The organism is Hydrotalea sp. AMD (genome assembly GCF_004100315.1).
Classification (GTDB): Bacteria; Bacteroidota; Bacteroidia; order Chitinophagales; family Chitinophagaceae; genus Hydrotalea; species Hydrotalea flava.
On record NZ_SCKY01000018.1, the window covers coordinates 1 to 57,671 of the forward strand.

General features: G+C 40.0%; 52 protein-coding genes (1 of these 52 running past the window's edge). 35 read left to right on the forward strand and 17 right to left on the reverse strand.

Annotation, left to right across the window (positions count from 1 at the left end; genetic code table 11):
• Positions 1-121: 121 nt before the first annotated feature.
• The 35 genes from EO766_RS13295 (at position 122) to EO766_RS13465 (ending at position 24,095) form a co-directional block, all read left to right on the forward strand.
• Positions 122-307, forward strand: a complete 186-nt coding sequence (locus EO766_RS13295) for a hypothetical protein (protein WP_074419101.1) — start codon at positions 122-124, stop codon at positions 305-307.
• 402 nt (positions 308-709) lie between these two features.
• Entirely contained in the window at positions 710-1,213 is a 504-nt protein-coding gene (locus EO766_RS13300) for a hypothetical protein (RefSeq protein ID WP_287101293.1), read from the forward strand.
• Entirely contained in the window at positions 1,149-3,098 is a 1,950-nt protein-coding gene (locus EO766_RS13305; protein WP_287101294.1) for a DNA polymerase, read from the forward strand. Before EO766_RS13300 ends, EO766_RS13305 begins: the two co-directional genes overlap by 65 nt.
• Before the next feature lie 200 nt (positions 3,099-3,298).
• Complete coding sequence (locus tag EO766_RS13310) at positions 3,299-3,877, forward strand: hypothetical protein (protein ID WP_287101295.1); 579 nt, start codon at positions 3,299-3,301, stop codon at positions 3,875-3,877.
• 51 nt (positions 3,878-3,928) lie between these two features.
• A complete protein-coding gene (locus EO766_RS13315) occupies positions 3,929-4,198 on the forward strand; it encodes a DNA polymerase (RefSeq protein WP_287101297.1) in 270 nt (89 codons plus the stop codon).
• A 6-nt stretch (positions 4,199-4,204) separates the two neighbouring features.
• Positions 4,205-4,360 carry a hypothetical protein gene (locus EO766_RS13320; protein ID WP_287101299.1) on the forward strand — a complete coding sequence of 52 codons (156 nt, stop codon included), beginning with the start codon at positions 4,205-4,207 and terminating at the stop codon, positions 4,358-4,360.
• Entirely contained in the window at positions 4,341-4,733 is a 393-nt protein-coding gene (locus tag EO766_RS13325) for a hypothetical protein (protein WP_287101301.1), read from the forward strand. Before EO766_RS13320 ends, EO766_RS13325 begins: the two co-directional genes overlap by 20 nt.
• Positions 4,734-4,735: 2 nt before the next feature.
• Positions 4,736-5,488, forward strand: a complete 753-nt coding sequence (locus tag EO766_RS13330; protein WP_287101303.1) for a deoxynucleotide monophosphate kinase family protein — start codon at positions 4,736-4,738, stop codon at positions 5,486-5,488.
• Positions 5,430-5,915, forward strand: a complete 486-nt coding sequence (locus EO766_RS13335) for a hypothetical protein (protein ID WP_287101385.1) — start codon at positions 5,430-5,432, stop codon at positions 5,913-5,915. The genes EO766_RS13330 and EO766_RS13335 overlap by 59 nt, the downstream gene beginning before the upstream one ends.
• The gene (locus tag EO766_RS13340; protein WP_287101383.1) at positions 5,806-7,209 is read left to right on the forward strand and encodes an ATP-dependent DNA helicase; all 1,404 of its coding nucleotides are present in this window, start codon (positions 5,806-5,808) and stop codon (positions 7,207-7,209) included. Before EO766_RS13335 ends, EO766_RS13340 begins: the two co-directional genes overlap by 110 nt.
• Positions 7,206-7,478: a hypothetical protein gene (locus EO766_RS13345; protein ID WP_287101304.1), complete on the forward strand. Its 273-nt coding sequence runs from the start codon at positions 7,206-7,208 to the stop codon at positions 7,476-7,478. Before EO766_RS13340 ends, EO766_RS13345 begins: the two co-directional genes overlap by 4 nt.
• Positions 7,479-7,485: 7 nt before the next feature.
• Positions 7,486-7,779 (forward strand): hypothetical protein, encoded by a 294-nt coding sequence (locus EO766_RS13350; RefSeq protein WP_287101305.1) that lies wholly within the window; start codon positions 7,486-7,488, stop codon positions 7,777-7,779.
• Positions 7,776-8,087: a hypothetical protein gene (locus tag EO766_RS13355; protein WP_287101306.1), complete on the forward strand. Its 312-nt coding sequence runs from the start codon at positions 7,776-7,778 to the stop codon at positions 8,085-8,087. The genes EO766_RS13350 and EO766_RS13355 overlap by 4 nt, the downstream gene beginning before the upstream one ends.
• Positions 8,074-9,303, forward strand: a complete 1,230-nt coding sequence (locus EO766_RS13360) for a DEAD/DEAH box helicase (RefSeq protein WP_287101307.1) — start codon at positions 8,074-8,076, stop codon at positions 9,301-9,303. Before EO766_RS13355 ends, EO766_RS13360 begins: the two co-directional genes overlap by 14 nt.
• A 201-nt stretch (positions 9,304-9,504) precedes the next feature.
• The gene (locus tag EO766_RS13365) at positions 9,505-10,038 is read left to right on the forward strand and encodes a hypothetical protein (RefSeq protein WP_287101309.1); all 534 of its coding nucleotides are present in this window, start codon (positions 9,505-9,507) and stop codon (positions 10,036-10,038) included.
• Positions 10,001-10,933, forward strand: coding sequence for a DnaB-like helicase C-terminal domain-containing protein (locus EO766_RS13370; RefSeq protein WP_287101310.1), 933 nt, complete (start codon positions 10,001-10,003; stop codon positions 10,931-10,933). Before EO766_RS13365 ends, EO766_RS13370 begins: the two co-directional genes overlap by 38 nt.
• A 284-nt stretch (positions 10,934-11,217) precedes the next feature.
• Positions 11,218-11,532, forward strand: a complete 315-nt coding sequence (locus EO766_RS13375; RefSeq protein ID WP_287101311.1) for a hypothetical protein — start codon at positions 11,218-11,220, stop codon at positions 11,530-11,532.
• Positions 11,513-12,289 (forward strand): AAA family ATPase, encoded by a 777-nt coding sequence (locus EO766_RS13380; protein ID WP_287101312.1) that lies wholly within the window; start codon positions 11,513-11,515, stop codon positions 12,287-12,289. Before EO766_RS13375 ends, EO766_RS13380 begins: the two co-directional genes overlap by 20 nt.
• Positions 12,286-12,858: a nucleoside triphosphate pyrophosphohydrolase family protein gene (locus EO766_RS13385; RefSeq protein ID WP_287101313.1), complete on the forward strand. Its 573-nt coding sequence runs from the start codon at positions 12,286-12,288 to the stop codon at positions 12,856-12,858. Before EO766_RS13380 ends, EO766_RS13385 begins: the two co-directional genes overlap by 4 nt.
• A gap of 34 nt (positions 12,859-12,892) precedes the next feature.
• Positions 12,893-13,729: a hypothetical protein gene (locus EO766_RS13390; protein ID WP_287101314.1), complete on the forward strand. Its 837-nt coding sequence runs from the start codon at positions 12,893-12,895 to the stop codon at positions 13,727-13,729.
• A 116-nt stretch (positions 13,730-13,845) separates the two neighbouring features.
• On the forward strand, positions 13,846-14,577 hold the full coding sequence (locus tag EO766_RS13395) for a hypothetical protein (protein ID WP_287101315.1): 732 nt from the start codon (positions 13,846-13,848) through the stop codon (positions 14,575-14,577).
• A 16-nt stretch (positions 14,578-14,593) separates the two neighbouring features.
• Positions 14,594-15,541 (forward strand): hypothetical protein, encoded by a 948-nt coding sequence (locus EO766_RS13400; RefSeq protein ID WP_287101316.1) that lies wholly within the window; start codon positions 14,594-14,596, stop codon positions 15,539-15,541.
• On the forward strand, positions 15,538-15,810 hold the full coding sequence (locus EO766_RS13405) for an HAD family hydrolase (RefSeq protein ID WP_287101317.1): 273 nt from the start codon (positions 15,538-15,540) through the stop codon (positions 15,808-15,810). Before EO766_RS13400 ends, EO766_RS13405 begins: the two co-directional genes overlap by 4 nt.
• 104 nt (positions 15,811-15,914) lie before the next feature.
• Positions 15,915-16,124: a hypothetical protein gene (locus tag EO766_RS13410; RefSeq protein ID WP_287101319.1), complete on the forward strand. Its 210-nt coding sequence runs from the start codon at positions 15,915-15,917 to the stop codon at positions 16,122-16,124.
• On the forward strand, positions 16,111-16,365 hold the full coding sequence (locus EO766_RS13415; RefSeq protein ID WP_287101320.1) for a hypothetical protein: 255 nt from the start codon (positions 16,111-16,113) through the stop codon (positions 16,363-16,365). Before EO766_RS13410 ends, EO766_RS13415 begins: the two co-directional genes overlap by 14 nt.
• 165 nt (positions 16,366-16,530) lie before the next feature.
• On the forward strand, positions 16,531-16,674 hold the full coding sequence (locus EO766_RS13420) for a hypothetical protein (RefSeq protein WP_287101322.1): 144 nt from the start codon (positions 16,531-16,533) through the stop codon (positions 16,672-16,674).
• A gap of 111 nt (positions 16,675-16,785) precedes the next feature.
• Positions 16,786-17,082: a hypothetical protein gene (locus EO766_RS13425; RefSeq protein WP_287101324.1), complete on the forward strand. Its 297-nt coding sequence runs from the start codon at positions 16,786-16,788 to the stop codon at positions 17,080-17,082.
• On the forward strand, positions 17,024-17,728 hold the full coding sequence (locus tag EO766_RS13430) for a GIY-YIG nuclease family protein (protein WP_287101326.1): 705 nt from the start codon (positions 17,024-17,026) through the stop codon (positions 17,726-17,728). Before EO766_RS13425 ends, EO766_RS13430 begins: the two co-directional genes overlap by 59 nt.
• Entirely contained in the window at positions 17,700-20,405 is a 2,706-nt protein-coding gene (locus EO766_RS13435) for a hypothetical protein (RefSeq protein WP_287101327.1), read from the forward strand. The genes EO766_RS13430 and EO766_RS13435 overlap by 29 nt, the downstream gene beginning before the upstream one ends.
• Before the next feature lie 31 nt (positions 20,406-20,436).
• Positions 20,437-21,600, forward strand: coding sequence for a hypothetical protein (locus EO766_RS13440; protein ID WP_287101328.1), 1,164 nt, complete (start codon positions 20,437-20,439; stop codon positions 21,598-21,600).
• A 109-nt stretch (positions 21,601-21,709) separates the two neighbouring features.
• Entirely contained in the window at positions 21,710-22,051 is a 342-nt protein-coding gene (locus tag EO766_RS13445) for an HNH endonuclease signature motif containing protein (RefSeq protein WP_287101329.1), read from the forward strand.
• A complete protein-coding gene (locus EO766_RS13450) occupies positions 22,048-22,341 on the forward strand; it encodes a hypothetical protein (RefSeq protein ID WP_287101330.1) in 294 nt (97 codons plus the stop codon). Before EO766_RS13445 ends, EO766_RS13450 begins: the two co-directional genes overlap by 4 nt.
• Positions 22,295-23,149, forward strand: coding sequence for a hypothetical protein (locus EO766_RS13455; protein ID WP_287101332.1), 855 nt, complete (start codon positions 22,295-22,297; stop codon positions 23,147-23,149). The genes EO766_RS13450 and EO766_RS13455 overlap by 47 nt, the downstream gene beginning before the upstream one ends.
• Before the next feature lie 184 nt (positions 23,150-23,333).
• On the forward strand, positions 23,334-23,636 hold the full coding sequence (locus EO766_RS13460) for a hypothetical protein (RefSeq protein ID WP_287101333.1): 303 nt from the start codon (positions 23,334-23,336) through the stop codon (positions 23,634-23,636).
• A 9-nt stretch (positions 23,637-23,645) separates the two neighbouring features.
• Positions 23,646-24,095, forward strand: coding sequence for a RyR domain-containing protein (locus tag EO766_RS13465; protein ID WP_287101335.1), 450 nt, complete (start codon positions 23,646-23,648; stop codon positions 24,093-24,095).
• Positions 24,096-24,168: 73 nt separating this feature from the next.
• Here the strand turns inward: EO766_RS13465 and EO766_RS13470 are convergent, their stop codons facing one another.
• The 17 genes from EO766_RS13470 to EO766_RS13550 form a co-directional block, all read right to left on the reverse strand.
• Complete coding sequence (locus EO766_RS13470; protein ID WP_287101337.1) at positions 24,169-25,245, reverse strand: hypothetical protein; 1,077 nt, start codon at positions 25,243-25,245, stop codon at positions 24,169-24,171.
• 17 nt (positions 25,246-25,262) lie between these two features.
• A complete protein-coding gene (locus tag EO766_RS13475; RefSeq protein ID WP_287101338.1) occupies positions 25,263-25,988 on the reverse strand; it encodes a chitosanase in 726 nt (241 codons plus the stop codon).
• Positions 25,989-26,265: 277 nt separating this feature from the next.
• The gene (locus EO766_RS13480) at positions 26,266-26,913 is read right to left on the reverse strand and encodes a hypothetical protein (protein ID WP_287101339.1); all 648 of its coding nucleotides are present in this window, start codon (positions 26,911-26,913) and stop codon (positions 26,266-26,268) included.
• Positions 26,914-26,922: 9 nt separating this feature from the next.
• Positions 26,923-27,210 carry a hypothetical protein gene (locus tag EO766_RS13485; protein WP_287101340.1) on the reverse strand — a complete coding sequence of 96 codons (288 nt, stop codon included), beginning with the start codon at positions 27,208-27,210 and terminating at the stop codon, positions 26,923-26,925.
• A gap of 491 nt (positions 27,211-27,701) precedes the next feature.
• Complete coding sequence (locus EO766_RS13490; RefSeq protein ID WP_287101342.1) at positions 27,702-27,893, reverse strand: hypothetical protein; 192 nt, start codon at positions 27,891-27,893, stop codon at positions 27,702-27,704.
• An 18-nt stretch (positions 27,894-27,911) separates the two neighbouring features.
• Complete coding sequence (locus EO766_RS13495; RefSeq protein ID WP_287101344.1) at positions 27,912-28,742, reverse strand: hypothetical protein; 831 nt, start codon at positions 28,740-28,742, stop codon at positions 27,912-27,914.
• Complete coding sequence (locus EO766_RS13500; protein WP_287101345.1) at positions 28,739-31,078, reverse strand: tail fiber domain-containing protein; 2,340 nt, start codon at positions 31,076-31,078, stop codon at positions 28,739-28,741. The genes EO766_RS13495 and EO766_RS13500 overlap by 4 nt, the downstream gene beginning before the upstream one ends.
• A gap of 1 nt (position 31,079) precedes the next feature.
• Entirely contained in the window at positions 31,080-32,213 is a 1,134-nt protein-coding gene (locus tag EO766_RS13505; RefSeq protein WP_287101346.1) for a hypothetical protein, read from the reverse strand.
• Positions 32,214-32,218: 5 nt separating this feature from the next.
• Positions 32,219-32,950 (reverse strand): hypothetical protein, encoded by a 732-nt coding sequence (locus tag EO766_RS13510; protein WP_287101347.1) that lies wholly within the window; start codon positions 32,948-32,950, stop codon positions 32,219-32,221.
• Positions 32,911-33,687, reverse strand: coding sequence for a hypothetical protein (locus EO766_RS13515; protein WP_287101349.1), 777 nt, complete (start codon positions 33,685-33,687; stop codon positions 32,911-32,913). The genes EO766_RS13510 and EO766_RS13515 overlap by 40 nt, the downstream gene beginning before the upstream one ends.
• A 60-nt stretch (positions 33,688-33,747) precedes the next feature.
• The gene (locus EO766_RS13520; protein ID WP_287101351.1) at positions 33,748-46,296 is read right to left on the reverse strand and encodes a hypothetical protein; all 12,549 of its coding nucleotides are present in this window, start codon (positions 46,294-46,296) and stop codon (positions 33,748-33,750) included.
• 9 nt (positions 46,297-46,305) lie between these two features.
• Positions 46,306-51,789: an ATP-binding protein gene (locus EO766_RS13525; RefSeq protein WP_287101352.1), complete on the reverse strand. Its 5,484-nt coding sequence runs from the start codon at positions 51,787-51,789 to the stop codon at positions 46,306-46,308.
• A gap of 1 nt (position 51,790) precedes the next feature.
• Positions 51,791-53,989: a hypothetical protein gene (locus EO766_RS13530; protein ID WP_287101353.1), complete on the reverse strand. Its 2,199-nt coding sequence runs from the start codon at positions 53,987-53,989 to the stop codon at positions 51,791-51,793.
• 12 nt (positions 53,990-54,001) lie between these two features.
• Positions 54,002-55,159, reverse strand: a complete 1,158-nt coding sequence (locus EO766_RS13535) for a hypothetical protein (protein WP_287101354.1) — start codon at positions 55,157-55,159, stop codon at positions 54,002-54,004.
• A 41-nt stretch (positions 55,160-55,200) separates the two neighbouring features.
• On the reverse strand, positions 55,201-56,307 hold the full coding sequence (locus EO766_RS13540; RefSeq protein ID WP_287101355.1) for a hypothetical protein: 1,107 nt from the start codon (positions 56,305-56,307) through the stop codon (positions 55,201-55,203).
• Position 56,308: 1 nt separating this feature from the next.
• A complete protein-coding gene (locus tag EO766_RS13545; protein WP_287101357.1) occupies positions 56,309-57,070 on the reverse strand; it encodes a hypothetical protein in 762 nt (253 codons plus the stop codon).
• Positions 57,071-57,081: 11 nt separating this feature from the next.
• Positions 57,082-57,671, reverse strand: partial view of a cadherin domain-containing protein gene (locus EO766_RS13550; RefSeq protein ID WP_287101358.1) — the 3' portion only. 4,807 nt of this gene lie beyond the right edge of the window; the window shows 590 of its 5,397 coding nt (coding positions 4,808-5,397); its start codon lies off the right edge, out of view; the stop codon is at positions 57,082-57,084.

Below are 57,671 nucleotides of genomic sequence, written 5' to 3' on the forward strand. Positions count from 1 at the left end.
AGTTTGAAAAAACTGCTACGGAGAGATTTCTTAAAACTTCCGATATTTTAGATGCTGTTAAAAATGCCGCGAAGTCAATCAAACCTGATAACAGCACTGATCCTAACCTTAACTAATCGTTATGTCTGAACAAAAAAATGAACCAAAATTTAAAGAACAAACAAACAAAGAATTGTTTGAGGAACTTTGGGAACGTGGCTATTTTGTAATGAAACTTACTCGTGACGGAGATGATGATATTGATTATTTAGTGGTGTCCACATTGCCGCCTAAAGATGAAGTTCCTATTGACCACAACGCCAATTAAGGTTGTCGCCTTTTTTCGCATTGTTGTCCCAATACAAATGTTTTTTTTGAAAAGGTTTAAAAATTACGAAGCGTCTAAGCTGACGCACAACAAAGGCAGTTATGTCGGTAGCCAACATTTTTATCATGCTAACGAATACCTGTCTGCGTATGGAATTGAACCAATAAACTGGATTGGAGATGTTTGAGTTTTTTAAGAAGAAAAGACAACTTGAAAGTGTCACTACATCTGCATTGGAAGAACAGCTGGGCGAAGAGCATGCTGTGAATTTCGATGAGATAGTGCAACAAATTTCGCGGCAAAGTAACCGGGCACAGGCCACATTTTTATACAAGCTTGTAGGCGCTTTACAACCTAAGTTACTCAAGACACTGCTGCATTACATATTAAAACGATTGGGCAATGATAAGAATCCTAAGTTCGGATCGAGACTCAATTACATTGGTGGAGAACAGGAAGCCACCAGAAAAAGTGACTCCTAACTGGTATAACACTTTGTATAGAAAGTTTACGAACATTAGAACTGTAAAATTTAAACGTACCACTACCGATAAAGAAATGCTCAAGCTACTATCTGATTTCAGATTTTACACTATCTACACCATTATCGATCACTCTCCTTTCTTCTCAGCAGCAGACAGAGAACTCATTGCCGCTGGAAAGTATACGAGAGGGCAGCTGACTAATGCTCAGCGGATAAAAGATGTAGACGGGGAGGATTACATTGATGAGTTTGGCAGGTACGTATACATAGCAAGCCGGGTAGGAATATCAAAAGACATCGATATGAGATATGGAGATAAACCTGATCCGGAATTATTTCACTTGCAATACATAGAGTATGATTTATGTAATAGGAAACCCAACGGAGTGGGAAGAGGGTTATCAGCCAGGGGGCTGGAATGAGTTTAGAAAATGGATGCTTTCTCTAAAAGAAGTGGAGTTTGATATTGAAACCAATGTTACTAATTGGTGGTGTGATAAAAAGCTTATTACAGTTCAATTTGGTAACAATGATATTCAATGGGTACTTCAGTGGAGTGAGTTAAATCCAGACCAGCAGAAGTTTATCAAACAAGCTTTAGAACATGAACCGCTAATTAAGATTATTCACAATGCTTTGTTTGAGTGTACAGTGATGTTATTTCATGGAGTCCGTGTTATAGGTGTATATGATACCATGCTGGCTGAGATGGTGTTACAGGGCGGAGAGCACAGTGTAGGGTATGGATTAGATGATGTATGTCTTCGTTACCTCGGCGTAGAGCTGGATAAAAGTCAGCAGACAGCATTTGGAGATAACATACTCACCCCGGAAAAGGTTAGGTATGCTGCACAGGATGTAATGTATATGTCTAAGCTACGGGATCGTATCAGACAGTCAGCTATACACGTAAGGTATGACAGCTTTGACAAAGTAGTGGGCCTGGAAAATGATTGTGTACCGGCATTTGCAGAGATGGTATATTACGGTATGGAAATCGATGCAGATTGGTGGTTACGTCTTGCTGATGAAGCTCAGCCACATGTTTTTGCTGCACAAGAAGTACTGAATAACTGGCTAAAAGAAGAACCGTTTCTCACTAAAGCTAAAGAGCTGGGGTACATTTCAGATAGTGACAGAATACTGATTAACTGGAATAGTCCTAAGCAGAAGTCAGCTATATTCAAAGAGCTACTTCCTGAACTACCTGGTACAACCAAGGCTATACTCAAGAAATGGCAGTCTGATAAGCTGAAAGCCGGAGAACCGGTAGAAGACTGGGTGCCATATTACATCGAAGGAGACTTTTCTCCTCTTCAGCAGCATCTCATTTCTACTCAGCGTGAGTGGTTGATTGAAAATCAGTTATTGATACCTGCTGGTACTCCTACAATTAACTGGAATAGCCAGGATCAGGTACTTCCGCTGATACAAGAAGTAGAGCCTAAGATTAAAGATTTATCTGCTGAGACCAAAGGCAGGTGTTCCCATCCGATCGTACAGGATCTGGATAGTTACATCGATGCTTCAAAGCTTGTTACATCCTTTGGAGAACAGTGGCTTGCAAAATACGTAGAGCCTGATGGTAAAGTAAGAACCAGTTTTAAACAGGTGCTTACAACTGGTCGTATTTCTTCTTCTGCTCCTAACATGCAGCAGATACCAGCTAAAGAAAGTGTAGGTAATAAATATCGCAATGCATTTGTCCCTCCTGCGGGTTGGAGCTTTGTCTCCAGTGACTATGTATCACAGGAATTGATTGTGATAGCCTACTTATCTAAAGACCCGGTATGGATAGATGCCTTGAGCAAAGGGCAGGATTTGCATTCAATTGCTGCAGAAATGGTGTTTGGAAAGAAATGGAAAGAAGCTGCTGGCCCTACTTGTGATTTCTACAAATTACAGGATAACGGCACTCCTGCTAAGCAGAAGTGTAAATGTAAGAAGCACAAGTATATGAGGAATGGTGTTAAAACTATCAATTTCGGATTAGCCTATGGTATGTCTGAATTTAAGTTAGCATCTACACTTCGTATTCCTGTGCCTGAGGCCAAGCAGCTTATCAAAGATTATTTCAAAGCTTTCCCCGGCATTGGTAAACTACTGGATTATCTGGGCAGATTTGGAGTGGAGAAAGGTTATATACAAACTATCTTTCCTCTCTATCGCCGTAGATGGTTTCCTTATTGGAAACACTATCGCAGGTTTATCGATGCTCATCTTCAAGGTGCTCAGTACCATGGAGGCTTAGGTGAAATTGAACGGGCTTCTAAGAATCAGCCTGAATTATCGTTATGGGCTGTTTAAATCGGAAGAATTCGGTGAACCCTACGTTGTAAAATATGGGAATACCGAGCCAAGCACTATAGGGTTTAAGTTATAGTGAAGGTGTAACGACTACAAGAGTGAGTCCCAACAATAATCTCTTGCAAGAGCATCCGAGTATCATATAGATCTTTGAATTTAAAGTGTTGTATATCATATCTTTCAGAGTATAATCCTAAGATATGATAACTAAATTATGTACTTGTTGTAAACAGGTAAAACCAGTAGAAGAATTTTATACTTCTGGCTGTAAAAAAGCTGATGCTGTAAAACACTATAAGTCTTGGTGTAAGAGTTGTGAAACTGTTAAACTAAGGTTATGGAGAAAATCAAATCCTGATTTGTATAAACAACAGCATATCAGAAATAAAGAAAGAGTGAATGCTAAAAAAGCTACGAACCCTGAGTATGCGGCTAAATTACTTCAGCAAAAAAGAGACAACTCACGAAAAAATTTTATTTCTGGAATGCTATCAAGAGCAGCTCAGCGTGCTAAAAAGTATAAAGTTGATTTTGATCTAACTAAAGAAGATATTATTATTCCTGATAAATGTCCACTTTTAAATGTGCCATTTAAGTTAGGAGTTAAACATGATTATCAATTAAGTCCTTCTATAGATAGAATAGACCCTTTAAAAGGGTATACAAAAGACAACATTAAAATCATTTCTACTTTGGCAAATACCATGAAAAACTCAGCTACAAAAGAACAACTTTTAGAATTTAGTAAACACATAAATCAATACCTAAATGATATATGATATAGTCTGAACTATATGGAAACATATAGAAATACAGGATAAAGAGCCTGTATGGTAACAAAATTGATACAAGGATCTTCAGCAGACATGATGAAAAGAGCTATTGTTATAGTATACAGATACATTCATTCTAACAATCTGTCGGACAAAGTGAGAATGGTTATGCAAGTGCATGATCAGCTGGATTCTAACGTTCGTAACGATTTTCGTGACGAATGGGCACCAATTCAAACTCGATTGATGGAAGCTGCTGCTAAAGAGTTTATACCTACTGGTATACTCAAAGCTGACACTACTATCACTGACCGGTGGAGCAAATAACAACATATGGCTATAGAAGCATTGCTTAAAGGATTGGTAATGGCAAGAGTAAATCAATCCGGAGTAGACATCAGAAAGAAACAAATTGAGCATCTGCTTGCCAAGAAGCTCAGAGTTGATTCACAAAAGAAGACAAAGAGATATGGCAATCATCAATCGTAAAAACATAACAGCATTTGATCGCAAGAATTACATTATTTCTGTCAGAAAAGACAGGATATATTTTTCAGGCGTAGTCTGTGAGAAATTTAGATTGATTCATGGGGGTCACATCATGTTTAACAACGATGGGGATCACTGGTCATTCTGGGCTACAGATGATCCTGATGGCTTCCGGCTGAGTAGTGAAGGTAAAAACCAGATTGGCCTATCTGTACCAAATACAGCCCTGGCAAGACTCTTTCACAATTCTCTTCAGCGGAAGGTTCCTATACCTTCTTTATTTTACGTTCAGGAAACTAATTCTGAAATAGATGGGTTTCCTGTAGCGGAGATATTAACTAAAAAAACCGTCGATGAGATGGGAAAGGAGTAATTATGATTATAGGATTATCTGGTTATGCTGGATCTGGTAAGGATACAGTAGGTAAAATTATTCAATGGCAAAAAACCCGTTCTGATATTGCTTTATCATCTTTTGAACTATTATCTAAACAAGAGCAGAGTTATAACTGGCAAATCAAAAAGTTTGCTGGACCTCTTCGTAAGGTAGCTGCTATTCTCCTGGGTATGGATGAAGAATTTCTGCACACAGACGAATTTAAGCAGATGGTTTTACCTCAGCCATGGAACAAATTAAAAGTAGTATTCGAAAACGATGAACATCGCAATGATGCTTACTCTGTTGTTCCTATGACCGGTAGAGAATTTCTTCAGCTGTTGGGTACTGATGCTATCAGAGATGGATTACATCCTAATGCCTGGGTAAATGCTTTGATGAGTGAATACAGATGTCTTGATGCCCAGAAAAGAGCTTCAATAGGTAATGTACTTGATTATTCTGCTTGTAAGTTTCCTAACTGGATTATCACAGATATGCGATTTCCTAATGAAATGGCTGCTATAAAAGATAGAGGTGGGATTACTATCAGGGTTAACCGTGGAAAAGCTATTAATCTTCATCCATCAGAAACTGCTTTTGATAATGCTCAGTTTGATTTTGTGATCGACAACAATGGAACCATAGACGATCTTATCAATAACGTAAGAACAATTTTAAATCAACTGGAATATGGAAAAAGTACAAAAGCAGGAACACAACAAAACGGTAGCAGTAGTACAGGCAATTAATGTAGAAATTCATAACAATGATTGCAGGTGCTGTGGCAATGGCAGGATCACAATATGTGAGAGCTGCAAAGAAATGCTACATAGTGGCTACGCGTTTATGATTGAAGTGTTTGATTGGTCAAGGAAAAGTAAGAAGAAATCTACAGGGTATGTGGTAGCTTTTAAAGCTGCACAAGCCTACGAACACGGAAAACCTGGTGTCCCAATGCAACCAGGAATTTATTTCATTCGGGAAACCGATCTTAAAACTTTTTTAGGCGATGGATATAACCGCACTATTAAAACAACCGAGTTCCTCAGTAAAGCCCCAGAGTGGAATGCCTCAAACAAGCACTCCAAGCACGGGCACAGGAATCATTCTCAGCGGCAGTCAGCAAACAGTACACGATCGGTTACTGAATTGGTTTCGCGATCCGCAGGACACTAAACCCGCCGTATTTCGAGGGTATGCCGGAGTTGGTAAGACTACTACACTCGTAGAGTTAGTGGCTACTATTCTCAAGCATTATCCTAATCTACCAATAGGTATGACAGCTCCAACGCATAAAGCTGTAAAAGTGATGCGTAAAAACGGTATCAAAGGAGTACTCTATCGTACTATCCACAGCATGTTAGGTATTAAGGAGGTAATTGATTACACTACCGGTGAGATCAAGTACAAACCTGATACCGCGAATAAACTGGAACCGCCACCAATAGAAGATATGAAACTGCTGATACTGGATGAGACTTCTATGTTATCAGATGAATTGTTTCATTATTTGGTGCCTTACATCAAGAAAGGGTTGAAAGTACTGTTTACCGGTGATCCGGCGCAGATACCGCCTGTTAAGCATGTGGATTGTATTCCGTTCCGTAATGCAGAACACTGGGGTATGACTTCTGTAGAACTTACAGAGGTGATGCGCCAAAAAGATGGCAATCCTATATTGGAATTTGCCACTGCTATCAGAACTGATTACAAATCCGGCAGTTTTACACCTAACCATCATCTGCTTGATAATGGTGAAGGCATTCATGTGGTAGAGCATGCATCTGCTGAAGAAGATAAGATACTGGAAGAGTATTTCTCCTCTCCTAAGTTCAAACAAGATAGTGACTACATGAAAGTCATTGCCTGGATGAACCGGACAGTAGATGGGTACAATGAACGTATCAGATCTATCCTTTTCCGTGACCATGCTCATATCAGTGATGTAATGGTTGGAGAAAAAATGTTGATGGCTCATCCGTTTGCTATCAGCGCCCGGCAACTACTCACTCGTAATGAAGAAGTGGAAGTAAAAGATGTTTATACCGTAACAAGAGAGATAATGACTCACAATGGTTATGGAGTGAAAACATACATTACTGTTACTACCTACATGACTAAGCTTGAGTGGTTTGAGAATGGAGGTATTAAGCTGGCCACAGTGCCTATTTTACATGAGCAGTCGAAAGGAGAATATATCAAGCTGATGGAAGAGTTAAAATCTCTTGCCATTTCAGCCGATCCTGTAAGGCGTACAGCACTTTGGAAACAATTCTACAATGTAGCAGAAATGTTTGCTAAGGTAAAGTACAACTATGCAGTGACAGCTCATACCAGCCAGGGTTCTACTTACGATAACTGTCTTGTGCTTAAATGGGACATTGATTGTAATCAAAACATTGAAGAGCGTAACCGGATACTGTATGTTGCAGCTACCCGTGCTCGTAACACTTTATTCATTGAAATATGAGTAACAAGAAATATCAGCAAATACATTCTGATACTGCTAAAACTATAAAAGCTTTACATAGTTTACTTAAAGAAAATGTAACTGCTGAAGAAGTTTTAAAGTGGATATCAAAATCTGTGGAAGAGGCTTATATACAGGGGGCTAAAGATGCCAAAGGTATCTATACCAGCGAAGGTAAGCCTGCGTATGCTGAAGGTTTTGATTTCCAGGAAATGCAGTTGCCAACTATTGCATCACTTTATGCTAAGGAGCAGGGATTTAAACCCTGATCACTTTATGGCAAGAGGTCCTGTAAAACATACATGTCCTGATATAGACTCAGTAATCAGTAGCATCAAAGAAGCTTATAAAGCTGCAGAAGATGGAAGAAGTGAAGCCGAGTATCGATCTTCTATATGGTACAACTTTGATACTATTATTGATAATTTGTACCGCTTAGATGATAAGTTAGAAGAGTTAAGAACTTCTAATGATGCTTTGAGAAGCTGGGGATCTGATCAGGAAGATAAAGTACACGAATTAGAGAATCAAGTGTACGAATTAGAAACTAAACTAAATGAGCTATTATGACACAATTAGAAATGGTTCAGGAAATTACTTTGGCTCTCGTTTTTGCTGCTATAGCTATAACCATAGTTGTCATGCTATGTGCCTGGTTTATTAAAAATGAAATTAATGATATGGCTATGCTTATAGTGGATAAGATTCGAGAGCATGAGCAAAAGCATACTATCAGACCATTGTTTTCTGCTATAGATATTGGCCGGGAGATTTCCGATGTAATTAACCAGGATGTGGATGATGTAACTGATGGTGAAGTAGTAGATCAAATTATAGAAGTACTTCGCAAATTCAATGTATACTATGAAAGAAGTTAATCAAGTGAAGGATGAAATTCAGCAGCAGGCTCATGCAATATGGACTGCTGCTGGTAGAAGAGGTACAGTATCAGCCGGCACAGGGTTTGGTAAGAGTAGAATTGCTGTAATGGAGGCTAACAGGATGTTTATGGATGGTAGTTTACCATCTATGAATAGTATATTGCTGGTAACCCCTACAGAAAAACTACGAGATGAAAACTGGCCAAAGGAATTTGCAGATTGGGAAGCTGATTATCTCCTTGACAGAAGGTATGTAAAGCTTATTTGCTATGCTTCTCTCAAAAATGAGAAAGGCAATCACTATAAACTCGTCATTCTTGATGAGGTGCATAGACTTACTGATCTTGCTGCAGAAGCATTCAAAAATGGTGAAGATGATGCTTTGACTACTTTCTTTTCTGAGAACTTAGCTGATGCTGTACTCGGTTTAACTGCCACTGTTCCTGATTCTAAGCGTGAGCCGGATAAGGTAAGGATCATTTCTCAAGTTGCTCCGGTAGTGTTTAACTACTCTCTTGACCAGGGTGTAGAAGATGGTATGATAGCTGATTATGAAATCCGTGTTATCATGCACACGCTGGATGCTAAAGAGAAGTACATCCCAGGTGGAACCAAAGCCAAGCCATTTCTTACAACAGAGGCCAGTCACTACGAGTACCTTGAGAAGCAGATTCGAAGACATCGAATGCTGGTGGCTCAGGCCCCTCCGGCTAAGAAAGCCAGTATGGAAAAGCTTGCTATGTTCAAGACCTTTGATCGTAACCGGTTTTTGTACAACCTCAAGTCTAAAACTGAGCTGGCCAGAAGATGCATGAAACACATGCTGGGAGATAAACGTACTCTTGTATTCTGCGGAAGTATAGAACAAGCAGAACTGCTACTTCCAGGTGCTACTTATCATAGCAAATCAGGTAGTGAGGCTTACAGTGCTTTTAACGCTAAAAAGATCAACACGCTTGCAGCAGTGCAGGCAGTGGATGAAGGTGTGAACATTGTAGATCTCGATCAGCTGTTGATTGTAGGCTTTGACAGTAGTGATCGTCGTCTTACGCAGCGTATTGGCCGCAGTCTAAGGCTTCGCCCTGGACATAAAGCCATGATCATCATACTTTGTACACAAGGAACTGCTGAAGAGAAGTGGTTGGAGAAAGCCATTAAAGGTTTTGATCCTGCCAAGATCAGCTATTATTCATCTAAAAATGTACCAGCATGATAAAAATATTTTGTGACTGTTGTGGTAAAGATTACGCTATTGGATATAGTAGGAAAATACTTAGCTCTCGTCCAATCGATAAAGATTTAGCATTTGACTTATCAAAACTTACAGTAGATATAAAAGAGTTATTCCCTACTGTGGAAGATATTTGTTCTGAGTGCATATCTACTATTAAATCATCTATTGAAAAGACGATACATGGAATTAAAGCAAGTAGTCCAGTGGATGCTGGAGAACGGATACCTGGTAGCAATCAAAGGGAAGTACAAAGTAACAGCCAAATTCAACAAGGAGATAACTGGGCAAGAGACGGGGTTAATCGTGATGAATGGGAAACCACTTGTAATGGAGGTTTCACCCCCGGTGCTGAACGCGACCCCTGATTGGAGACAGCTGTACATGAATTTCATTTTAGAAGCTCAGGTGCCCTCTAAAGCTGAAGGTAGAGATGGAGTGTATGATCTTAATAAGTATTCTGAACCTGCGATGAGAGAGTTCAAGAAGATGATTGAGAAAGAGAAGATACAGTATCCTATTCTGGTGAAAAGTACAATGCTGTACTATAAGACCAGGAAACGATACCAGGTAACTGTCAGCAGGTATATCACAGAAGGCTTATGGAGATCAGACTACGAAGCTTTACTCTCTTCAGCAGAATCTGGAACTGTAGAGCAGCACATAAAACAGGAAATCAATGACAACACAGAATTCACCAAGTTCAAACTCGGCTAAGGTAACATGGGAGCTTCCAGATGAAGATGTGGAATGGGAAGAGTTGGAAAAGAAATGGGATGCCCACGATGACGATACTTTTATTCAGCAGATAGTACGTGGTCGGCAAGGGTTAAATGAGGGTTTGGACAATGGTCTGATTAACATCAATAAGTATATACATGGCACTCACCGTGGAAGATACATATTGATAGGTGCAGACAGTGGTGTTGGTAAAACTACCATTGCCGATTTCATGTACATTTTCTCCTTGTGGATTGCCTGTAAAAAACTGGGCATAAAACTCTACATCAAGTATTTCTCGTTCGAAATATCTGCTGCTGAGAAGAAGGCAAGATGGGTGTGTCAATGGATTAAGCGCATGTACAATCTTGATTTCAGCTCTGATTACATCATGGGTCGGATTCCAGGTAAAAGACTTACCGATGCCCATTTTAAAATGGTGCTTAGAGCTTATGGGGTAGTCGAAGAGATGATGCAGGATATTGAGATTATAGATCACATGCTTCATCCTACCGGCATGCTAAACACGCTGGTAGAGAATCACTATGAGAAGATCGGTAGAGTGATCAGGGATATTCCTAAGGAAGGTAAGAAGAAAGGGATGATCAGAGCTTATAAAGCCAATGATCCCAGAGCGCTTACTGTAGCTGTTATAGATCACATGGCTCTTATCAACGTGGAAGCCGGTGCCATCAACACCAAAGCTATTATGGATAGATGGTCGATGTATTCTGTACAGTTAAGGAATATCTTTGGAACTACCCTGATCAACATTCAGCAGTTTTCTACTAACATGATGGGCGCTTATCGGGAACAGCACAAGAAAAGCGAGGCTTCTATCTCTCCTCAGCGGCTGGATTTTGGTGACTCAAGTTATACTTACCGTGATTAAACAAATATTTGTATAGTATCCAATACTGCCTTATATACATTCTACAATGCTATACAAAATACACAGCAGTCACGTAACTCCGTTAATTCAGGGGAAGCCTTAGAGCGAGGTAATCCTGAGCCAAGCCTTTATAGGAATATAGAGGAAAGGTGCAACGACTAAGAGTGAGTCCAGACCGGACAATAATTCTCTCACGAAAGCGGGGCATTGATTTTAAATCAATGAAGATATAGTCTGAACTATACATATAGCGGATAAAAGTATAGAAGTACAAGATAAAGAGCTTGTACGATAACAAAATGGCTGATCTGGTAATGGGATTGGTAAAACCTACCAATTTCAATCTGCCTACATTTCATGGGTTTAACCTGGAAGCAATCGGGCAGTATTTTATTGCTCATTACCTAATGAAGAATCGGTATGGTCCCGCTGATAGGGTTCTCCCGTTATTTGTAAATCCAATAGCCGGTATGTTCTGGGATATGCCTCTCAGCCCGCTGGAAAGAAACAGCGCTGGAACCCTTGTACTTGACTATTTCACAGCAGAAGCACAACGATTGGATAATTTAATAATTGAATATGCTACCAACTCGAAGTAATCCGACTAAAGCGACTCGGATTGGCCCAAAGATCCTGATTTTGTACTCGCTTCCTAAAGTGGGTAAAACAGAAGCTCTGGTGCACTTAGCACAGAGAGAAGATTGTTTAATTGTGGACTCTGAGCAGCCACATGGTACGGACACTTATGAAACCACTGCTATGAAAGTGGATAACATGGCTCAGATTATGCACATTCCTAAACTAATTCAAGAGGAAGGCGCTAAGCGTGTTACCGCTGGAAAGAAAGGAATGGACGTGTTTCCGTACAAGTTTATTGCTATCGATACGCTCGATGCCGTAGAAGACATGGCCGAAGTATCAGCAACTGCCAAGTACAAGGAAAGTACTATTGGTAAAACCTATAAGGGTAAATCTGTATTGGAACTGCCTAATGGCGGTGGGTATTACTACCTACGTAATGAAGTACAGGAAGTAATTGATACCTATGCAGCTGTTTGCCCTTATCTCATTCTTATTGTTCACGTAAAGGAAAAGCTGATTTCCTCTAAAGATGGTACAGAAGTAAAAGTAAATGACATTTCCCTCACTGGTAAGTTGTCATCTATTGTTTGTGCCAGGGCAGATGCCATCGGCTATTTATACCGTACACCAAAGGGTGAATTGAAAGTCTCATTTCAGACTTATGATGGGGCCGTAATGGGTGCTCGTCAGAAGTATCTTGCTGGTAAGGATATTCCTTTCAGCTGGGAAACTATTTACCCGGATGTATTCGGAGAACAAAATGCTCAAGTATGATCTTAGATTTAATTAAACTCGGAGCAGATATTCACCGCGTAAACGTAGAAAAAGGTTTCTGGGAAGATGGTGCCAGTCGTAATAAAGGTGAAATGGTGATGCTTATTGTAAGTGAACTTGGTGAAGCTGTAGAAGCTCACAGGAAAAGCAGATTTGTTAACTATAGATCTGGAGAATTTGCTTATGTAAGTAGAACAGCTATTACTGAAGAAGGTAAGTTTGAACCTAAACTTTGGGCAGAGTGCTTTCAATCAGCTATAAAAGATACACTGGAAGATGAAATTGCTGATACTGTAATTCGTATTCTCGATTACTGTCAAGGGTTTAAAATACCTCTGATTGAAAGAGAATATTGTAAACCGAGTACAGGTAATTTTGGACAGGATGTACTTAGGATAGTACATTACTGTATCTGTGCCTACCATGAAGAAGAAAGTAAAGACTGGGGTTATATATTAGCTGCTATTCAGGCTTTTTGTTCCTGGTACAGTATAAATCTTCTTCAGCATGTGAACTGGAAACTCACTTACAACCAATTCCGGCCTTACAAGCACGGTAAATCGTATTAACCTTATCTCGTAAAATTTTTAATCAACATACAGTATGTTAGATTTCTTAGCAACAGCCACTATTAATGATGTGGCAGAAATTAAGACAGCAGGTGCCAAAGGTGGCCCTCGTAAGCAACGTAATCCTGAAGGATTGGCTATTCGCGTTTTTCGTGATGGTAGCGTATATCCTTCACCGGATTTAGTGAGCATGTTTGACCTGGAGTACGCAAACAAGCCTGCAGAAGGCCAGAGCGTAACAGGTAACGGTTTTGATGTGATTGATACTAAACTGTACCCTACTTTCCAGGTAGGCAGACGTATCCTGATCATCAGCCCGGTAGCAAAAGCATCAGCGAAAGTTGATCTGTTTGCAAGCACTACCTATAATGAAGACAACACTCCGAAGAGCAGTGTATTGGATCAGGGTAGTAAAACTTTCGGATCTGAAGAACTGATTCCTATGATTGAAGAAATCTATGGCATCAAATTCAGAAGAAAAGATGAAAATGAAGGTGCTGAATACGTGGACATGCTGTTGATCGGTAATCCTGCTACCCAGCAGCCCTGGATGTTGCCAAATGGCAAATCCGTTACTTTCATTCCTAAAAAAGTAAGCCGTGGTGCTGATAAAGGTGCTGTAACTACTACTCGCCGTGAGAATCCTGTTTTCTACGCTTTCTTGCCAGCAGAAGTGGTAAACGGTACGCAAGCTACCGCTGAGAAAGAAGAAGTATCACATGGTACTGATGAAGTAGCCAAATCTACTGAAGAAACAGCTGCAACAGAATTACCTGCAAGAACATCTGAATTGCCTGCTGTAGAAGCTCAAGATGGTCAGGAAGTAGATGCTATTGTAGAAGATGAAAATCCTTTTAAGACACAAGGATAAGAGTAGCACAGATCTCTTTTAAAACTCTCAGGGGGAGGGATTAAATTGCTCTCCCTCATTTTACTACCCATTAATTACGCAAGTAAACCAAGATTAATCACATAAACTATAATTGTATGATAGGCGTTGGTATTAACGAAAACGTTGTTATCTCTAAAGTGAGCATTACGGACAACAAAGTATTGGAAATTGAATTGGCCGAAGTTGGTAATGTAGGAGCTAAAAAGAGTGTATTTGATACGCTGTTGACTGCCAGGACAGCTGTTGATCCTGCTGGTAACATGAAGCTTAAACTGTGGCCAACTAAAGTATCTGACAAAGCTGAAAAAACCAGGGAAGAAAAGATTCAGATGGCAGCCAATGACAACATTTCTTTGATCAAAAGGTTGTCTCAGATACTTGAGCAGTTTATGACGATTGATAAAATCGACTTGGACAGCATGGACATTCAGTTTGCCAATACCGGTATTATTGATGAAGCTTCAATGAATGCCCGTTACCTGGATCAGGATGTTCAAAACAAAATTTACGACAACATTGTAAAGCGTTTTATTGAACTGATCAGTCCGTTTGTAAACGATCCTCAAAATGCTGTTCGTTTCAAACTGGTTCGTCAGAGCAAGGATAAGCATTATGCTACTATCCCCAGTAGGTATATTAATGAAAATCCTTTTATCGAATTGATGAGCGTTCCTAAGGAACAAAGCCGTGTCAAGTTCACTAAATGGGAGCTTGACAATGGCTTAAATGATGGGACTCCCGTTCCATCTTCAGCAGCAGAACCTAAAGGTGAATCTGCTGGCACTACCGATGCTGTACTGGATAGCAATCCTTTTGCTGCTCATTAATTAAACTCCGCAGTTTATGATCAGTTTAATCGCTGATGAAGATACCATACTCCAGCATATTGACGAATACACTTTGTACTGTCATTATCTGGAGTATGAACCTGAGATAAACATGAATTATACTTCTCCACTTAGAGAAGATGATGCTACTCCATCATTTGGATTGTTTCCTACCAAAAAGTTTGGCAGAGAGTTCTTTTGGAAAGATAGTGGTGGCATGGGCGAAAGCGGGGATGTTTTTAAACTTATCAAACTTCTTTATGGGTATAATAACCGGCATGAGGTGATAGCCAGGGTGCTGAGTGATTTTGGGCTTGGGCCAGCTACGCCTCCCAGAGAGAAGATTGTAAGAACAAAGCCTGCGTTTCGCGCCGATGTAGATATCCGTATTAAAGCAAGAGCATTCAATGATACAGATTTGAGATGGTGGAAACAGTTTAACGTTTCAGAAGACATCCTCAAGCAGTACAGAACTTCATCATTATACTGTTATTGGTTAAATCCCAAACAGAGGGCCCCAGTATTTCCATCGGGGCTCTCTTTTGTATATCGTATCTACGACAAATATCAGCTCTATTTTCCGCTGAGAGATAAAGGCAGGAAGTTCCGTAACGATTTACAGGAGCATCATGTCATGGGTCTTCAGCAGTTGACATTTCATTCTGACACACTGATTATAACCAAAAGCTACAAAGATGTTATGTGTTTAAGGAGTTTTGGTTACGATGCAGTAAGTCCCAGAAGTGAGAATGTACCTATGCCTGAGCAGTTTTTTAGCTGGGCCGATGAACACTATAAGAAGAAGTATGTGCTGTTTGACAACGATATGAAACATCGCGGAGACTGGTATCCTTATCCTCAAATCTATGTTCCTATAGAAACCGGTAGTAAGGATATTTCAGATTTTACCCGTGACCATTCTCCACAAGCAGCTGCTGAGCTGTTAAATACTATTGTAGTATGAAAGATTTTATTATAGCCGTAGATTTTGATGGAACCTGTGTAGAGCATAATTTTCCTCTTATAGGAGAAAATGTTCCTTTTGCTGTTGAGACTTTACAGTGGCTGCAAAACAAAGGAGTAAAATTGTTGCTTTGGACTATGCGCAGTGGAGATCATCTTACGTACGCTGTAGACTGGTGGGTTAAACACGGGTTACAGCTTCATGGTATAAATGCCAATCCTGCACAGAAAGCTTGGACGTCTTCTCCTAAAGCTTACGCTCATTTATAAAACGTGCCGTAAAACCCAAAAGTCTTTAGCCAATGGGTAGTTCACCTTTGTTTTGTCAATGAAAAAAACCTAAACAACGCTGGCATCGGTAACTGCTAAAAGTTATGCAAATTGACCTCGCAAAAAAACAGCAAGCCATCGCGCACATCAACGAGCTTGCAAATAAGCACAAAGTATTTTACAACTTGTTACTGCATTGCCACGAAGATTTCTTACAGCTTGCCAATGAAATGGGTATTAAAGTGAGTAAGTTATATCCGGACGAGGAAAAGGAACCCGCACTACCTGAACATTTTAACTTTGGTAGCTTGTGAAAGAACAATTAAAAAAGTATCAAATGAGAAAAAAAATTATCAAGTAACAATCGGCTATAAATCAGTAATATGTATTGATGTAAAGGCTGAAACGGAAGAAGAAGCTAAAAAGAAAGCTATGGAAATTATGAGCAATGAAAAAGATAAAATGTTTACAAAGCGGAATGTCAGTTTACAGGATGATAGCTATAATGCTTATGGTGTTTTGAACATTGATGAAACTTGGGAAATGTTGTGGTAGCATTTCCGCTAACGGTTTGCAGATAGGCGATGTGGCGGATTTTGAAGCACTGAACCGTCTGTAAGCACTAAATTTGAATTGAAAAACTGAACTTAATATTAACCGAGAACCCGCCATATTGCCTATGTGCTGTTATAGGTAGGGCTTCTCACAAAACTTAAAAATATGTATTGGAATTGGATTAATGTATTTAACCACGAAAGATTTGTAGCAAGTTTTTACACCGATAAATCAAAACGAGAAGAAGTTGTAAAAGAAATAAATGAAAAATATGGTCAAGGTCAATGGACAAGATTTACTTCCGAGTAGGCTCTTAGCCTTACCTATAACGTGTAAGGGCTTGATGGCAACTATATGTAAACTGGATGGCTGTTAGAAGATATTTGGAAGATTATCATTTTTACATAGAACCTATTGTACATGAACCGAGTGTTACTAACTCGCAGACAAATTGAGTTTAACCTGGAGAAAGGGTTAGTTAACAAAATGATTTCTTACATTACTATTCGTGATGAAAAGAGAGTAGGTAAGGTACAACGTGTAACTGTTAATGATCACTCAGGTGAACTACTGGTCACATTCATTGTAAAACTACCTGATAAGTTAGACAGGCAGGAATGGGATCTCGCTTATTTAATTGAAAATTTAACGGTATTGTATGGCGATACTTACACAGGAGAGCGAAAATCGATTAAAGATATTCTTAGGAACGGATAAATTTCCTTGTACAGGAGAAAAATTTCCAGAAGTATATAAAATCGTGTGTCTACCAACTAATAAAGTTTATGTTGGTTCTTCAAGTAGGTGTGTATACAGAAGATTTAAAGATCGTAGAGGATTTTTACGAGCTAAAACTCATCATTCAATTCTCTTACAACGAGCATGGGATAAGTATAAACCAGAAGAATTTCAATTTGAGGTATTAGAGTTTTGTACTCCAGATGAGTGTATTGCTAAAGAGCAGTATTATATCAATAGGTATAAAGCTGCTAACCCAGAATTTGGGTTTAATATATCTCCATTTGCAGGAAGTAATAAAGGAAGTAAGTTTAAACGTACACATCCTATTGCTCCAAAAAGTCAAAAGAGTATAGAATTGATGAAAGCGGCTTTAAAAGGAAAACCTAAATCAAAAGAACACGCTGCTAAAGTAGGATTAGCTAAAGCAATACCTATTGTACAATTGTCAATTATAGGCACATTATTAAATGTGTGGAAAGCAGCAGAATATGCTGCAAGAGATTTAAAACTACATCAGGGTAATATAGTTAACTGCTGTAAAGGTAAACGTAAAACTACAGGAGGCTATAAATGGATGTATAAATCAGATTATTATGGCAATATTAGAACAGGAAATAGTTGATGTTCAAGGAGGATTTAAAAAAGTTATAAATGCAGGAGCTGAACAACTCATGTTTTCTATCCTTCAGCAGCATCAGTATGCGTTTCCAATTAAATCCACTATCAGGGAAATTACCTCTAACGGACTTGATAGTATAACTGAAAAACGAATTGCCAGAGAAATACTCTCTGGAGCAGCCAAAGTTGAAGATTATTACGTCAATCTTGAAGGTGAAATCTATGAAAACAGCAAGTTTGATCCGAGTTACTACAACCTGCAATACTTATCTCCTATCGATGAAGTGCATATCACTTATATAGATGGAGGAGAGGTAGGTAAGGATAAGGTAGTCATTCAGGATTATGGTGTTGGATTAGGGGCCTCAAGACTGGAAGGCTATTTCGACCTTGGTTATTCTTCCAAGCGGCTGTTGAGTAAAGCGCTTGGTAAATTTGGCATTGGAGCTAAAAGTCCATTATCAGTAGGTGTTCCATTCTATACTATTCGTAGTAGATGGAATGGCCGGGAGTTTATCTTCAATGTTTACTCACATCGTGTAGAAAGTCTTGTACCTACATTTGATCTTGATAACAACACTGCAAACGTAGAGTATCAGTTTTCGAATGGTTATAAGTGTTACTACAAACAGACCACAGAAGCAAATGGACTTACCATAGAAATCGCTGCTAAAAAGCATCATAAGCAACAGTACATCGATGCTGTTAAACAGCAGTTGTTGTATTTCAATAATGTAAGGTTGTTTATTGAAGAGAATGGTTACCGTAGAGAAGAAAGTATACGGGCCAATATCATCTACGAAGATGATAAGATCATCATGGCCAGCAATTCAGGATATTCTAAACCTCACTTGTTACTTAATGGCGTCAACTACGGTTTCATTAATTTCCAGGAATTGGAACTTGATGAAAAGCTGGGTAATATTGGTATCAAAGTAAATCCTGACCTGGTAAGTATTAATCCATCCAGAGAAAGTTTGATATGGGATGATAAAACCAGAGAAACAATTACTACACGATTTAAAGAAGTAGTTTCTATAGCTGAGGATATTATCAATAAAGAGCTGAAAGAAACTGATTTCTTGAAGTGGTTAAAACTGGCTGCTGATATACATGCTGCAGGTAAATTCTGGAACGATAAGAGTGAGAATACTCCTCTTGGTCGTTTAGCAAAGATTGTGGATCTGAAGAATGTGGAGCTATCTTACCCGGTAAACCCTAAGTATAAATTTGCATTTGGCATATTTAACGGGTTTAGAATACACAAAGTAGGTGTTACTTTAGAACGTAAAGGAAGTAAGAATGTAAAGACAGTTACCTATTCAGGCAACTGGATTGATGCTTTACAAGATGGCTTACCTATGTACCTGGCTTCTGATGATATGAAGAATCGGAAGAACAAATATCTGATGAGTTTACATCCTCAAGGGTTTATACTTCTTAGACCAGACGTGTTTCCACATGAAGATGGTACACTAATTACACCAGATGAGATCCCTACTCTTAGGGTTGATCAGGTATTAGAAGGTTACGCAAAAAAGTTTGATGAAGAAACCAGGAAACGTGTTGCGCAGAGACTGGCGGATGTACACAATTTCATCTGGCAATCTACCAGGGATAATGTAATTGACTATGATAATGTAGTTATTCCGCAGGAATTTAAAGGCTCTGAAGAAGAAATTGAAGAAGAAGAGGATGAGAAAACAGAGGAATCACGTATTTCTGCTGAAGAGAGAAGGAAGCTGACAGGCTCTATTGTATTGCATACTCCGAGGATTGAAGACTACAATTACCATCGTAAGAATGAAAAAGTGTATGCCATGCAGAAACTGGAGATGCCAGTACACATTGCTGACACCTGGAACAATGAAGAGATATTCTGGACCAACCAGGATACAGAACCATTGCTTCATACTGCAGCGTTAATTACCAGGGTACATTCGCTAACATCTAAATCTGTTAAAAGTTGGACAGATGTACAAAAAATTCAACAAGAAATGACTGATTTAGGCTATGGCAGGCTTAATTCCCTCGATGTACAGAATTTTTCCAATTTCTTCGATGATTCTCCTGTAAGACTGATCAGAGTTAGTCAGCAGAATGTAAAGCATTTCAGAGACTTCAAACACATCACTAAATTCTTTAAAGAAATTAAGAACAAAACTATCACTATGTCAAATGCATTGGTACGCTGGAACACGGCAAGGTTAATGAAGGCACGTATTGATGAATTGCAATTCCTGGAAGGGTTTGCCGGCATTGATCCTCAGCGGCATGCCAAATACCTTGAAGTCAGAGATTACGTAAACAAGTGGTGGAGAGAAATCACTTTCGATACTAAAACACTGGGAGCTGATGATACTACCACAGGACAATTGATTGCTCACCTGGATAAGGTAACAGAGTTTCAGTTGTTTGTACGTTCTCATCCCGATGAGCCGGAATCTATTGCTCAATTGGCTCAAGAGTTGTTCAATCCTCAACCAGGTGTTGAGATACAAGATGGGCGCTCAATTGATACAACATTGTATGACATCTTTACTGAATTACTTGACTGGGCTCAACCAGTACAAATCATGCTGAATATGGTATACCCACTTATTAATTCTGATTCAATTTCAGAAGAACAGGAGAATGAGATCAGGAATTATTTCCGTTATCGTAACTGCCCTTTAAATTAATCCACTAACTTTTAAAACTCACTAAATACGTATGAGTATGTTTATAACCGTTAATCGCGTCGGTGACAGCATCACCGGCTCTTTCAAAGGCCAGCCTTTTGGCATTGCTTACAATGAAAGCAAGTATGGCTATATGAAAGATTTAGAGGCTAAAGCCGCAGCTGCATCTTCAATGGATGAGCTGAAAGACATCTTAGATGAGTTTGAGCCACTCACTAAAGAGAACTACAAAGAGCTTATCGAACACGCTCAAGGAGGACAGTACTTGTTTGTAAGTCCTGCCACTGGCAAAGTGTTCCTGGCCATCAATGGTAAAGTGAGTAACAAGCCTTTACCTAAGAGCATGGTGGATCGTATCATTTATTCCGTGGAAAAGAAGATTGACGTGATGCCGCTGGTGAAGAACTGGGCACGTTTCCTTCGTAACCCATGGTACAGTGATCAGAAAGCTGCTAACTACGCTCGCTACATCAACACTACAGTAGTAAACCATGAACTGAAAACAAAGCTGATGGAAGAAAGTGGCCTGTCTGAAGAAGTGGCCACCCAACGTGCTACCATGTATGATGTAAGCTTTACCCAGGAAGGTTTGCTGGCTACTTACAAAGTGGTGAAAGAAATCGACTGGAAGTATGTAGCTGATGGTGAAAATGGTGTGAAAAAAGTGGATCGCTTCGATTTTGAAGTAGATGAATTCACCGGGCTGAAAACTTACAAGAAACCAGAACTGCTTGAACAACGCGTGTTTGAACCTTGCGTTCAGGGCCAAAGCGGCGATGATTTCTACTCAGCAGACTACCTCGGACACATCATTCGTGTAGGTAAGCCAGTCTACCTGGACAGCTGGGATAAAGTGAACTGTAACGACTCTGCTACTTGTGTGAAAGGTCTTCACATTGGTGGTCTTCGTTACATCAAGAACTATCAGCATGATGGAACACTTACACTCAATGTGTTTGTTGATCCCATGCATATTGGTGGTATTGATCACGAAGGCACCGGTGCACTTCGCGTGTTGAAGTATTTCCCTCACTCTGCTTTAGAAGGCGTTACTCAGAACCTGTATCACAGCAGTGAGTATGCTAAACTCGGTGATGCAGAATATGCAAAACTCATCGAGGATGCAGTGGATGTTGATCAGCAGAAAATTAATCAGATGGCTGAAGATATGGATCAGAAGAAAATTCTTCTGTAGATTTGTAAGTGGTTAGGCATCAACGTTAGTCCTAACCGCTTAATCTATACCCTTATCTATGCCAAAAGCACGAAAATCCAAAGTACCCAAGACACGCAATGGAGGTACCATGACAGAAGCACAGTACTTTCAAAAAATACGTTCTACGCTGAGAAGAGCATTTAGGTGGTGGATTCCAATGAAACAAGCATTAGAGAAAGCTAAACGTAAATCTCAAAGCCTTAATAAGAAACTCAAATGGGAGTATCAATGCAAAGAATGTAAAGGTTGGTTTCCTCGTAAACAAGTGGAAGTAGATCATATCATTCCTTGCGGGGGTCTTCGGACTCTTGATGATATTCCAGGGTTTATTGAAAGGCTGACAGCAGAAGGAACAAATGCGTATCAGGTGCTTTGCAAAACGTGTCATGGGCATAAAACTCAGTCAGAATCCAAACAACGAAGAGCATGAGCGAATCAATACAGTCAGCTACTGCTGCACATAGAGCAGCACTTACCATATTTACTGTAATCACGAATCCCACAGCCGTACACGTCATTAATTATCTTCAGCGTGAGAAAGAAGGAACTATCCGTGAAATGGAAACAGATGAGATGAACATTAGTCGAATTAGAAAAGCTGTAAGTAATTTGATAGATATCGGAGTGGTACGTAGAGAATCAGTAGGTACAAATGTTTATTACAAACTCATATATGAAAAGCTCGGTCGAATTAACTCAGCCGCTGCCAGAATCCTGTGAGTATCTGGTGATAGATGGTGACACTATCGCCTACATGATAGGCTGGCATCACAGAGACCATACTGATGAGGCGTTGGTAAAACACGCTGTCGATCAGTGGTTAAAAGATTTCTTTGCTATCACTGGCATGAAATACTATATAGGCGTGATTGCTCCTATAGGTAATAACTGTTTTAGAAAGAACATCTACAAGTATAAGCCTTACAAAGGTAACCGGACAGATAAAGAAGAATGGATCAAGTTTTGGGAACCTATCATCCGTCAACATTTAGTTGATGAGTGGTGGTTTACTTTAGCTCCTAATCATCTGGAAACAGACGATGTTGTAGCGGCTATAGTAGAAGGTGATCCCAAAGCTGTATTGTGTAGTCCGGATAAGGATCTGAAGCAAATACCTGGTTTTCATTTAAACTATAAGCAGAACACAGAAGATAGTCCATTACAAGTGGACATCATCGAGTACAATACTGCTAAAAGGAATTTATGGATGCAGGTACTTACAGGCGATACAACTGATAATGTAAACGGCATCACTGGTATGGGAGAAGCTAAAGCTAAAAAGCTTTTAGATGAGACCCAGCAGCTGCTGTGGGAGAATGCAGTGCAGTTAGCTTATCAGAAACAGTATGGCCCGTATTATGGTCCGATCATTTTCACGGAAACGTATAATACGATTCGTATGATGACTCCATCACATCCTTTGTGGGACTCTTACAAGTTTGATGTAGAATCTTACAAACAGAATCACCTTAAAGAAGTACCATCAGCAGTAAAATATGCCGGACCCTTTTATTCAGAAACTGAATGAGAAGCATCTGTGCAGCTGGTATATACTTCCTTTATTAGATCTTAACGTAGAAGCCTTCGGGCATAGCAATTTCATCAATTCGTATCTTATCCATGGTAAACGTAGCGTAGCAGTTCATGTAGCTGATCCTAATCTATGTTTACATACAGTAGAACATCCCTGCTATGTAGAGACAATCTCTAACATGGACAGGGATTTTCTCATTTTTGAGATACCAACGATGTGGGCTGCAGATCTACGACGATTTATTCAAGGTAGGTATACAAAGATGTCAGATGAAGCGAAGCAAAAAATCAGAGAGCTTTGCGGTCTCAAGTATGAGGTAAAAGACAGTGCCGGTAACCTTATTACAGACGCAATTCTCATGGCTTTAGAGCAGCATGAATCTCTAAAGCACAAATGGATGGAAGTGTTAGAGGTGAGAGAAGATGATTTACCAGAAGAACTTCTTAGTCCTCCATCACACTCCAGCTTTATCATTTTGTAAACCACAATTATGTCATACAGAACAGACAACCGTAACCCGGTAGAACAGATCGCTGTTATTTGCCATCAGACAAACAAAGCCTGGTGTGAAATGAATGGCGATTTTAGCCAGAAAGACTGGCATGATGCCCCCGATTGGCAGAGAGAATCTGCTGTAAAAGGAGTAGAGTTCAGGTTAGCTAATCCGGATGCAACCCCCGAAGCTCAACACGAATCTTGGTACAAAGCCAAAGAAGCAGATGGCTGGGTATACGGAGAAGTAAAGGATGCCGAGGCCAAAACTCACCCTTGCATGGTAGAGTACGATCAACTCCCTCTCTTCCAGCGGAAGAAAGATGAGTTATTCGGAGCTATTGTAGAAGTGCTCAGGGATACTGTACCCCCTGAAGAAGAAACACAGCAAGAACAGCAAGGTCAGGAATTAAAGCCTAAGCAAGAAGCAGGAGATGGTGAAAACTAAATGTTAGGACAAGATTGGAAAGGATACCAATCTGGCCCAATACAGTAAAATGAAAAGGTAGAGACTATGCGCTCTACCTTTTTTTAACCGATTGGCTTTGATTCGTTGCGTTAACCCATTCCTGGATTGACCAATATGGAGTAGACATCTTTTCCTTTCCGGACAGTGCTATGCATGGATAAGTTGGACAGGTCTTCAGAGAAAAGAACCGTTTAGCGTATCCACTATCTACCTGAATAGATCCACATACTGCTGCACAGCGTTCTCTACCTCCTTCCCAGTACTTGGCTATTCCTGGCAGGTGAAAATCTCCTTGAACAGCGATATCCCTGTCAGGAGCTTCCATTCTCATGTAACGCATAGGAGCATGTACATTGTTAAGCATGGATTTACCACGGAAGAAGTGAGTTACGGCCCATTTATAGGTAATATCTCCCACGCTGATATCGATATGGCCTATGTGGTTATGGAATATTGTGTGCCGGCTGAAAATATTAGCGTAATTACTATACCCGGTCATTGCCTCTTCTCTCATTACAGCGTGATTATCCCAGGTAGAACAAATGACTTTGTGCTTGATGTCATTCAGCCAACTGTCAAGAAACATGAACTGAATCTTAGGAGGCATTAGGTTATCCATCATTTCCAATACGTTTCTCATTTTAATGGCCATCTGAATCAGATCGCCTACGAGAATCACGTACAAGTTAGGAGTGTTAAGAATCTCATCTGTCACTTTCATAAATAGTTCGTAATCTGTAGCCCAACTGCCGAGCTGTAAATCTCCAATGACAGCTACACATATCTGATCAGCTTCTATCTTCCAGTTAGCTTCAGATTGTGAGCCAGAGGCATCATTGACTATGTTTTGGAAAGTTTTAAGATGAGGTACTACACTTCTCCAGTGAAATTCGCTGACTTTTTTATCACTGGTAATAACTGCAGCTTCTTTTCCGTACTGCTGTTGATTGTGATATAGGCTTTCACGTACTCTTTGTACATATACTCTGAGTGAGTTTGTTTGCTGGTAATCAAGTTTCTCTCTTTCACCGAGTTGTCTGGCTATGTAGATTGCTTTTTCACCATGTTTAAGAAGGGTTACGATCTCTGAATGAAGTTTAACATAGATAGGGGGCTTGGGCTTAGCCATGGTTTAATGGTTATGGGTTATGAAATCGTGGCCCATACCTGAGGAGTTTGTTGGTTAGCAGGGTCGGGATAATTTACCACAGTAAATGGTTTATCCAGCATCCAGTTATCTTGCCGTATAGCGTAAATAAAACTGTCTGTCCTGTAATCAGTATTCCTTAGGATAGGCCTGGCTGTATTAGTTTCTAACCACACATCTCTCACTTGAACGTATTCACTGATCCATTCTCTTTCATTCCCACCATCTACTGGTACTTTTTCTGGGAACCTGTTCCTGAGAAAGTCCATGATAGAACCAGACTGTACGAATGAATCATATATTACAAGCATGGATAAAGGAAGACTAAAACCGTGTTTCTCAAACCAGTCTTCTGCTGGATGGAAATAGTACTGACGGAAGAACTGATCCTGCACTTGCCACATAATTGGATCTTTCGCAGCGGATTTAAGTAGTATGATAAATGCTCTGTCATCTGCCAGAGTAGGTTTAGTAGGATCTCCTATACGACTGATGTATGCTTCAAAAGATGAAGTGTATTCTCCTTTGGCATCTATGTACATCTGAATCAGTTTATGCAGCATGCCAAATTCAGTAGTTTGACTGGCTCCATAAGTGATTTGTTTTCGGTTACCGGGGCCATCATTGAACATTGACAGTGCTCCATAGTCAGCTCCTGTAACTTTAGATGTCTCAAAATAGCGTACAACTTGTATAATTTTCTTGATAAGGTTATCGGTAAGCATTAGTAATAGGATTGTGGAGTTACCCAGCTTACCCATTTACTTAACGGGCAACTGGACTCCAGGTTAGCGGTTTTACCAGCCAGTGGGCATCCACATTGACCACAGTAGTATATTGATCCCTGTTTATTGATAGCGTGAATGAGCGCCTGTCCTGTAGTGCTTATCTGCTGTTTGTGAGGACATTGGTCACAAATGGCCAGTCTCTCCTCGATCATCTGTTTATGCTCAGCGGATGCCACTACAAAATTGTACCATCCTTTAGCTATCTCTTTCAGGTTCATATTTTGAATTTAAGTTTAGCCCATAGCAGATTAGTTCCTACCAGCAGTATGATGGCTATAATCAGATACAAGTAAGCATAGTTTCTATCTTGCTTATAACTCTCAGCCAGACTTCTTGATCCTGATAATTGCTGCTGAGTAGAATGAAGGGCGTCGTTAGCGATATTCAATTCTCGTCTGCTGCGAAGAGAGTAGGTCATGGTATCCGGTGCACGGAATAGCTGATGACTATTGAACTGCTCTACTGCAGTCTGGAATCCTTTTACGTATCCTGATTTATAAGCTTCGTCAATGTGTTTTGATATACTGCTATCAACAGTAAGTTTAGTGCTATCCTTGTACTTAAATAACCAGGTAGTATCAAGTAAGAATGGAAATGCAAGACCGTAGTCAGAGTAAACGTCTCCTCCGCTACTAATCCTCAGCGTGTCTACTTTACCAGGTAAGAGCATTACTCCTGTAGTGTCCACAATGCACGGCCAGATACTGTCCACGAATGGTTTCAGTTCTGCCAGTAATGATCTTTTTGCTGTTATCCTTTCTAATGCAGCGTTATCCCGTTTAGCGATTTGCTTTTGGGTATTGCATGAAACAATAACAGCAAAGATCATTGATATGATCCCTGCTATTATTATGGTTTTCATAGATTAGAGTTATTTGCTGGTTGGTGCTGGTTGATTTGTTCCTACTGCAGGAGTTGCCGGAGTGTTGGGGTTAGGCAACTGAGCAATCAGTGCTGCTACTATACCAGATATAGCGATAATTTTATTCTCAAATACCAGCCAGGTTCCAGTTAAATGTATACCGAAGTAGCCAAGTAAATCTGGTAAACCAGTAATAGCTGAGATGGCCAAAGATACATACTGGATGTACTTGAAAAATTTAGGATTGCTACTGAAAAGTCTTTCAATCAGCTGAATCCAGAAGTTGCTTGAGTTCATAGTTATACGTTTTAGTTATAAAGGTTTCATTTTCCCGTAAGACTACTAAGTGTAATCTGATCTTCTTGCTTAGCTGGAGTTTTTACCTGACCCAGTTTAGCTTTAAGACTCCTGATATCTGACTCAGCCCCGTCCATCCTTACATTTAGTTTACCTTGTTCAATCAGTATTACCTGCACCGTTTTCATACTGTCTTCTATACTGTCGAGTTTATTCTTGAGGAGAAAGCTTACGATAATTACCAGTATTGGAGTTATTGATCGTAGTACGAAATGTTCGATAATATTGGTTGATTTGGTAGACATAGGGCGTAAAATATGTACTGATTATGTAATCTTATTGTGATACGCTAATGTACTATCTCTGAGCAGTTATTAATCGTTAGATATATGTAACAAATACCCCTTATCTTAAATGCTTTAATACCAATTGTTTTAAAAAAGCCATGTAGAAACATGGCTACTTTGTAACACTGCTGTTATGAAACCAAATTAAGAAGGTTGTTCAAGGCTTTGGTCTTGCCCTTTAATAACTGGATTATTCGGGTCGGAAGCTGCACCTCCACCACCGGTAACAGGTGGTTGTTGCGGTTCCTCAATTGAAACTTTACTGCCGTTGGTTACCAATTTAAAAATAACAACCGTGACAAGAATTACCAGAATAGCAATAATGATGTTAAGCATAATATTTGTTTTTGGTTATTAATATTTATTAACAGACCTCCAACTATAAGTTTGATCTCCAAAAGAAGTTGGTGTATTTGATGTAATGGTAAAAGTGCAATTTCTTTGAGTTGGGTCTAAGGGTCTAATACCTACAATTTGTGTTTTTGAAGTTGTTCCTGAATTTATCGTTATTGAATAACCACTACTTACAGTTGTTGATGCATCTACTAAATTACCAACTACAGTAATATTTGTATTTGGCGCAGTACTACTCGTTGCCTCTACAACATAATTATTAGATGCATCTACATAAAAAGAAACTGTACAATTTACAACTGTTGTACAGCTCTGAATAGTATCTATGTAATAATACCCATTTGCGTTAATTGATGTATGAAATGCATTACTATATGTATTTGTATAATACCACGCAGAATTGCTAAAGAGAAAACCATTCGTTGCAAAATATGAATTTAATGCATAACTGGTAGCATGTGCAACATAAATGCGTGGTGAAGATGAACCACTATCGCATGCACTTGTTGAAGATGCCCAACCTACATAGAGTTGTCCAGAAAGACCATAACTAATGTTAAAAGAATCGGCTGCACTGGTTAAATCCTGTTTACTTAATAACTGATTATTTGCTTTTGTGGCAAAACTTGTGTTATTAGGATCTAAATAAAAGTAATTACTTGCATCATACTTAGAGAGTAATTTATTTGATGATGTGGGCGAATTTTGAGAGACAAATAAATTACTATTAATCACATCAGCGAAGCTAACACATTGGTTGTTAGCTATAGAAGCCCACTGTGCTTGCACGCTGATGGAAGTTAGTAAAAAAACACCTAATAAATATTTCATTGTTGTAAAGATTTAAGCAATTTCTTCAATTCATTAATTTGTTGTTTCAATTCAGCCACCTCATTTTCCAAATCGTTAATTTTCTTAGTGTGTACTTCTGTGTAGTTAACAGATAAGTAGCCTTTATCATCTTTTAAAACCTGATTAGGCATTGTTTTGCGCACTTCCTGTGCTATGTAGCCATAATGAATTAGTTTATCTCTGCCATCTTTCCATCTGTAGGTCACCATATCGCCTTTGCGTGAGATAATTTTTTTTAATCGCCCATCGGATGAGTTGTAAAATGCGGTTGCCGTAACACTGCTTGTGAATGTAGCTGCACCAGCAGGGGTAATGTTTAAAAGATTAGTCCATGACGTACCATTCGAATAGTTGAAATTCAAATTTCTGTTTTGAGAAACATTCTGAAAACTTACATTTGAACCTATTGACCATTTTGTATTGTCGTTATTTACATTAACTAAAACAGCATTATCCGATGAACCACCTATTAGTTGAGCAACATAACCAGTAGAACCTGCGTTGAATCGTGTTTGAGATGAAACGTCAGTACTAAAAGAAGCAGATGTACCATTTAAAGTACCTGTTAATGTGCCACCCGAACGAGGTAAAGCATAATAATTAAAATTAATAGAATTAAGTAAAAGAGCGTCGCTTGTACCATCATATCTCCAAACCAACTCATTTGTACCGTCATTGTATAAAATTCTATTAGCAGGATTGGAAGTGCTCTTAAAAACAATCTGTGGGTAAGCTGTTGAACCTCCTAAATAAATATATCCATTCGTTAAAGTTTGTTGATAAAATGTAGGAATATTACCAGTACTTAATCTTTGATTTTCTAATGGTTGATAACGATTATCAAAGCCAGTATAACTTCCTGTAATATAACCCACATCATTCGTGAAGGTGCTCACATTAGTTGGCTGCGTATAACTAATAACGCCTGTTGTGCTGTTATAAGAAAGTGAGCCGCTAACAGAAATTGATGCTCTTGCTCTCCCATCTGTATAATACAGGTTTCCACTTTCAGGAACAGCAGAGGTGTTGAGTGTTTGCCAAGATTTATCACCTCGCCAAAATTGTGTTGTTGTACCTGCTGTAATAGATGGCTCACCGCCTAATCCAGTTAAAGTATAAGAAGGTATATTGAATAAACCATTTGTATAAGTAGCTGCACCGCTATTGCCTGTAGTAGTAAGTGATATAGCCGATTGCGCTCTTGCATTTGTGAAGTATTTATTCGCAGTTCCCTCCCCAATATCATCAGTTACAAGAGTAATAGATGTGCCCGATTTACCATTCACAAAATGCACATCACTGGTACCACCCGAACGCTCCCACATTGTGCCGTTATGTATCACATAATCACCAGTATAGAATGTAATTGATCCGCTGCCAAGATTAACCGTTCCGTTTGCGCTTGCCTGATACACATAGCCACTCGTGCCTGTACTATCTGATAACGCGGGCGTATTAGTGGAAGGATTCCATTGGCCTTTATAGATCAATAACGTTGACGGTAGTTGTGATAGAGGCACTTTACCGCCTCCATCCAAAGATGCGTAACCGTTAGCTGCCCCTTTGTTTGCACTGTTTTCCGGAGTGTAAGTCAATGCTCCGATAATTCCACTTTGAGTTAGGCTGATAGTACCATCTGCAGATAGACCCATGTACGCTCCTACTTTAACTCCACCCAGCGTACTGCTGGTAGCCTGAGGTAGGGTATAAGTATAGGTATTATTAATCTGTCCATTTGCTAAGCTGATATTTGTACCAGCAGAAAACAAGCTTCTCACTTTAGTGTAGAAGCTGGCAATATCTGTAGTATCGATTGAATTTTTAAGAGCAAAACTGCCAAGGCCCAAATTACTCCTCGCTAACGACGGACTGCTAAGATCTGATAGGTTATTGTATGTTCGGGCAAACGGCTGTAGCATTAAAGTAGTGTCTGTATATTTTACTCCTTTATAGTTTAGTAGGTAAGGGTTTAACATACTGGCAGTGTCTGTATACTTCATCAGCGTGGTGAAATCTACTGAACTTTGCTTGTAAGCCACCCAATTACCATCTCTCAGCGTGGGATCTTTTAACACATATACACTATCAGTAGCGCTTACGTACACTTCCATGCCGTAAGTACGCTGCCAGGTAGGGATACTATCCCGTTGGCTAAGTCTTGATAACGGCCAATAGCCGGTTTGATGTTCCCCGAATTTAGTAATCGGGAAGTTACCAGATGGCTGTAGTCGTCCATCAGTAGCAAGTCCACCCTGGGCTAAACCAGCAGTGGATACAAGGATAGAGGCGGTTATAATGGCTAAAATCTTTTTCATACTATTGAATTACGATACTTGAAATAGGTTGGTTTAACAAGTTGTTACTACGAACATAAGTGTATGTTGAGGTAAATCCCTGTGCATTAGTTACGCTGTATGTAGTAATGGTAAATGCCCTGGTAGAAGGCAGATTATTTACTGTAACGCTACTCACTGATCCTTTAGTAAAGTACTCAAAGTACTGTCCATTGCCCCCATTTGATGTAGCATTAGGAGTTATATTAGTCAGCGTGATAGTGCCTGTAGATCCGTTATTATCCTGAGTCAGCGTTAATATCTGAGCTGAAGTAGGATTATTTACATCTAAAAACCCCCAGTAACGTTTGTCGAAAGGAATTACATAATTAGTATTGGTATTAATGGTTCCTGCAAGTATCTGCCCGGTACAGTCTGTTTGGCTCAGGTTATTCAACTTACAAGCTCCCTGTGTATACTGTACCGCTGCGTAATAGCTCTGAGTACTGGTTAAACTGGTTACAGTAAAACTGTTAATCCCCAGCTGACTGCCATTGGCATAATAAGTAATTCCAGATACCTGGCCCCCATCGTTTTGAGTATAAGCTACACTCATTACTGTAGTTACCTGAGATCCTCTTTCATAATAAGCTGTTCCGGGATTAATTGAGGCTGTCGGGGATGCATAAGTTGGATGTACTACTTCTTGAGATATGCTATCTACAAACTGAGTAATACTCCAGCCTGTAGATGGAATAGTCTGACCATTAGTATATCTTCCTACAGTTTTGTTGTTTCCCAGGTATACAGTTACATCATGTGTGATTCGTGGGGCTTCCGCTACAATAATACTATCCACCTGATATTTAGTGTAGAATATACTCAATAACCATTTTACTGCCGGGTAACGGTGCCATTGATCCATCCCAGCGTACACATACACACTGGTATCACCGGAATTATACACCATGGCACCAATAGAATCTACACCTTTTCCTGCTGTGAGAGAAGGACGTGTGGTAGGGGCGGAAGACACAACTGGCAGATAAAAGTTCTTACCTGCCATGAGTCTTTGAATGAGATTGGTAATCGAGGTTGGAGAAGTTTCCCTGACTGGTTGAGCTGTCAGGGTTATGAACAATAACAGTGCTCCAACACTGGTCAGTATTTTTTTCATAGTGATTATATGATTACATGAAAATAGTTATTGCCATCGTGTACATTGAAGCCAGAGATGGTGATGATAAATCCTCCTGTAGGGAGTATAGTGAATTCGTTATTAGGATCACTCGGATTATTGTAGTTATAGAGCAGGAAGCCTAAACCACGATGCCATATCTGTAGCTTTTTACCGGCCATAGTCGGATCGTCATACTCATTAGTACCAGCATTGAAATCACTGCCTTGTAGAAATTTAACTACAGTACCACTATCTGCCACGTAAATACCATCATAGTTGAGTATGGCTTTGTTACCAGTGGCACCAGATAATTTAACATTAGCACTGAGTATACTATTGGATACAGATAGGTTTACACTGGAGGTATTGGCCACTGAAAAATAGATCGGCTGCTGAGAAGAAGAGAAGCCGGGAGTAGCCAGTTTATCAGCAGATGGTGGATTGTTAGCCAGCTCATCTGCTCCATAGCGACGGATATTATCCAGGATAGCAATCATCTGGTATTCATCCAATACATTAAGTGCCCCTGGACGATTGTCCCAGGATTCTAACGCAGTAAGCAGCATGAGCAGCTTTGTGTCACTGCCAGTGCCTGTAAATTGTACACCGTATTTAGAACGCAGGAATTTGCTGTTAGTGATATCAGTCAAATACCCTACACCCTCATTGTACCTGTTGTTTATATCAATTGTAGTTAGTTGCATCCGCAGTTGCTGTATACATGTGGTGAACAATAGCTGGCTACTTTCACAGCCAGGTTGTGAGCATCGTAGTACATGCCAGATCCGAATTTAGTAGTCATTGCGATGCGCTGTTTGTATCTGGTCCAGATGTGACGGAAGTTTTCCTGCTGGCAGTTATCTTCTGCCCAGATGCCTACATCTCTTAACCAGCAGTTGTATCCTGCTTTATCTACCAGCACTTTTAAATCTCCTTCATAGCTGAACTCAAAATTACCTGTCTCAGAAGCCAGGAAAGGACTGGTTACATACCCACCAGCATTGGTCAATGGTTGAGATTTATCGATGTAGTATATGAGAGAAAGATTGTCAGGGAATACAATACCTACGGCACCAGCCAGAATAGTATTAGCATTTGTAAGCGTGAATTGCTTACTTCCCTGAACAGCACTAATGCCGGTGGATTGAAATAGACATTCATACTTAAAATCGAATACACCGTCTTGGAACACCCCGCCCAGGGTAGCAACACTAAACTGTGTTGCCAGTAAACTTACTCCTGCTGAGAAGAATGAAGCTTGTTCAGTAGAGGACAGTCTATAAGGGGCTTGTATGTTGATATTACTATACTGGGTAGCTACCAGGATCACGCCGGAAATAGTACCCTGTGCAGGATTAGGAGTTCCAAAACCGCCTGTGTTACTGGTCGAATAGGCTCCAGTATTTTCTTGAAGCGTTATACTGGTAGCGTCATCTGCGATGCCTACCAGTTTAAGTTGAGGAGTAAGCATAAAGTGAAAGTAGGCAGAATCCACCTACTCTCACTTGACAGATATATGTTACACAGATACCTATTGGTACATATCCAAGTCTTTGGTAGCCATGTAATTCAGCTTGTTAATAACACCTGTTTCAGGAAGAACCAGATTACCTTTAGTGGCTTTTAGGAACCATTTCTCGAAAGAGAAGTTAGGATCTATGCCTAATCCACCCTGGCCATCAGCAGTCCACCATCCTGTAGAGCTGTATTTAACCAGTTTCCATGCGTCCTTAACTACATCCATAGATGGGATAGGGTTACGGAATACAGTGTCAAATACTGATGGGCTGGCGTATAGGTTAATGTCCTGTCTACTTCTAATCATCATATTGATGAGCACATTCATACTGGCTTTTAGGCTTTTATCTTCATCGTCATCTTTTCCTCCTTTTAACCCTCTAAGCATTAATACCGCTGCGGAAAGGGTAAGGTAAAACTGAAACTCACGAATGTTACGTTTCAAGTTGTCTACATCTATAGCGCTTTCAGATAGTGATCTTACATCTCCATTAGCCATTTTAACATTGATACCTTTAGTCACATCCAGGTTTACATACGGTATCATGTTTACTACTCCTTTAAATAAGGATTTGATAGAGTTGTTAATGCCGATCGACTGAAAAGTTCTATATCGACCTTTAGTATTCCTGCCTAAGAATGGATCTTCACGCTCAGAACCAAACCTGGTATACCAGCCTTCTACTAACCAGCTTGCTCTAAACTGTCCCAGTAACCTGCCAAGTATATACCCTTTCATCTGCATAGGACTGTTTTTATCCATGTTACCATGCAGTATCATATTTACCCGGCTTACATAGTTTCTGAGTGCACTCCATTCTTTTACATCCATAGTACTGTTTGGATTATACCAATCAGTATTTTCTCCAAACCTTTCACTGTCCCATACTCCTTCATGGTTAAGTGTTTCCCATACATTTACTTTCTTAGCTTCCCCATTTTCTGTCACATCTACCTGCTTATGCATCAGCATGGCCAGTGTGGAAACTCCTTTCATAAAGAAATCAGATTCTCTCATTAGTACAAATGGATCCATGTATTTCTGCTTAGCCATGGCTTTTAGTTCAGGAGTCTTACCATACTTGTTTTCTACGTAATCCCCTACCACTCCCAATCTTTCCATAGCACCATGTACTTTTTTAGCCAGGTCTTTATTCTTGAGCGCTTGCATCATCATGCTCCAGGCTTTGTTTACTTCCTGAGTGTTAAAGTCTAATCCGCCGGCAGCATGTATATAAGTGGATATCAAACCAAATGACAGGTTGGAAAACGCTGAGAACAAGTTTAAACCTAACGATTTTCTTGCACTCTGTTCAATCAACCAGTCTCCTGCTTTACTCCCATACACAGTGTAGTTTTCATATTTACTCATCCTTTTATTCCAATCCTCCATCTTTTGCTGGTATACTTTATCATTTTCTTCATTAGTCTCTCCCAGCTTACCTTCTTTATAGGCATCATTGAGTTTGGTACGTTCTATTTGTAATGCCTCAATAGCTTTAGCCATTTTATGCTGCTTACCCATTACATAACTAAGCGGGTTGTATGGATTGGTAAACTTACGGCTAACCAGCTTTCTTTCCCCATTTTCATCTTCTACATGAGTATTTTCAGCATAAATATGCATTCCGCTTTTAAACTCCAGTTGTCTTGGGCGTAAGTAAATTAGTGCATCTTCCAGGTATTTCAATGCTGATATAGCATTAGGTATACCTTGCCTAAGTGTTACTATCTTACCATTCAATTCATCTTGTACATTACCGGCCAGCCTGCTGTTATGAATATCAGCGAAGATGGATTTGATAAGCTCCACACTATCTTTCGCAGCAGACGCATGCTTATAGTGTATAGCAGAAGCCACAAACAGTTTCATGTTCTTCTCCAGCTCTTTACTCCTCTCATCCAGCGGCACTTCGTTTTCATCGGTAAACGGAGTAGGTATTTTGTTATAAGCCTGGTTACTGATCAGTTGCTCATACTCACCTGCAGTAAACTTACGGGTTTGAGATTCATTAAAGTTCTTTAGATCTGCAATAATTCTTTCCCATCCCAGCTTCACAGCATTTTTGTGCACCACCGGCATAAATCCCTCAGGTAGTTTTTCACGGATATTTACCGGCATGTAGGAAATCAATTCCTGCCTAATAGCATCAAAATCCTGATAGTGTTTTTTCATTTGCTCATCAGACATAATCTCAGTATACCTACTGTCCCACATTTCTGTAGCAGAAATTTTAGGAACAATATGTACAAAGTCATCATTTGCTGGTGAGAGAGAACGCTGAGTAGAATTGCCAGTAATCACATTAGGACTGTACTCATTACGAAATTTCAGCTTTTCCTGCTCTACCTCTGCTGCTGTGAGATAACCATGCTTGCCAGCCTCTTCATCGCTCATTCCTTCTGGAGCTTGTTTACCTTCAATCCATGCTTCATAGTTTCTACGGGCTTCCAGGTATTTCATGTATTTATCCTGGGCCATTTCAATAGCCCTGTCTACGTAAACTTCTCCAATCTCTTTTTTCAACTGTTCACGGTATTGCTTAGAAGCTTCATCTTCTTTTAATTCACCTGTTTCTCCTACAAATAGTTTATTGGTGTCAATGAAAGTAGCTTTTTTCTGAAGCTCTCTGTTGTACTTAGTCCATGCTGTTTTCTTTGCAGTTTCAACACGCGTATCATCTGCTCCGGAAGCTTCTACGTGACGGATACTTCCATTACGTTTAGCTTGCAGAGAGTCAATGAAATTATGAAACGCTGAAGTGTAAGGCACAATCATCCGCTGAGTAGAAGGGTCTATGAACTTCGATAGGATAGCTTTATGAGCTGTTCCTTTAGGATTACCTCCATTCATATCAGTGATAAGCTTGTCAATACGCTTCATAGTCCTGTCTCGATCTTCATCTTCCTGGCGGCCCATAGTTTCCACAAAGCCTCCTACTTTAGAAAGAGCAATACTGCTGGCTGTTGATAATGCCCTACCCAACTGCTCGGCTTTAGGAGTATCAACTACATTAGTGATATCAGCATTAGTTATGCCAAGTTCTGCTGTAAGGTATTCCCGGCTTTTACGGATTAGATTATACTTAGCCTGAGTAGCACGCTCCGCAATAGCTTTTAACCTGTCATCAGCTTCCATAATATCTGCACCGTGTATCAGTTCTTTAATACCTCCCCACATATCAGCTATGTAAGAGGCAGTAGCCATTTCATTAGGAGTAGGATCTTCCAGCTTAGCTACTTTCTCGGCGTATTTAACCCACTGTTCTCCCAGGTTGTAAACAGCTTCGATCGGTGTCAACGGTTGAGTTAACTGATCTACTTGTTTCTTGAGGTCTTTAATCTGCTGTAACCTTTCAAAGCGTTGCGCCTCGTTAAGTTTACCGGATAAGCTTAACCTCAGTTCCACCAACTGCTCTTTTAGTTTGGCAGCTACTTTCTCATTTGGAGTTAGTGAGTTGGATATGTTAGCATTGGTGAATGCATCTCCATCAATAGCTCTTGACAAATCAGGAGTAGTACCCTCTTCATAGTTGTATTTTTGAACACGCTGATGAGTGATAAGATCCAGGCCGCGTTTTACACTTTCTTCCAGCATACTTCCTTCCTGAGCACCGAGTGCTTTACTAATAGCTCCCCATACTTTACTAATGATGTCTTTGATGTGATCAAACAATGACTTCTTACCTTCATACTTTTGTGTATTCAGCCATTTTATAGTGGCCCCATCGGTGAATATAGCACTCAGGAACTCTCTTGAATTAGAGAACTTGTAGTCTAAATCTTTGTTGCCACTCGCTTCATAAGCTTTTTTAGCTTCCTTGTAGATGTCATAGAAGTTTTTAATCTTCTCTTGCACTTCAGGATTAGCTTTTACAAACTCAGTCAGCTTACGTACTACATCTTGAGTGGCAGTATTCATTTTAGAAGTATCCAAGTCGCCCATCATATTCTCATACCCCATAAGCATCATGGAGCTATTATAATGCAGCATTTCATGTACAATATTCTCTGCCAGCATAAACTTGTTACCTACTATACCCTGACTAAGTTTAAGTGTATTTGAAATACTACTAAATCCAGCTATGGCATTTCCTGGTAATCTATCTACCACTTGATAGCTCAACGGAGCATTAAGCCCGAGCACGCTGGAGAAAATAGAATCTTCTGCCCCGGTACGGCTACCAGCAATCAATGCGGCCACTTCCCTCAAGTATGCCGGCTGCTCTGCATCACGGGCAATCTCTACCAGTTTACCGGTAAGTTCCTCTCCTTTCCCCTCAGCAGAAGATAGTGTCAATGTATTGCTTTCTTTACTCACCTGGTTTTCCTTGAATATACTCTTCACTTCTCCGGTAGAGGTAGCAGAGTATTCTGAAACCTGCATAGTGTCATTTCCAAGGGTATCAATCTGGTAAAATCTCACTCCCTTACCTTCTATGTTTTTATCCAGCTTATACAGTTTCCAGGTGTTACCGTCACGGAAACTTAAATAGTCTCTGTATTTCCAGGCTTTGCTGCCTTTACCATCTGGTACCCAGGTTCCTAATCTTCCATGACTGTCATTTTCTGGCAATACCGGTAGCATAAATTCAGTTCCTATCTTTTCAGGTTTGCCTATTTCTTCCAGTGTTTCACTGAGTTGGGTAGCCCTGGCCGGATTATGCTGCAGATATTGTTCAAAGTAGCGTTTAACAAACAACCTTTCCACAGCACCCATCAGTTTACGCTGGCCTTCAGCTATCTCTGTGCCAGTGATAATACCATGGCTTACAAACTTCATAAAGTTCTTGGCTGTCTGTTTACCACCTGTGGCATACAGATAACGTACCAGGTCACTTCCCAGCTTACGTTTTTCTACATCATCAGAGCTGATCAAGTTAATCATGGCTCTTTGACCTTCTAACACATCTGTATCAGACATTCCATACCCCACGTAGCTTACTGTATCTGGTCCACCATCGGTAGATATTGTAGCTGTAAGCTGTTTTAAGAATGGGTCAGTAGCAGCCCAGCTATTCTGTGCACGTTTTAACCTTTTAGCTAAACTATCCTGTCCAAACATCAACCTCCTCCTTTCCTGCTCAGCAGAATCAAATAAACCGAGTGCATTATGTGAGTTAATAAACTTCTGCATCTCGTTGATGTTTTCTCGTTTCAGTTTATCGTTAGGCTCTCCATATCCATCTTCTGCTGTAAGAGAATGGATATACTGGGCACCGTAATCAAACTTATGTACAGGAATAATATCTCCAAACAGTTCTAAGGCAGCTTTGGTGGTGTAATCATAAAATGCTCCCATCTCTGTTCTCTTATCATTCTCATCATTAAACACTTCACTGAAACCTTTAACAGTGATAGGATCTTTTCCAAAAGTATCAAACCTCTGAATCTTCTGCTCAGTAGAGAGTGCAGTGAGCATATCTCTTCCGGCGCCTTTGGTATTTTGAGACAGTGCACTATCGGCTACCACCAGCTGAGTGCCTATGCTATCCAGCGTTTTAAACAGCTTCATTGCGGCTGCCTGACGTATAGCAAACTCTCTGCTTTTCTGGTTCATGCGGATAGTTTCCATGAGTGTAGGAGCATCAAAAGTATAGTTGTCAATCTGTTTACGTACAGTAGCAGCTTCTTCATCACTTAATCCCTTCATGGCCATACTACTGTATTTGTTAAACAGTTTATCCATCAGGTTATCCTTGAGGTTAAACTCAAAGCTTTTACTCAGCGTGTCATTGCCTGTACTCATCCCAGATACAAATTCTTTTATCACCGGCTGGCTGAATAAACCTACCTGGTACCTCAAGTCCATTGACCAGCCTTCAGCGTTCCCGTCATCGGTTTGTAAACGTGACATGGCATTAGAGGCAGCTCCTACAAAGCGGTTAAATCCAGCTCCTGAGAAGTCCTGGTTCTTAGCATTATCCACAGCGGCCCCCAGCTTCAGCTGGCTATTACCACTTTTGGTTCTTTCCAGCTTTTCTCCTTTCTGGTTAATGTATGTAGATCTACCATTACCGGTAACCAGGGCAAGTTTAACTACCTTACCATCGTTATCTTTCACTTCTACATTAGCCGGTTTCCATTCCAGTTCTCCTTCTGGATTGTAATCTGCCGAAAATAAACCTATCTTCCTATTCTCCAGTTCAGCATTAGAAATAGCTTCCCTTGCGTTCTGTCCCACACCAATTTTAGCATCGGCCAGCGTCTGGCGGATATTATCCTGTGCTGCTGCTGTGAAGAAGTGAGTGATTGGCCTATCCTTAGGTTCCAGTAGTTTTTTCTGTTCTGGTAAATCCTCTTTATCCAGTTCCTGCATCATGCGTGAAAACATAGCCGGATTGGTAAGTATCCCCCAGTGTATGTTAAAGTAATTCGTTTTTAACTTATTTAATCCCCATTTGCTTTCTTCTTCCAGTCTATCTTTATGGTATTTATTAATATCATTTGCTACTTTATCATCTTCTTCAGCAGTAACAAGTTGTTCATCTGAGCCTTGATATCCTTGAGATCTAAGCATTTCAATTTTAGATACGTCACGTGATTTGTCAAATTCTTTTATAATCGTATGCTTAGGATAATTAGCACCATATTTTGATTTAAGTATACTTACTACTTCATTATATACTGTAGTAGGAGTAATTTCTTTTCCTTTATTCTGTAGATTTAATCGAGCTTCATCTTGATAAAAAGCATATTGATTTTTGTTCTCACCCGGATATACTCTGTATTTTTTAGTATCATCTGTTATTTTCACTCGGTTGTGTAGAACAGTAATATGTCTTCTGAACGTATACAGTTTGTCCACGTCAAAGTCGCCACCCATCTGAGTAGTGATGGCTGCTGGTACAATGATTGAACTTTTCATATACGCCGGTAAGAATCCTGCTATCTCTATTGGCAGCATGGAACCGTGACCCTGGTTAGGAATACGTACACCTACCAGCTGTAAAGCTTCTTTAGGTAGTTTTTCCGTATCGATCATTTTCTTACCATCTACTTCTTTCACGTAATCGTTGATATCGATACCTACCGGAGCAAAATAGTCTTGAGATACAAGTACCTGAGCTGGGTTTACAGTATTACCGTCCTCTGAAAGGTGTGCAGTTTTTAAATTACCTTCAAGCTGAGTGGCCCATACTATTTCATTGTTATCGATTTTACTGTCTTCCCAAAAACCAATTGTAGGTTTCATACCAGCGGGACTTACCTGTACAAAAGCCATACCCGGTATCATCAGATCTTTCACTTTATTCAACTCAGCAAATAGTTTCATTTCCAGTTTACTGGCTGACTTATTGAGCATGAAAGGTATCTTCAACTCGTTTGTACCATCTAAGAAATCTACAAGGGATTGGTAATCATCTATCTGAAATCCTGATTGACCTTTAACGTAATTAGCAAGGTCACTAAACAGTTTCTTAGGATCAGATAGAGTTACTTTACCGTTTTCATCTTGACTTGCTCCAATTTTATCCAGATAACTTTTAAAGTTTTCACCTAACCACTCTTTAGTCAAATCTTCCATGTACTGCCTGGTTTCCTTTCCATTCAGCGGTTTATCGGCACCTACATTAAATTTCACATCATCCGGCATAAATACCAACCCTTCTCTGATGTTTTTATGTGCCTGTGTAGGTACTTTAATCTCAGGTTCATTTTCATGCGGGTGTATTTCCTGCTGTACACGGTAGTTATCGCGGTTTATACGCTGACGAGCATCTGTTGTCCATTCTTGTGATTTAAACACATCTTCATTAACTGTACCATCATTATTAAACAGCTTTACCAGTTTAGCCGGTGCTCCTACTTTACGGTTGGAGATAAAATCAATCACATCTATACCATCTTTTTCCATCGCACGTCTGATTTTATCCATTTCCATACCAGCTATTGCTGGAGGATAAAGGTAGAAGGTAGATGGTTTAGTGTAATCCACTCTGGATAATCCTCCTACAGGCTCGTTGTGCCCGTATACTACAGGTTTACTTGGGTTTATTTCCAAATGATATAGTTTAGAACTGACATCTTCCGGAAACTCATAATGCCCATCTTTAGCGTTATTGATAGTTTGTAGACATTCATTATACTGCTTTTCAGTGATCAGCGATTGGCCATAAGCTCTATGTAACCATTCTTTCATGGTTCCAAACTGCTGAGCATCTGTAGCATTGGCTTTCCAGTCTAACCCTGCAGATTTAAGTTCACTGATAGCTGGTTGGAAATCATCTGCCACTACAGAAGTGTAAAACGGCATACCGTGGCTATTATCAGTATCCAGTCCCGGAGCTATTGGTCCGGCCATACGTTTGCTGTATTCCGCCATCGTAGCGTCTACTACAGCTTGTTCCCGGCCTTGCGCTATTTTTCTACCTATCACATTCCCATTTTCGTCTTTAACATCAACCATGTCTTTTTTACCAGGTTTAAAGAATTGAGCCGGATCACCAAAGAACATCTGTGCCATGGATGTTTCTGTAAGAAAATCATTTACAGCAAAATCAATAGCCAACGCTTGAAGCATGATGTTTTTAGCTTCCTGATTGGCTAACACTTTACCATCAGGAGTTACAATATTGTACACTGTTTTACCCGGTCCGTATGCGCTTTCTACTTTGGCAGATCTTACCTCGAATCCATGCTGTTTAAGAATGGCTTGCAGTTGTTGGGGACTACCTGGTAAGCCTGTTTCTAATAGCTTACTATCTTCCCATGACTGTTTGGTAGAATCTATGATGTTATTGATGCTATGTAAGAGTACTTTTAATACAGCGTCTTGAAATTTTACTCCCTGGTTAACAGTAGTGGTGGGATTAATTTGTCCCATACTGTTCCAGATAGTATCGTACTCCTGCTGAGTAAGAATATTCTGCTCAACCAGTTTACTCATAGCCTCTTTGTTCATGTAGGGAAGCAGGTAAAACAGGTTTTTACCATCAGCAAATCCTTTTACGTTATCAGCTGTGCTTTTCAGCATGCGGCCGTATTCAGCAAGGAACACATGGTTATACATTAAACCAAGTACGCTTGGATGTACCTGAAGTCCTTGTCCGTTCCAGGCTATTGTCTGAAGTACTTTAGGAATGTTTCCGAATATAGGAGCAGTGGTTTTATCAGAGTGAGTCAGTGATAAATGGTCTGCCATACCTTCTCTGCTGTTAAGAAACAAGCCGAGACGTAATGCCTGCAGTTCCCTCGCACTGCCATCAGTGATAGTACTATTACTACCATATAAATTCTTTATAGAATCTGCATAGCTAATACTCAATGAATCATAAGCTGATGGGTTGTTTTCCAGCGTATTAAACAGCCAACTACGTTTACGGAAATTATCTCCACGTATCCAGTCCCTCATCCCGTTCTCGTTGTTTTTCAACTTACGCACGCTGTGAGATAAAGCAGTGTTCATCGCAGTAGATTGTACACTATCCCCGTTTCCATTCTTGTGAGTGGAAGAGTATTTAATGACACTGTATGGTGCTTCAGCTGTAGCCAACAGTTTCATCGTAGTTCCTTCTTCATGCAGAGGACTTTGGTTAAACCACTCTTCACGTTTATCTTCAAATGCGTTATCTTCTCCTACAGATGATGTGTCAGTATCTTTATTAGCGGATAGCCCCTGCAATCTTTTAATCATCACATCGGCCACACCAAGTGGTTCTCCTTCCGCTGTACTGCCGGCGAATATTCCTTTCAGATTAGACCCTACAGATTTAGCTAATCGGCCAAACTCCCTCGCGTCGAGCAGTGTATCGATAGCTTTATCATTCAGCGTAATACCGTTACTATCCAGTAGCTTTTTGAAATAAGCTTTTTTATCAGCATCAGTAGCCTCAGGTCCATATACTTTACCTAAGCCCTCAGTGAGTTCTTTTACCAGTTGCTGATTGATTCCTACAAGACCGTGCTCGTTTTTAGTAAGGATTGGAGAATCTGTCTGGTTAGATTTCCACTGGTTAACTATACTCCTGATCTCACTTGCCCGGTTACTCTCTATCTTTCTCAGCGGCATAAAGCCATCTTTACCTTTGGTGTAAAGAATTACCATCTGTCTACGGGTATGAGCAGACATGATTTTAACCAGCTCTTTCTTTAATTCCCCTCCACTCTTACCCAGTTTTCTTACCAGGTATTCTACCTCAGGTACATCTGCTTTCATCAGTTTATTTAACATTGCATCTGCTGATGGTGGAGTATCGATCAGTATACTTTGAACTCGTTTCCAGAGTTGTTTCTGATCTGTACTTTGAGCCATACCCAGGAAATTCTTTTTAGGTACTGGTACACGCTGAGGAACAAATTCTTTAGCGCTGGCAATCACATCTCCCACTCTCAAGTCGAAACCTTCTTCTTTCTTTACTCGTTCAGCGTTTGCTGCAACGTAATCAGTATCTGCAGCTTTAATAGGAGTAATGATCACCGGACGGTTTTCCATATACGCTGTCATAGGTTTGCCGTACTCCACATTGTCACTATGAAAGTGAATGTTGAGTTTGGTTTTACCTAAACGCTGACGTGTAGTTTGATTGTCAATGGTAAGCTTAATGGTCTTAGCCGGCGGTACTGTCATTTTAAACTCCGCCTCAGGTACAGACAGGAACAATCCTTTAAGCTTAGCGCTGGCTTTATTCAGCATGTTAACACTTTCATTACTGATCTGCCAGTCTTCTCGCTGACGTTCGTTCTGTTCTATTTCCTGATCATCTCTATCTTCGTTCTCGCCATCTTCTACGTCCCGGCCAAGATAGTCGTTATTCACTCCACCGTCTTTGGTGAAACGTATGCCGTTCATTTCCAAATCACGTAATGCATATTCCCAGAATCCATTTCCTTCTGCTGAAGAGAATGAGTTCATCATCGGCTCGAAGTAATTAATAGTTTCTTCTACTTTAGCTTTAACTGCATCTGGTACTTTTACTTCTCCGTTTTGGATAGCTTTGAAGTCTTTTAGTTTCTGAGCAAAGTCTTCTTGTACACGTTTTTTTATGTAATCTACTGTACTCATCCCCAGCCTTTCCATATCCTTCTGCCTGTTATCATCTGCCAGCAGAGCTTCGTATTCTACCATGAACCTGTTAGTAAGAGTAGATACAATTGGAATTTGGCGAGAGGTAGTATCGAAGAACTTCCCGGTTTTATTACCCTGCGCGTCACGGATCGGCACCAGGTAAGCTTCCTGAGATTTACGTAAAGTTTCAGCATCTACAGCAAGTGGATTAACCTCTTTTTCCTCAACAGCTTGTACTTGTACTATTGGAATTACTGGTTTAGCCTCTTGTTTAACACTGTAAGGTTGTTGAGTTGATTCCCAGTTGTATTTATTAATCAAATAATCTAAAGCTGTAGCATGAGAAGGTTCACCTAATTCTTTATAATAAAGTATAGGTTTGCTTTTTAATTCTCCTGATTGCAGTTGTTCCCTTATCCACTGGGCTCTACTATTATCTGAGTTAATTACCCAATCAATATATTTTTCAACACTTTCTTTAGTAGATTTAGTTTCAATTAAAGTAGGATTGTTGGCTAAAACTTTTTTATCACTACTATATGGGTTACCAAAATGCTCATTAGTGTTTTGTACCCTTGTAGAAATTACATTAACAACATGGCCATAGGCTTTTAAAAATGGCTCTTTTGCATCTTTAATATCTTTCCATTGAACTATTCTTACATTGTCGGAGGTAGTTTTATCTCCTAATTTTGAGTATATATCGGTAGATTCACTTTGTTTACTATCGTTAGGCATAGCTGACATCACATTCTCCACAGCGTCAAGAGTAGGTTCGCCGTTTATATCTTCACTGCCTTGTTGTTTAGCAGTTTTTTCAAACACTTCTTTAATTGCTTGCTTTCCTGATTCAGTAATTTGTCTGGTTCCAATTCCTGCGTAATTTTTTGTAAGTGTGGGGGTGTCAGTTTCTACAAAATTATTCTCTTTAGTATTCCAAGTAAACCATTTACCTTTAGATTGATCAAATACATACACAGGTTTACCATGGTTAATGGCCATCCCTACAGCATATCCAGTACCACCTGTTACAGAAGATGCTTTAGCTGTACGCGTATCTCCCGGTATATTAGGAAATATCTTTTCACCAGGTTGTACAATTTTACCAATAGCAAATACTCCATCAGAATATTTAACTTGTGCCCAATTCCTAATCAACCTACTATCTTTCATAGCTTTGTACTGATAGCCAAAGTTTCTTGCAGCTGCTTTAGCTGATTCAATACGTCCTTCTTCATAATCCTCAGAGGAGATATGTTTGTTTCCTATTGGTGTTCTATCTCCATAGTAATAATGAACGTGATTTGTAAATCCTAAAAGTTTACCTATTCTATCCCATTCACTGTCTGATCCTATAGCTCCTCCACTATGATTTGTAAATAAGCTTTTCTCAATTGTTGGAGATAACATATCTCCGTATTTAGATTGAAAATCTTCACTTTTTACCCAGCTCCATACTTGTAGAGCTTTATCTTCTCCATATTTCTGTAAGAGTCCTGCATATAACAAAGAAGGCTCCCCATTAGGAGCCAAAAATTTATTACAAGTTGTCATAAAATAGGTTTAACATTTTTCGAAAGGGTTATGTATATCCGGATTAATGGATGTGATGCCAAGTTTCTGGTAACGATCAAATACTTCTTGTGTCGTCAATGCATTACGGTTACCATTAACCGAAGCTAAGTTAGATAGTTTCTCTAAATTGTCCAAAGTAAGTTTCATTCCACCCTGGTCTATTTTAAAAGATTTTACTTCCACATCACCAGGTTTGTTGAAATTATCAAAGTCATCATCTGTTACCTCATCAGAGAAAAACTCTTTTACCCGGTCGGCTATTTCCTGTTTGTCCTCAGATTGTACAGGAGTGATTTCTGTTAATCCCGCTTCTGCTGGAGAAGATGCAGCTTGTGCTACCAGTTCAGTAGCGCTGTTGATGTCTTGCATCAATGGAGCTGGATCAAAGTGAATCTGGCTATTTACGTTGTACACGTATTGAACATCTTTATCTTTCCTCGGAGTATAGCTGATGTTACCTTCCTTGTCAATATTGGTTCCACCGTATAGTGATGTTTCCAGTATCGATTTAGCGTAGTCATTGTAACTATCAAATTTTTGTGTACGTACTCTGCCCTCTCCCATAATCTCTACAGCGTTAAACTCTCCGGGCATGTTTAACCCCGGACGTTTACCATCAGATAAGTTAATAGTTTTAAACTTATCCTTGACGATATTCTCCAGGGCCTGAGCAAATGCCGAATCAAGTTTACCATTCACCAGTTTAGCTTTTACCAGGCTTCCACTGTTCATACTTACACCCACCTTAATCTCATTGGCTCCGAACTTTCCATCTTTCACAGCAGATCCAATATGCAACATTTTACGAGCTACCCCTGAAGCTTTTACCATTTCTTCATCACTGAAGTTGGTAGTTGGAGTATAGTACTGTTTTACGAACTCTTTTAATCCTGCAATCTTAGAGATGTCATGGCCGGTAGCTTCCAGTATTTTAGCTCTTCCTTCTTTCGCAGCGATATTCTCTACATTCTGCTTTAACTGTAGATGCCATTCTATTGCTGTAGCCAATCCTCTGACCTCTGCTGCAGAGAGTTTAGGAGTGGTCATAGGTACAGGCATGTGCAGCCCATTGGTAAGAGGAATGTAGGCTACTATTCCACCGGCAATGGCTTTCTTTTGAGAGTCGGTCATCTCTACCAGCGGTAGTGTAGTCGGCGTATTCTTATGAGTAAGAAAGTTCACTGAAACAACTTCAGCTCCGCTTCTTACCGGTTCTACTGATCCGAATACCATATTCTTATCAAAGAGCATCTTATCTGCTTTGTAAGTCTGGTACGTAATCTCCCCCTTTTCAGCTTTACCAGCATAGGTAAGGTGGCCATTACTTACATTGTTAACAGTTGTTTCCAATGGAGTTGTAATTCCTTTTTCCCATCTCATAATCAAATGGTCACGTATAGCACTGTTATCCGCCAGCTCCACTGCCAGTTGATCTTCTGTTAGTGTATGGTTGATATAATTCCCTTCTCCATCTTTTGCTGTGAGGAAATCTTCTGTAGGCAGATAGCCAATGCTTTTACCGGTAGTAGCATCTATTATCTTGATTGGCAGGCTCATGGTCTGCCCTCTGTCTATTTTACCTTTCTCATCTACCCAGTCAGAAAACTTTTTACGTTCCTGTATATAGTTACCGGTGCCCCTATCCAGCTTTTTATAGCTGTTTACCAGGTCATTAAAATCCTCATCTACCACTAATTGAAGTTTAGCTCCAGGTACAAAATGGCCAATCCTCAGCGTATCCTTGTTTGTCGAAGGATTAATTTCATACGTGTTGATTGTAACTCCTTTAACCTGTATCCCCACTGTCTTATTAACTGTACGGAATGTGCCCGGTTGTTGTACCAGTTCCTGCCTTTCATTGATGACATTATTGAAGTTTACCTTAGAAAAACTTTGAGCTTTATCCCCGGTGAGCATTTCCTGTACATCATACGGAGATGATACTACAGGTTGCTGTATTTCTGTATCTCCATCATCTATAGTTTCATCTACTTGTTCTAAATCCTGCTGCTGAGAAGAGATTGGTTCTGCTACTGTTGCTGCAGGCTGAGAAACCAGTTCAGTGGTTCCAACGGGTGCAGGTAGTTCCTCTGCAGTATGTGATTTCTTTTCCATTACTGCATCTCTCATCAGGGGCTGTAAGCGCTGTAAACCTGCATTGGTAAGTTCTTGTAAACCTACTGTAGGGTTATTTTTCAGATCTTCAGCTGTAAGCGCATCCATTTTCAGTTCTACCTGTTTAGCTACTTCAGCTTGCTTAGGATTAAGCTTAGACATTTCATCCAGGTAGTTGTTAGTTTCAGGGATGAACTCTTTTACCTCAGTATCAGGTAGTTTAATCAACCCGTTTTCATCTGTCTCATAATCTTGCCCGGCACTACTTTCTTCATAATCTGTACTCTCCCATGACTCAGGCACAGGAGGTGCACCTACCATCTGGTCGTACATATCTTCCTCGCTGTCATGCTGATCTACTTCCACTTGAGAGGTAGTGGGATTTTCCTTCATCTCTTTTTTAGTAGGTGGAGGAGGTGCCTGTTGCACTTCAGCTGCTTTCTGTTGGGTTGCTTGAGTTTGCTCACCAAGTATTTCCAACTGAGATTTGATTAAACCAATCTCATTGGTCAGATTCTCTACCATCTTTTTTGCAGCGGCCAGTTCTCTGTACAATGATAGTAGCTTGGTTTTATTGGCCCAGATTCCCTTGAAAGTCTTTATCTGCTCTTTGATCTCGGCTACACGCTGCTGAAGAGAGGAGAGCTGTTTACTCTTTTCCTCCAGTTCAGACTGTTTGTTAGCATATTCTTTAGCTTTCTGGTCTGCTGTAAGCTGAGCTACTGCAGCCCGTTGTCTTTGGCGATAGAAACTTTCAGCATCCTGCTGTTGTACCATTTTCTTCAGTTCTTCCTGAAGCTTTCCTTCATGCTCATGGAACTGCCGGTAGAGGTCAGCCTTGGTGTTATCTCTTGTCAGCTGCTGATAGTTTTTAACAGCGTTGGCGTGTTCTTGTTTGTATACTTCAAGCTGAGCACGTTCAGCCCTGGTTACGTTAGAAGCTGCCACTTCGTTAAGGTAGTCTTGTATAGATTTACCCTCATTCTTTTCTGCCCAGGTATTGTAGCCGATGCTATTTTTCATAGCTTCCCTGTGAGCATCAATGTCAGCTTTATTCCTTTCATGGATAGCTTTAATCTCGCTGGCCACCTTATCTGCATCAGCGTGAGGATCTGTCTGTTCATCGATATTTACATTTACTCCGTATTTACCTACGAGTTCATTAAGCGCAGTTAATCCACGTTTCCTGGATTGTTGTTTTCCCTCTTCTGTAAGTACAGGAGAAGACGCCTGTAGTAATCTAACCGCTTCCTGTAGTTTTTTACCATCTTCAGTCAAAGCTGATTGTTTGGCATTATGCTCATCAATAGCTTTGTTCCATGCACTTACTTCCGGATCTACTACTGCAGACGACATTACTGTGTCGAGGTCATCTAATGATTCCAATCCGGCTATACGTGATTCTTCTTTAGCAATAGCTTTTTCTGCCAGGTATAAGTTGGCTTTCTTAACAAACAAATGATTAGCTACCTGTTCAGTAATAGGATCAGCTTCGTCAGTGTACTGTCTATGTATGTCATGGTACATACGTTCCAGATGATCCATGTGAGCAGCATATTCCAGTGCTCTTTCTTTGTAGCTATGGTCATTGGCATCAATAGCATAGCCCGCATTCATTGCAGCGGTTTTACCGGCAACTTTCTGCTGCTGAGAAAGAAGAGATTGGAGTTTCTGTTCCATCTCTGTAGTATCCTCTCCATTCTGCTTAGCATCATTGATAGTAGTAGTAAGACTGTCTATCTGTGGTTGAAGCTGTTCACCGAGGTCTTTAGTATTGTCAATTTCAGCTATTTGCTCGTATTGCTTTTTCCATTGATCAGCTATACCCAGTTCAATTCCCTGGAATGCGTTAATGGTAAATAATTCATGTCTTACCTTTTCAGCTTCCAGTGCATTTCCTTTACTTACAGCGTCTGCCAGCTTTACATTTAATGCATCTACCTTTTCCAAATGATCAGCCAGTGCATCCCGGTAGTTATCGAATGTAGCTTTAACTGCACGTTCATTATAGGTCTTACTGTTAACCAGGAATGTTTTGTACTTAGCTTCTCCAGTGTTTGGATCAATTACTACTTTACCATCTTTCATATCCATTTCACGTTGGCCTTGTGCATTATAGTAAGTGTATCTTGGAGATATATGATCTATGAGGAATGCCTGGGCTGGTCCCATGGCCGCACCAGATACGAAGTTGAGTAAACCTTCTTGATTGGTAACATCCCCGGCATAGTGCTTGATGTAATTCCCCAGCATGTCCATGATGTTACTATCGTGTTCTTCTCCTGCTCCTATCCTTCTACCCTGGTACTCTGATTCCTGAGTGTTTACTTCTTCGATACCCTCTTTCAGCATTTCAGCTGCGTAGCTGTTAATGCCCTTACGAGGATTGAAATGTTCCATGATAGCCGGATCTTCCAGCGTCATAGAACGTATACGTTTAAGGTAGTCTTTAGTCCCTTCCCCTTCCAGCATTGCTCCTTCCCCTTTAATAAACTTCTTCACAGCGGCTTCTGGTTCATGGAATATCGCGGCCACTTCACCCAGGTTCAATAGTGTGTTAACTATGGTATTGGTACGTACAGTAGCCGCAGCACCTTTACCGGCTTTATCAGTTGCTATTTTATCAGCTGTGGCGGGGTCGTATCCATTCCTAAGTGCGTTGTCGTACTGTTTCTGATATACTTCTTTATAAATCTGGTTCCCTGACATTGCTCCTTCTACATAAGCAGAAGTCATAGCTGTACCTAACTGAGCCGTTCCTTTGATAGCTTTTAATGCTGCTCCACCTTTTTCTAAATCCATTAATACCCCGATGCCTTCAGCTAATTTAGCACTAACTCCGCCTATCCCTGCTGTAAAAGTACCCAGTGCTGCAGCTCCTTCTGCCAAAGATTGTAACCAGTCAGCATACCACCCGAAATCAGTCAAATCTATTTGCTTATCCGGATGTTCCTTGTATATATCTCCCAATGGGTTGTGTACTTTGTTAAAAAACTCGATCCAGTCGTTTGTATAATCGTTTTTAGGATCAAATATTTCTGCTAAGTACCCTGGAGCTTTTAATATACCTGTAACTGTATTTGCTGCTGCATTACCTACTGCTCTTCCTATTTGTTGAATTGCACTTTGATTTTGAGCTCTCTCAGTATCAATATCCTCAGAAAGATGTACACCTCTTTTATTTAAATAAGGTTCATAAGAACTGATATCGACAGTTGATGTTTCTCCTGAAGGTAATCCTGTTCCTACTACATTCCACAATGGAGATGCAGCAGGTTTACTACTTTTTTGATTAGTAGAAGAATTAGGTTGTGTGTTATTTTCACTTCCTATTTGATTCCATAAATTAATTCCCATCTTATTGGTTTAAATCATGACGTAATGCTGATAAAGCCATTGTTACATCGGCTTGAGATTGGTATATCATAGGTCTTTTTAAAGGATCTATAAGTACTTTACCTTGTCCATCAGTAATTTTGTATGATGTACTTCCATCTGGTGTAACATTTTTATAGATATTATACCCGATTGAGTTTCCTTTAATAGTTTCCATATAAATAGTTTTAAAACTATTATTAGGAATATCTGCCACTTTACCAGAGTAAAAGTCACTTAATAACTTAGTTCCTATTGCTTGACTTTGCGGGTTTTTCTTGTTCAATAATTCCATTCCAGCAACTTCATTTTCATTTGCTCCCCCTGGAAATTTTACATAGTATTTACTTCCATTTTTCACACTTCCATTAAACCTACCTGGAACATTTACATCTTTACCATCTTTAGTTTCTACAGTAGCATCCATGTAATGATTGTCTCCAATTTTATCAGTTGTGATACCATTAAGTTTTAAATGACTCCTAACTGCATCTGCTTTTTTATCATCCAGAATATTACCATCTGCATCCATAATTACAATAGATGGGTTACCAGTAGCTATAGCCTGATTTAATTGCTTAGAAGCATCTGATTCTTTATCCAGTTGAACAATTTTTGGAAAAAAACTTGCTCCAAAGTTTTTAGATTTATCAGCTAATACTTTTTTAGTTAACTCATCTTTTTTATCTCTGAGGTTGTTTAATTCTATCTGTTTCATATGCCTTTGAAGAGCCGCATCACCTGTCATTATTTTATGAGATTTAGGACCTTTACCGGCTATAACATCTGCCAAAGAAGTTGTAGGTGGGGTAAGTTCTTTTTCAAGTTGAGTTAGTCTGCTTAATTTATCCTTTCCTAATCTGGCATTTACTTCCTGTTCCACTGCATTAGCTACAGAATTTAATCTACTTACATTAGATTTTATTACATCTAATTTTGCTTGTACTTGTTCACGCTGAACAGGATCAAGATTAGGGTTATTTAAAGTAGTTTGTAATTGCTGCATATTACCCTGCTCAGTAGATAAGGCATCTTTTAAGCCTTTAGAATCTGACGGTATTGTTTGTAATCCTACAGCAGATCCTTCATACACTAAAGGAGGTATTGCAGGAGGCTTAGCATTTTTATCATGTTCCGATTTATAGTAAGGATTTTCTCTAAAGGTAGTCCCGCTTTCATGTTCATTTACAATATACTTATGGGCATATTTTAATGCTTCTTGTACATGCTGCTGCTCAATCATGTCTTGCTTCAGTTGTTTGTAAGCATCCCCAAAGCCCATACCTTTTTGCATCTTGTCTTTCAAAGCATCCCCTACCGTATAAACAGTATACTGTGGTTTACCTTTTTTGTCTAAAACTGGTTTACCATCACTACCTAATATTATTCTGTTTTCCAGTGGTCCTTGTAAATTAACATTTTCCGGTTTGAGGTGAGTATAATCATCCTTATATGTTCCAAGTAACCTTTCTTGTCTCATATAACTTTTCCAGCCCTCACTTGAGTTCATATAGTCTTTAACTAAAGCTTCAACTTCATTACCATTAAGAGATCTCGTTTTACCTTCTTCATCAATTAACCATTTTCCATCTTTACTGAACACAGTTCCTTTACTTCCTATTACAGTAGGATTAGCATGGGCTAAAGCTTCATCCACCAGTTTAGGTTTATCAATTTCTTTAGCCGGATCATACCCTCTATAATTAGCTTTATACCTACCAGTAGTTGGGTCTATTTGAATAGTACCACTTTGCTTATCAGCAAGGCCCATTAACTTGTCAATAGTCTCTCTACTTTGAATATCTCCTTTTTCGTATTTATCCTCCAGAGATTTACGATAAGCTGCTCTTGCCTGCATGTTTTGGGCAAATGGCATATAATCTTGAGGAAGCTGCTGAGCAAGCATAGAAGTTTCTCTCGTAGCATTTTCCAAATCTGGTCTGCTTGAGATAGCTTTAAGAGACTTAGAGTATTTATCTCTTAGCTTTTGTAATTCAGGTTTATCTGCACCATTAGCATTTAAGGAATTAAAAAACCTGGTAGTATAATCAATGTTATTCTGAGCTTGATCGTACTGCTTTTGCATTTCCTGGCTTACTTGTACCATTTCCGGTACAGGACTACCCTGATACTCTTGTATCCGATTACTGTTGGCCAATCTATATCCGTCATACAGTCCCATAGGTGATAAGGTTTAATGCCACTTACTGGCGTTCTTAGCGAATACAGCTCTACGTACCTGAGTGGTAGAGTACTTTCCTTTGTTAGCCAATACGTGGCTGGCAAATTCTTGTGTACCCATACCGGCACTTTTAGCGCTCGCTGTAAATTTACCGCGATTGTTTGGATTTATGTGAATAGATCCTCCGTTTCCGTATAACATTCCACCAAATGCTTTATGGCCGTACATTCCTTCATACAGATCCGGGTTAGATTCTCTGAGCTTTTTAGCCCATTCAGTATCTTCTCCGAACTTACGGTCTGCTACTCCACTGGCTTGCCACATTGGTTTAATGGTATTCCATTTTAACATGTCCAGGTTCATCCTGTCTTTGTTTTCCTGCTGGCTAATGTATTTATCTGAAGCATTAGCAAGGTTGGCAGACTGTTCACGCCGATTAGCAACCTGGGCTTCCACCAGATCTCGTTTCCATTGGTTATTCATTCCCACGTTCTGCCCTTCTATACCGGCATTTACCCTATCAGCTTCAGTTTGAAGTTGAGCATTGGTATTGCTTTCAGATTCAGCTATGCTGTTTTTGGCACGGATATTACTTGCAAGGTTGGTAGCCTTTGCCGCAGCTGCTGTATTTTCATCCAGCGTGCGATCGAGATTCAGGTTAATCCCTCTCGTCATCCTGTCTGCTTCAGCTCTTTGGTTATCATAGTTTACTCTACGAGCGTATACAGGATTAACCACTCCCGGAGCATTAGGTAATGGAGCACGTCTGAAACTGTTAGCTATGTTTGAGATGTAAGGAATTATATCTCCGAACTTACTGAACACGTTTATCCTTTGTTTAGTCATTGGTTGAGGTGCAGAAGGAGAAGCACCAGCTGTTAATTTTGTAGGAGCATCTGGCAATTCTAATGGTGCTTGTCCAGTTCTTACAAGATCAGCTGTAGTAGCTCTTGGGCGTTTATTACCCCCTACTCCAACTGTGGGAAGTTCATACATACTGCCAAATGCTGCTGTACGGTAGCGAGGAAGGAATGTACTATTATCATTGTTAACATTCATCCAATTGTAATTTGTTCCGCCTGAAAGAGAAGAACTTACATCGGTTGGACTATTAACTGGCTGTATATCATTGCCTCCCCAGGCAAATTTCTTTACAGCGGCTTTCTGCATTTTAGCATCTTTGCTTACGAATACTGATTTACGCATGACTATTAGTTTAATCCAAGCATGTACTTGGTGTATTCCTGACTTAATTTAAGTTGGTTCTCCTTTTCTCTCATCAGCTTGAGACTATTAATACGCTCAGGGCTGATTGCTTTCATTTCAATTTTACCTATAGCTTTAGCCAATGGTTTATGTAACTTGGCAAATCCCAGCCTGTCTGAAAACACATAATGACCATCGGTAGTTTCTTTACCCTCTACTTCAGCTCCCATATTGGGAATTTGAATCCCACCATCTTCGTGACTTGGCCCGTTAAATTCTGCTGCTGTGGAAGATAAAGGAGTGGAGGTTCCATCGGTTACATCTTCGTTAGCGATATTACTCATTGGGCCTCCTGCGGCCAGATAACGATCGGTTAAGTTTCCCCCTACAGCCAGTTTAACTGTCTGCATATTACCAGTGGTGCCTATAACAGACTTATTGGCGTTATCATATCGCCAGGCTCTTGCCCGTGTTTCTCCGGTTTTATCGTTGATATAGGTGTAGTCTTTACGACCGTCACCATAAGTATCCGCGTACATTCTAAATCCATTGTTATCTATGGAAGTAGAAAATGGCACACGGGATACAATTCTTCTTTCAGTAGGGAATGTAGTAGCCAGTTGATTAGTAGTCATAGGTGCACTACCAGGTCCATTCAAATCTCCTCCTGCAGCATAATACCCGGAAGCCAGGTTTCCTTTGACAATTGACGGGTCGCTGGCTACTCTTGCAGCGGCCATATTCTGATTTTGTTGTATCTGGTTAACCATCTCTTGTCCACGTAACCTATCTGCTATTTCTTTCTGCTTCTTGTTAGCTATCAATCCTACTCCAGCTCCAATTACTGCGCCAGCTGCTGCCCCCCATGGTCCTCCAAAAGAAGCCCCCATAGAAGCAAACTTACCCGCATTACCCAGTATATTACTGGCAGCACTCTTTTTACCATACTGATCAGCAGGGCCCATAGAGTCAGCCAATGCTCCTACAGCAGCGGCTCCTTCTCCTATTTGAGCATTACGTTTAGCACGTTCTGCGTCAGTTTCAGTAGCACTGTCTACCGACCCGCCTATTCCGTATTTCTTGTATCGATATTTTCTGGCTAATGTTCCCATGTTATCTCGGTGATTTAGAAGCATCAATATCAGCTCCGTGAAGAATTAACTGGTTTCCACTGGTGTTATCAAACTCAAGCCTGATTACAAAATAGTTGTCGTGAAGTAAGTCCTGATCAAACCATGGCTTGTTAGCATTGATAACATTAGGGGCTACTGCGAAATTATGGAATATATCCAGCAGGAACTTTGTCCCGTATGATACAAGCATGTCTCTGAAGGAATCGAAGTTCCATAGTCCTTGCGTTTTTCTAACCTGGTACTGTAGTTGATCCCATATATCAGCTATGGCTATTCTGCCAGTACATTGCTGATTATTCCAGATGGTAATATGAGTAAGGGTAGAAAATTCAGCTTCTCCATTTTGGTTAAGTACTTCTGTTAACCAACTCACGCTATTAAGGATCATTTCAGTCTCAGCGTTGAATATCACATCCACAAAGAAAGATCTTGGATTAGCATCATGGTATATCCCTGGATTGCCTGCATGGTGCTGGTAAATCTGGCTTCCTTTCAGATTATAAAGCTGGGTTTTAGTAGAGAAGTAGAAATCAGGAATGAAATCGTGAAAGAATACCCAGTCTTTGCCCAGCAGAGAATAAGAAAGAGTGTAAGATTCATCTACTACCTGGCTTTGGTCTACATCCTGGAAAGCGTAGCATACTCCTCCTATCTTTTCAAGGAAAATGCAGCTACCATCATCTTGGGTAGCTGCCGGGTTATAGTTAGCGGCTTTAGGGCTGGTACATCCTGTTGTTGCCATGTCTTACAAGTTTATGAGTTTGTTGGATTACATATACCATTGGTATTGGCGTATGTCTGTTTATTGGCAGCCACATCATTAGCAGCTGCTGTATCAGCATCAGCCTGACTTGTAGTTACCATATAAATACCTGCCGGTACAGTATAAGTTACAATGCTTCCTATTCCGCTTGCACAATCTATCTTTTGAGCCACATCACTCTTCTGTACGTTCAGATAAGTTTGAACAGTACCTCCACAATCAACATGGTTCGGTACATCGGGGTAGTAAGGTACGTTCACATCCTGGAACTGCTGAGCAGGAGTAGACTGGTTGTTCAGCGTGGTAATAGTAGTGTTAAGTCTTATATCTGTAATCTTCACTTTAGCCCAATGCTTAGCAGCAGCTGTAATAGTAGGAGTGGCTGTATTTACTTTCTGGCAGTAATAAGCATTTGTGGTAGGGTCATACACCAATGTATACCCTGGGTATGCGTTACAATTATAAGTGCCCACATCTGATATTGCCCCATCAGCAATACTACCAAACGTTGGTGCCGCTGAAGAGAATACGATATAAGGTGCCAGTGCGGCTTCCGTTGAACATGCTGCTAACTGGGCGG

Excerpts from the sequence above, each read along its gene's own strand:
- EO766_RS13445 (WP_287101329.1), top strand. The coding sequence starts at position 21,710 with ATGACAGAAGCACAGTACTTTCAAAAAATACGTTCTACGCTGAGAAGA.
- EO766_RS13440 (WP_287101328.1), top strand. The coding sequence starts at position 20,437 with ATGAGTATGTTTATAACCGTTAATCGCGTCGGTGACAGCATCACCGGC.
- EO766_RS13360 (WP_287101307.1), top strand. The coding sequence starts at position 8,074 with ATGAAAGAAGTTAATCAAGTGAAGGATGAAATTCAGCAGCAGGCTCAT.
- EO766_RS13310 (WP_287101295.1), top strand. The coding sequence starts at position 3,299 with ATGATAACTAAATTATGTACTTGTTGTAAACAGGTAAAACCAGTAGAA.
- EO766_RS13345 (WP_287101304.1), top strand. The coding sequence starts at position 7,206 with ATGAGTAACAAGAAATATCAGCAAATACATTCTGATACTGCTAAAACT.
- EO766_RS13405 (WP_287101317.1), top strand. The coding sequence starts at position 15,538 with ATGAAAGATTTTATTATAGCCGTAGATTTTGATGGAACCTGTGTAGAG.
- EO766_RS13515 (WP_287101349.1), bottom strand. The coding sequence starts at position 33,687 with ATGCTTACTCCTCAACTTAAACTGGTAGGCATCGCAGATGACGCTACC.
- EO766_RS13535 (WP_287101354.1), bottom strand. The coding sequence starts at position 55,159 with ATGCAGAAAGCCGCTGTAAAGAAATTTGCCTGGGGAGGCAATGATATA.
- EO766_RS13500 (WP_287101345.1), bottom strand. The coding sequence starts at position 31,078 with ATGAAAAAGATTTTAGCCATTATAACCGCCTCTATCCTTGTATCCACT.
- EO766_RS13295 (WP_074419101.1), top strand. The coding sequence starts at position 122 with ATGTCTGAACAAAAAAATGAACCAAAATTTAAAGAACAAACAAACAAA.
- EO766_RS13325 (WP_287101301.1), top strand. The coding sequence starts at position 4,341 with ATGGCAATCATCAATCGTAAAAACATAACAGCATTTGATCGCAAGAAT.
- EO766_RS13505 (WP_287101346.1), bottom strand. The coding sequence starts at position 32,213 with ATGAAAAAAATACTGACCAGTGTTGGAGCACTGTTATTGTTCATAACC.
- EO766_RS13520 (WP_287101351.1), bottom strand. The coding sequence starts at position 46,296 with ATGACAACTTGTAATAAATTTTTGGCTCCTAATGGGGAGCCTTCTTTG.
- EO766_RS13315 (WP_287101297.1), top strand. The coding sequence starts at position 3,929 with ATGGTAACAAAATTGATACAAGGATCTTCAGCAGACATGATGAAAAGA.
- EO766_RS13450 (WP_287101330.1), top strand. The coding sequence starts at position 22,048 with ATGAGCGAATCAATACAGTCAGCTACTGCTGCACATAGAGCAGCACTT.
- EO766_RS13540 (WP_287101355.1), bottom strand. The coding sequence starts at position 56,307 with ATGGGAACATTAGCCAGAAAATATCGATACAAGAAATACGGAATAGGC.
- EO766_RS13370 (WP_287101310.1), top strand. The coding sequence starts at position 10,001 with ATGACAACACAGAATTCACCAAGTTCAAACTCGGCTAAGGTAACATGG.
- EO766_RS13465 (WP_287101335.1), top strand. The coding sequence starts at position 23,646 with ATGTCATACAGAACAGACAACCGTAACCCGGTAGAACAGATCGCTGTT.
- EO766_RS13395 (WP_287101315.1), top strand. The coding sequence starts at position 13,846 with ATGATAGGCGTTGGTATTAACGAAAACGTTGTTATCTCTAAAGTGAGC.
- EO766_RS13455 (WP_287101332.1), top strand. The coding sequence starts at position 22,295 with ATGAAAAGCTCGGTCGAATTAACTCAGCCGCTGCCAGAATCCTGTGAG.
- EO766_RS13525 (WP_287101352.1), bottom strand. The coding sequence starts at position 51,789 with ATGGGAATTAATTTATGGAATCAAATAGGAAGTGAAAATAACACACAA.
- EO766_RS13430 (WP_287101326.1), top strand. The coding sequence starts at position 17,024 with ATGGCGATACTTACACAGGAGAGCGAAAATCGATTAAAGATATTCTTA.
- EO766_RS13470 (WP_287101337.1), bottom strand. The coding sequence starts at position 25,245 with ATGGCTAAGCCCAAGCCCCCTATCTATGTTAAACTTCATTCAGAGATC.
- EO766_RS13305 (WP_287101294.1), top strand. The coding sequence starts at position 1,149 with ATGATTTATGTAATAGGAAACCCAACGGAGTGGGAAGAGGGTTATCAG.
- EO766_RS13435 (WP_287101327.1), top strand. The coding sequence starts at position 17,700 with ATGGCAATATTAGAACAGGAAATAGTTGATGTTCAAGGAGGATTTAAA.
- EO766_RS13410 (WP_287101319.1), top strand. The coding sequence starts at position 15,915 with ATGCAAATTGACCTCGCAAAAAAACAGCAAGCCATCGCGCACATCAAC.
- EO766_RS13495 (WP_287101344.1), bottom strand. The coding sequence starts at position 28,742 with ATGAAATATTTATTAGGTGTTTTTTTACTAACTTCCATCAGCGTGCAA.
- EO766_RS13385 (WP_287101313.1), top strand. The coding sequence starts at position 12,286 with ATGATCTTAGATTTAATTAAACTCGGAGCAGATATTCACCGCGTAAAC.
- EO766_RS13480 (WP_287101339.1), bottom strand. The coding sequence starts at position 26,913 with ATGAAAACCATAATAATAGCAGGGATCATATCAATGATCTTTGCTGTT.
- EO766_RS13425 (WP_287101324.1), top strand. The coding sequence starts at position 16,786 with ATGAACCGAGTGTTACTAACTCGCAGACAAATTGAGTTTAACCTGGAG.
- EO766_RS13390 (WP_287101314.1), top strand. The coding sequence starts at position 12,893 with ATGTTAGATTTCTTAGCAACAGCCACTATTAATGATGTGGCAGAAATT.
- EO766_RS13460 (WP_287101333.1), top strand. The coding sequence starts at position 23,334 with ATGGACAGGGATTTTCTCATTTTTGAGATACCAACGATGTGGGCTGCA.
- EO766_RS13300 (WP_287101293.1), top strand. The coding sequence starts at position 710 with ATGATAAGAATCCTAAGTTCGGATCGAGACTCAATTACATTGGTGGAG.
- EO766_RS13545 (WP_287101357.1), bottom strand. The coding sequence starts at position 57,070 with ATGGCAACAACAGGATGTACCAGCCCTAAAGCCGCTAACTATAACCCG.
- EO766_RS13355 (WP_287101306.1), top strand. The coding sequence starts at position 7,776 with ATGACACAATTAGAAATGGTTCAGGAAATTACTTTGGCTCTCGTTTTT.
- EO766_RS13530 (WP_287101353.1), bottom strand. The coding sequence starts at position 53,989 with ATGGGACTGTATGACGGATATAGATTGGCCAACAGTAATCGGATACAA.
- EO766_RS13330 (WP_287101303.1), top strand. The coding sequence starts at position 4,736 with ATGATTATAGGATTATCTGGTTATGCTGGATCTGGTAAGGATACAGTA.
- EO766_RS13350 (WP_287101305.1), top strand. The coding sequence starts at position 7,486 with ATGGCAAGAGGTCCTGTAAAACATACATGTCCTGATATAGACTCAGTA.
- EO766_RS13340 (WP_287101383.1), top strand. The coding sequence starts at position 5,806 with ATGCCTCAAACAAGCACTCCAAGCACGGGCACAGGAATCATTCTCAGC.
- EO766_RS13320 (WP_287101299.1), top strand. The coding sequence starts at position 4,205 with ATGGCTATAGAAGCATTGCTTAAAGGATTGGTAATGGCAAGAGTAAAT.
- EO766_RS13490 (WP_287101342.1), bottom strand. The coding sequence starts at position 27,893 with ATGCTTAACATCATTATTGCTATTCTGGTAATTCTTGTCACGGTTGTT.
- EO766_RS13335 (WP_287101385.1), top strand. The coding sequence starts at position 5,430 with ATGGAAAAAGTACAAAAGCAGGAACACAACAAAACGGTAGCAGTAGTA.
- EO766_RS13485 (WP_287101340.1), bottom strand. The coding sequence starts at position 27,210 with ATGAACTCAAGCAACTTCTGGATTCAGCTGATTGAAAGACTTTTCAGT.
- EO766_RS13420 (WP_287101322.1), top strand. The coding sequence starts at position 16,531 with ATGTATTGGAATTGGATTAATGTATTTAACCACGAAAGATTTGTAGCA.
- EO766_RS13400 (WP_287101316.1), top strand. The coding sequence starts at position 14,594 with ATGATCAGTTTAATCGCTGATGAAGATACCATACTCCAGCATATTGAC.
- EO766_RS13475 (WP_287101338.1), bottom strand. The coding sequence starts at position 25,988 with ATGCTTACCGATAACCTTATCAAGAAAATTATACAAGTTGTACGCTAT.
- EO766_RS13380 (WP_287101312.1), top strand. The coding sequence starts at position 11,513 with ATGCTACCAACTCGAAGTAATCCGACTAAAGCGACTCGGATTGGCCCA.
- EO766_RS13365 (WP_287101309.1), top strand. The coding sequence starts at position 9,505 with ATGGAATTAAAGCAAGTAGTCCAGTGGATGCTGGAGAACGGATACCTG.